General features: G+C 68.0%; 48 protein-coding genes and 3 pseudogenes (1 of these 51 running past the window's edge). 31 read left to right on the top strand and 20 right to left on the bottom strand.

All coding sequences use genetic code 11. The features are described from left to right. On the top strand, positions 1-723 hold the 3' portion of the coding sequence (locus ACH45E_RS00255) for a hypothetical protein (protein WP_361455869.1). 762 nt of this gene lie to the left of the window's left edge; only the last 723 of its 1485 coding nucleotides appear in the window; its start codon lies off the left edge, out of view; the stop codon is at positions 721-723. A 760-nt stretch (positions 724-1483) separates the two neighbouring features. Here ACH45E_RS00255 and ACH45E_RS00250 read toward each other — a convergent pair. Beyond that, a complete protein-coding gene (locus ACH45E_RS00250; RefSeq protein ID WP_361455866.1) occupies positions 1484-4510 on the bottom strand; it encodes an RHS repeat-associated core domain-containing protein in 3027 nt (1008 codons plus the stop codon). Between the two features lie 374 nt (positions 4511-4884). On the opposite strand from ACH45E_RS00250, the gene ACH45E_RS00245 reads away from it, so the two are divergent. The 3 genes from ACH45E_RS00245 to ACH45E_RS00235 all read left to right on the top strand — a co-directional run bounded on the left by ACH45E_RS00245 (position 4885) and on the right by ACH45E_RS00235 (position 7356). After that, complete coding sequence (locus ACH45E_RS00245; protein ID WP_399039661.1) at positions 4885-6126, top strand: RHS repeat domain-containing protein; 1242 nt, start codon at positions 4885-4887, stop codon at positions 6124-6126. A 44-nt stretch (positions 6127-6170) separates the two neighbouring features. Further along, entirely contained in the window at positions 6171-6635 is a 465-nt protein-coding gene (locus tag ACH45E_RS00240) for a hypothetical protein (protein WP_361455863.1), read from the top strand. 388 nt (positions 6636-7023) lie between these two features. Beyond that, the gene (locus ACH45E_RS00235) at positions 7024-7356 is read left to right on the top strand and encodes a hypothetical protein (protein ID WP_361455860.1); all 333 of its coding nucleotides are present in this window, start codon (positions 7024-7026) and stop codon (positions 7354-7356) included. Between the two features lie 221 nt (positions 7357-7577). Here the strand turns inward: ACH45E_RS00235 and ACH45E_RS00230 are convergent, their stop codons facing one another. Next, positions 7578-8036 (bottom strand): zeta toxin family protein, encoded by a 459-nt coding sequence (locus ACH45E_RS00230; RefSeq protein ID WP_361455857.1) that lies wholly within the window; start codon positions 8034-8036, stop codon positions 7578-7580. 1 nt (position 8037) lies between these two features. Here ACH45E_RS00230 and ACH45E_RS00225 point away from each other — a divergent pair. Both ACH45E_RS00225 and ACH45E_RS00220 read left to right on the top strand, forming a co-directional pair. Beyond that, positions 8038-8226: pseudogene (locus tag ACH45E_RS00225) on the top strand (transposase); the annotation flags it as partial. Further along, entirely contained in the window at positions 8141-8707 is a 567-nt protein-coding gene (locus tag ACH45E_RS00220; RefSeq protein WP_399039658.1) for a transposase, read from the top strand. The pseudogene ACH45E_RS00225 and the gene ACH45E_RS00220, both read left to right, overlap by 86 nt. Before the next feature lie 60 nt (positions 8708-8767). On the opposite strand, the gene ACH45E_RS00215 is transcribed toward ACH45E_RS00220, so the two are convergent. From ACH45E_RS00215 to ACH45E_RS00205, 3 genes are all read right to left on the bottom strand, one after another. After that, positions 8768-10387, bottom strand: coding sequence for an IS4 family transposase (locus tag ACH45E_RS00215; protein ID WP_361455854.1), 1620 nt, complete (start codon positions 10385-10387; stop codon positions 8768-8770). A gap of 517 nt (positions 10388-10904) precedes the next feature. Further along, positions 10905-11333 (bottom strand): integrase core domain-containing protein, encoded by a 429-nt coding sequence (locus tag ACH45E_RS00210; RefSeq protein ID WP_361455851.1) that lies wholly within the window; start codon positions 11331-11333, stop codon positions 10905-10907. Continuing rightward, positions 11330-11641 (bottom strand): transposase, encoded by a 312-nt coding sequence (locus ACH45E_RS00205; RefSeq protein WP_361455848.1) that lies wholly within the window; start codon positions 11639-11641, stop codon positions 11330-11332. The genes ACH45E_RS00210 and ACH45E_RS00205 overlap by 4 nt, the downstream gene beginning before the upstream one ends. A gap of 105 nt (positions 11642-11746) precedes the next feature. Between ACH45E_RS00205 and ACH45E_RS00200 the strand changes: the two genes are divergently transcribed. Genes ACH45E_RS00200 through ACH45E_RS00190 form a run of 3 tightly spaced genes read left to right on the top strand, consistent with a single transcriptional unit; the run spans position 11747 to position 13678 of the window. Further along, positions 11747-12580 (top strand): alpha/beta hydrolase, encoded by an 834-nt coding sequence (locus ACH45E_RS00200; RefSeq protein ID WP_361455845.1) that lies wholly within the window; start codon positions 11747-11749, stop codon positions 12578-12580. Positions 12581-12602: 22 nt separating this feature from the next. Beyond that, the gene (locus tag ACH45E_RS00195; protein ID WP_361455914.1) at positions 12603-13184 is read left to right on the top strand and encodes a WHG domain-containing protein; all 582 of its coding nucleotides are present in this window, start codon (positions 12603-12605) and stop codon (positions 13182-13184) included. A 59-nt stretch (positions 13185-13243) separates the two neighbouring features. Beyond that, positions 13244-13678, top strand: coding sequence for an SRPBCC domain-containing protein (locus tag ACH45E_RS00190; protein ID WP_361455842.1), 435 nt, complete (start codon positions 13244-13246; stop codon positions 13676-13678). Between the two features lie 236 nt (positions 13679-13914). Here ACH45E_RS00190 and ACH45E_RS00185 read toward each other — a convergent pair whose 3' ends face one another. Together ACH45E_RS00185 and ACH45E_RS00180 are read right to left on the bottom strand one after the other, a co-directional pair. Next, positions 13915-14646: a transposase gene (locus ACH45E_RS00185; RefSeq protein ID WP_361455911.1), complete on the bottom strand. Its 732-nt coding sequence runs from the start codon at positions 14644-14646 to the stop codon at positions 13915-13917. A gap of 324 nt (positions 14647-14970) precedes the next feature. Then, positions 14971-15432, bottom strand: coding sequence for a putative phosphothreonine lyase domain-containg protein (locus tag ACH45E_RS00180; protein WP_361455839.1), 462 nt, complete (start codon positions 15430-15432; stop codon positions 14971-14973). 137 nt (positions 15433-15569) lie between these two features. Between ACH45E_RS00180 and ACH45E_RS00175 the strand changes: the two genes are divergently transcribed. The 3 genes from ACH45E_RS00175 to ACH45E_RS00165 are packed head-to-tail and all read left to right on the top strand — an operon-like array spanning position 15570 to position 22785. Beyond that, complete coding sequence (locus ACH45E_RS00175; RefSeq protein WP_361455836.1) at positions 15570-16745, top strand: hypothetical protein; 1176 nt, start codon at positions 15570-15572, stop codon at positions 16743-16745. Continuing rightward, positions 16742-19999, top strand: a complete 3258-nt coding sequence (locus ACH45E_RS00170; RefSeq protein WP_361455833.1) for a hypothetical protein — start codon at positions 16742-16744, stop codon at positions 19997-19999. The genes ACH45E_RS00175 and ACH45E_RS00170 overlap by 4 nt, the downstream gene beginning before the upstream one ends. Further along, positions 19999-22785, top strand: a complete 2787-nt coding sequence (locus ACH45E_RS00165; RefSeq protein ID WP_361455830.1) for an RNaseH domain-containing protein — start codon at positions 19999-20001, stop codon at positions 22783-22785. The genes ACH45E_RS00170 and ACH45E_RS00165 overlap by 1 nt, the downstream gene beginning before the upstream one ends. Before the next feature lie 778 nt (positions 22786-23563). Here the strand turns inward: ACH45E_RS00165 and ACH45E_RS00160 are convergent. Then, positions 23564-23890: pseudogene (locus ACH45E_RS00160) on the bottom strand (transposase); the annotation flags it as partial. A gap of 175 nt (positions 23891-24065) precedes the next feature. Beyond that, positions 24066-24431 (bottom strand): ATP-binding protein, encoded by a 366-nt coding sequence (locus tag ACH45E_RS00155; protein ID WP_361455908.1) that lies wholly within the window; start codon positions 24429-24431, stop codon positions 24066-24068. A gap of 374 nt (positions 24432-24805) precedes the next feature. On the opposite strand from ACH45E_RS00155, the gene ACH45E_RS00150 reads away from it, so the two are divergent. Continuing rightward, positions 24806-25042 (top strand): DUF397 domain-containing protein, encoded by a 237-nt coding sequence (locus tag ACH45E_RS00150; protein ID WP_361455827.1) that lies wholly within the window; start codon positions 24806-24808, stop codon positions 25040-25042. A gap of 93 nt (positions 25043-25135) precedes the next feature. Further along, a complete protein-coding gene (locus ACH45E_RS00145) occupies positions 25136-26050 on the top strand; it encodes a helix-turn-helix transcriptional regulator (protein ID WP_361455824.1) in 915 nt (304 codons plus the stop codon). 37 nt (positions 26051-26087) lie between these two features. On the opposite strand, the gene ACH45E_RS00140 is transcribed toward ACH45E_RS00145, so the two are convergent. The 5 genes from ACH45E_RS00140 to ACH45E_RS00120 form a co-directional block, all read right to left on the bottom strand. Next, a complete protein-coding gene (locus ACH45E_RS00140; protein ID WP_361455821.1) occupies positions 26088-26891 on the bottom strand; it encodes an SAM-dependent methyltransferase in 804 nt (267 codons plus the stop codon). Between the two features lie 98 nt (positions 26892-26989). Next, the gene (locus tag ACH45E_RS00135; RefSeq protein WP_399039652.1) at positions 26990-27478 is read right to left on the bottom strand and encodes a hypothetical protein; all 489 of its coding nucleotides are present in this window, start codon (positions 27476-27478) and stop codon (positions 26990-26992) included. Beyond that, positions 27478-28509, bottom strand: coding sequence for a helix-turn-helix transcriptional regulator (locus ACH45E_RS00130; protein WP_361455815.1), 1032 nt, complete (start codon positions 28507-28509; stop codon positions 27478-27480). Before ACH45E_RS00130 ends, ACH45E_RS00135 begins: the two co-directional genes overlap by 1 nt. Positions 28510-28654: 145 nt before the next feature. Next, positions 28655-28909, bottom strand: a complete 255-nt coding sequence (locus ACH45E_RS00125; protein WP_361455812.1) for a hypothetical protein — start codon at positions 28907-28909, stop codon at positions 28655-28657. Positions 28910-29836: 927 nt separating this feature from the next. Further along, complete coding sequence (locus tag ACH45E_RS00120) at positions 29837-31039, bottom strand: IS110 family transposase (protein WP_361455809.1); 1203 nt, start codon at positions 31037-31039, stop codon at positions 29837-29839. Positions 31040-31372: 333 nt separating this feature from the next. On the opposite strand from ACH45E_RS00120, the gene ACH45E_RS00115 reads away from it, so the two are divergent. Beyond that, complete coding sequence (locus tag ACH45E_RS00115; RefSeq protein WP_361455806.1) at positions 31373-31612, top strand: transposase; 240 nt, start codon at positions 31373-31375, stop codon at positions 31610-31612. A 20-nt stretch (positions 31613-31632) separates the two neighbouring features. Here the strand turns inward: ACH45E_RS00115 and ACH45E_RS00110 are convergent. Then, a pseudogene (locus ACH45E_RS00110) lies at positions 31633-31881 on the bottom strand (integrase core domain-containing protein); the annotation flags it as partial. A gap of 14 nt (positions 31882-31895) precedes the next feature. Between ACH45E_RS00110 and ACH45E_RS00105 the strand changes: the two are divergent. The 4 genes from ACH45E_RS00105 (at position 31896) to ACH45E_RS00090 (ending at position 34456) form a co-directional block, all read left to right on the top strand. Beyond that, the gene (locus tag ACH45E_RS00105; protein WP_361455803.1) at positions 31896-32309 is read left to right on the top strand and encodes a DUF5372 family protein; all 414 of its coding nucleotides are present in this window, start codon (positions 31896-31898) and stop codon (positions 32307-32309) included. Further along, a complete protein-coding gene (locus ACH45E_RS00100) occupies positions 32306-32875 on the top strand; it encodes a hypothetical protein (RefSeq protein WP_361455800.1) in 570 nt (189 codons plus the stop codon). Before ACH45E_RS00105 ends, ACH45E_RS00100 begins: the two co-directional genes overlap by 4 nt. A 610-nt stretch (positions 32876-33485) precedes the next feature. Continuing rightward, positions 33486-34178 carry an HNH endonuclease family protein gene (locus tag ACH45E_RS00095; RefSeq protein ID WP_361455797.1) on the top strand — a complete coding sequence of 231 codons (693 nt, stop codon included), beginning with the start codon at positions 33486-33488 and terminating at the stop codon, positions 34176-34178. Continuing rightward, a complete protein-coding gene (locus ACH45E_RS00090; RefSeq protein ID WP_361455794.1) occupies positions 34175-34456 on the top strand; it encodes a hypothetical protein in 282 nt (93 codons plus the stop codon). The genes ACH45E_RS00095 and ACH45E_RS00090 overlap by 4 nt, the downstream gene beginning before the upstream one ends. A gap of 56 nt (positions 34457-34512) precedes the next feature. On the opposite strand, the gene ACH45E_RS00085 is transcribed toward ACH45E_RS00090, so the two are convergent. Further along, positions 34513-34773 (bottom strand): hypothetical protein, encoded by a 261-nt coding sequence (locus tag ACH45E_RS00085; RefSeq protein ID WP_361455791.1) that lies wholly within the window; start codon positions 34771-34773, stop codon positions 34513-34515. A gap of 140 nt (positions 34774-34913) precedes the next feature. Next, entirely contained in the window at positions 34914-36497 is a 1584-nt protein-coding gene (locus ACH45E_RS00080; protein WP_361455788.1) for an ATP-binding protein, read from the bottom strand. Between the two features lie 354 nt (positions 36498-36851). On the opposite strand from ACH45E_RS00080, the gene ACH45E_RS00075 reads away from it, so the two are divergent. Then, positions 36852-37196 carry a hypothetical protein gene (locus tag ACH45E_RS00075; protein ID WP_361455785.1) on the top strand — a complete coding sequence of 115 codons (345 nt, stop codon included), beginning with the start codon at positions 36852-36854 and terminating at the stop codon, positions 37194-37196. Positions 37197-37382: 186 nt separating this feature from the next. On the opposite strand, the gene ACH45E_RS00070 is transcribed toward ACH45E_RS00075, so the two are convergent. Then, complete coding sequence (locus tag ACH45E_RS00070; RefSeq protein WP_361455782.1) at positions 37383-37799, bottom strand: AraC family transcriptional regulator; 417 nt, start codon at positions 37797-37799, stop codon at positions 37383-37385. A 1690-nt stretch (positions 37800-39489) separates the two neighbouring features. Here ACH45E_RS00070 and ACH45E_RS00065 point away from each other — a divergent pair. The 5 genes from ACH45E_RS00065 to ACH45E_RS00045 are packed head-to-tail and all read left to right on the top strand — an operon-like array spanning position 39490 to position 47968. Next, a complete protein-coding gene (locus ACH45E_RS00065; RefSeq protein WP_361455779.1) occupies positions 39490-42330 on the top strand; it encodes a DEAD/DEAH box helicase family protein in 2841 nt (946 codons plus the stop codon). Next, positions 42330-43679, top strand: a complete 1350-nt coding sequence (locus tag ACH45E_RS00060) for a restriction endonuclease subunit S (RefSeq protein ID WP_361455776.1) — start codon at positions 42330-42332, stop codon at positions 43677-43679. The genes ACH45E_RS00065 and ACH45E_RS00060 overlap by 1 nt, the downstream gene beginning before the upstream one ends. Next, entirely contained in the window at positions 43676-45175 is a 1500-nt protein-coding gene (locus tag ACH45E_RS00055) for a class I SAM-dependent DNA methyltransferase (protein ID WP_361455773.1), read from the top strand. The genes ACH45E_RS00060 and ACH45E_RS00055 overlap by 4 nt, the downstream gene beginning before the upstream one ends. A gap of 34 nt (positions 45176-45209) precedes the next feature. Next, positions 45210-46850 (top strand): AAA family ATPase, encoded by a 1641-nt coding sequence (locus tag ACH45E_RS00050; protein WP_361455770.1) that lies wholly within the window; start codon positions 45210-45212, stop codon positions 46848-46850. A gap of 20 nt (positions 46851-46870) precedes the next feature. Next, complete coding sequence (locus tag ACH45E_RS00045; RefSeq protein WP_361455767.1) at positions 46871-47968, top strand: HNH endonuclease; 1098 nt, start codon at positions 46871-46873, stop codon at positions 47966-47968. A gap of 128 nt (positions 47969-48096) precedes the next feature. On the opposite strand, the gene ACH45E_RS00040 is transcribed toward ACH45E_RS00045, so the two are convergent. After that, positions 48097-50391, bottom strand: a complete 2295-nt coding sequence (locus ACH45E_RS00040; RefSeq protein ID WP_361455764.1) for an NACHT domain-containing protein — start codon at positions 50389-50391, stop codon at positions 48097-48099. A gap of 188 nt (positions 50392-50579) precedes the next feature. Between ACH45E_RS00040 and ACH45E_RS00035 the strand changes: the two genes are divergently transcribed. Both ACH45E_RS00035 and ACH45E_RS00030 read left to right on the top strand, forming a co-directional pair. Continuing rightward, positions 50580-50708 carry a hypothetical protein gene (locus tag ACH45E_RS00035; RefSeq protein ID WP_361455761.1) on the top strand — a complete coding sequence of 43 codons (129 nt, stop codon included), beginning with the start codon at positions 50580-50582 and terminating at the stop codon, positions 50706-50708. Between the two features lie 67 nt (positions 50709-50775). Continuing rightward, positions 50776-51744 (top strand): FRG domain-containing protein, encoded by a 969-nt coding sequence (locus tag ACH45E_RS00030; RefSeq protein ID WP_361455759.1) that lies wholly within the window; start codon positions 50776-50778, stop codon positions 51742-51744. Between the two features lie 416 nt (positions 51745-52160). Here ACH45E_RS00030 and ACH45E_RS00025 read toward each other — a convergent pair whose 3' ends face one another. Further along, entirely contained in the window at positions 52161-54650 is a 2490-nt protein-coding gene (locus ACH45E_RS00025; protein WP_361455756.1) for a hypothetical protein, read from the bottom strand. Positions 54651-55128: 478 nt separating this feature from the next. Between ACH45E_RS00025 and ACH45E_RS00020 the strand changes: the two genes are divergently transcribed. The 4 genes from ACH45E_RS00020 (at position 55129) to ACH45E_RS00005 (ending at position 57527) form a co-directional block, all read left to right on the top strand. Continuing rightward, entirely contained in the window at positions 55129-55395 is a 267-nt protein-coding gene (locus tag ACH45E_RS00020; RefSeq protein WP_361455753.1) for a hypothetical protein, read from the top strand. A gap of 96 nt (positions 55396-55491) precedes the next feature. Continuing rightward, entirely contained in the window at positions 55492-55716 is a 225-nt protein-coding gene (locus tag ACH45E_RS00015; RefSeq protein WP_361455750.1) for a DUF6207 family protein, read from the top strand. 407 nt (positions 55717-56123) lie between these two features. Further along, positions 56124-56708 (top strand): hypothetical protein, encoded by a 585-nt coding sequence (locus ACH45E_RS00010; RefSeq protein ID WP_361455747.1) that lies wholly within the window; start codon positions 56124-56126, stop codon positions 56706-56708. A gap of 24 nt (positions 56709-56732) precedes the next feature. Then, positions 56733-57527, top strand: coding sequence for a hypothetical protein (locus tag ACH45E_RS00005; protein ID WP_361455744.1), 795 nt, complete (start codon positions 56733-56735; stop codon positions 57525-57527). Positions 57528-57671: the final 144 nt, after the last annotated feature.

Raw genomic sequence — 57671 nt, 5'->3', positions numbered from 1 at the left:
GTTGCCGACCAGGGCGGCCGCCTCGCCCCGGCCGCCCGCCGCGGCCTGGCCCACGCCGCACGCCTGGCCGGCGACTTCCCCACCGCCCTCACCGCCGCCCAGAATCTCGGCTGGGAAGGCCGCCACCAACGCGTGCTGGGTGACCTGTACTGGCTTCAAGGCCAACCCGAGCGTGCCGCCGCGGCCTACCTCGCCGGACGCACCGAAGCCGAACAGCACGGCAAGGCCGGCGAGGCCGCCCACAACCAGGCCCTGCGCGCATTCGCCATCGCTCTCTACGACCCCGACCAGGCCACTGCGGAAATCGACCTCGCCCACCAGCTCCTGGCCGGCCTCAACCTGCGCGCCACCACCATCAACGTCCACCGGGCCGAACTCATCCGCGATGCCGGCAGTGACAGCGTCGATGACCAGATCGCTACGCTGCGCACCGAACTCGATATCGCGGGCCTGGCCTCGCTGACACCCACGATCGAGCTGGCCTGCGCCTTTCACCAGGCCGTCGTTGACGACCACACCGCGCTGCACGCCACGCTCGCCCGGCTGCGAGAACAGACGTCCGACGAAGATCACGCCTACTTCGTCGACATCGCCCAGTTCATGGCCGACATGCCCCTCGATCAGGCTTCCGGAGCCCGATGGCTCGATGGCGAAGAACTCACCCGTGACCGGTGGCGTGCTCTGGTCGTCGCGCGGCAGGCATACGTCAGCGGCAGGCCCTGAACCCTTGAGGGGGCCGTCGCCTGTGGGACGGCCCCCTCGTCCGGCGCGGGTCAGTCCATGTACGCCCGCGCGATGCGCCTTCCTCGATCGTCCAAGTCGTCGGTCAGCTGGTAGCTCCAACCGGCCTCCCGCAGTATCTCTCCTTCTGTTGCTTCGGTGGAGAGTCCGCCCGTGGGCCGGGTCGTACATCAAGATCACTGTTGTCATGTCGCGAACCGTAGGAGGCTCTGTCCCATAGCGTCGCGGACTCGCCGACGCCCAGTCTCATCGAGTCCTGACCACACCGGGCAGCTCGGTCGGCCCGCCATGCGCTGCTGCTCACGGATCGTCGCCAGCTGCTCGCTGTGCTCCGCAAGCCTCCGACCGGTGCGCAACGCCTCCGCCTCCAGGTCCCGCAGCCGCTCGTCGGGGTCGTCAGCAGGGGCCCAGCGATTCACGCCGGGCCCCTTGCCTGGTCTGTTGCAGCCGCTTCAGCGCTTCTTGCGGGGAACGGCTTCCCGCCACCTTCGGACGGTCATCCTCGCCGGTACCTGACCACGGCCATACCCAGAGTGACAGTGACGATCACAGGAAGGGGGTAGAGCCAGGCCTCTTTCATCCCAGAGCCGCCGACGCTGCCGACCACACCACACAGGAGGTACACAGCCAGGGCTACGCATGCGAGCGTTGCCATGCCCCGTGACCGGTTGGTGACGCCTCGGCCTGACTCTTGGTTGATCATTTCCATTCCTTTCCACCGCACGTCATCAATGTGCAGGATTCACGAAAGCCATGATTCGATACCGGCAGAGGTATTGGCTCCTGCGGCGAAGCAGCCGGCCGTGGACAAGAAACCGGACTCAGGCCCCGTAGCCGCTTCGCACACCGCGCCGACGACGGTTCCGCCCGCCAGACTGGCTGCTCCCCTGGCCGCGCCCACCACATCGCCGGAGAACAAGTCCTGGCCGATGTTGTAGAGGTCTTTGGTGTCTCCGATCTTTCCGATGATCCCGTCCAGCGTGCCCAGCGCCGAAAGACCGTTGGGGTCGATGCGGTTGACGGGGTCGCCTTCGGCGTAGAGGTAGGGGTTCTCCTCTTGGCCGGAGGGGTCGGGTTGGGTGAAGCGGCCGATGTTGGCGTCGTAGTAGCGGGTCTGGAGGTGGTAGAGGCCGGTGGGGTCCTGGTAGTTGCCGGCGAAGCGGTAGGGCTGGTCGACCGGTTCGCTGGACTGGGCGAGCAGGCGGACGCCGCGGGGGCTGTAGGTGTAGGTGTCGACCTTGTTGCCGTCCACGTCGACCAGGCCGATCACCGAGCCGATCGCGTCGGTGAGGTAGTAGTAGCTCTTGCCCCCTATCGTCATGGAGTTCAACGTGCCCCCGGGCTCGCGGTCGAAGCCCATGTCGACACCGCCGGTTGTCCTGGCCGACAGGCCGAGGGGGCCGTTGTGGAAGTAGGTGTCGCCGAGGCGGATGCGTTCGCTCTGGTCGGTGGAGGCGTACTGCCCGGCATACGTCTTGGCGTTGACCGTGATCGACGACATCTGGGAGTGGTCGGTCCAGGTCTCGCCGGTGCGCAGGTAGTCGTCGGTGGACGCGCCGGCGGTCTCGTTGCCGATCGGGTCGTAGGACCAGGTGCCACTGGAGCTGGACTTGCTGGTGAGCTGCTGGGCGTCGTTGTAGGTGTAGGTGGTGGTGCGCGGGCAGCCCTGGTCGGTGCCTTGGGAGGTGAGGTTGCCGGCCAGGTCGTAGCAGTACTGCCAGGAGTCGACGGTGCTGCCGTCCTTGACCTCGCTGGCGTAGGAGAAGCGGCCCGCGCCGTCGTAGGTGTAGGTGCGCTTGCGGCCGGTGACGTTGTCCGTCATGGTGCGGATCTTGCTGCCGTCGGTGGCTGCGTTCGTGCCGTAGCCGTAGGTGTAGTCCAGGTCGACCAGGGTGCCCTGGGCGGAGGTCACCTTGATTTTCTTGGGGCGGCTGGAGTTGTCGGGGTCGACCTTCTGCACCGTCCCGCCCGGGTAGGTGGTGGAGGTGCGGACGTCGTTGTCGTTGTACTTGTAGGTCGTCACCGCGCCCTGGGGGTCTTTCAGTTCACTGAGCTTGTTGACCTCGTTCCAGGTGTAGTCGACCTTCCCGGCCGGGTCCTGGTAGTAGTCGACGTTGCCCGCCGGAGTGTAGGCCAGCAGGGTCTGCGAGCCGTCCTGGAGGTGGCGGACCGTCTCGCGCTGCAACGGGTCGAACTCGTAGGAGATGGTGCCGGTGCCGTCGGTGCGCTTGACGAGGTTGCCGTCACCGTCGTACCCGTACTCGACCTGCACCGTGTTCGGTGAGGTGACGGTGCGGATGCGGTCGCGGTTGTCGTAGGTGTAGGTGATGGTCACGCCGCGGGCGTCGGTGACGGTTTTGGTGCGGCCGAGGTCGTCGTAGGTGTACGTCGTCTTCGTCAGCGGCGCCGGAGGCTTGGCCCACTCGAGGTTGCCCTTGGCGTCGTAGTGGAAGTCGGTTTCCACCGTCTTCGACGACGTCATCTTCGTCTTCTGCGCGCAGCGCTGGCCTTCGAAGCCGCCGCAGGTCGGGGTGGCGGGGTTGTAGTCGTAGGAGACGTTGCCGCCGCCGGTACCGGTCTGGGCGACCGTCTTGGTGTTGCCCGCGGTGTCGTAGGTGAAGGTGGTCTTCTCGCCGTCGGCGTTGGTGGGGTCGGACGGCACGTCGCCGCCGGCGACGGTCTGCCAGTGGTTGAAGGTGGTGCCGCCTGTAGGGGCCTTCACCGATTCGAGGTTGTTGCGGTTGCTGAAGCCGTAGTCGGTGACGTTGCCCGGGGTGGTGTCCGAGCTCATCGCATCGGTGGCGGTGTCGATGTTGTGGTTGGCGTCGAACTTCGTGGAACGCTTGTGCTGGAGCGCGTCCGTCACGTCGGTGACCTGGCCGTCGGCGTCGTGGGCGTACTTCGTCGCGTGCAGCTCGGGGTCCTTGGCGGTGGTCGTTCCCGCCGCGGTCGCCGACTCGCTGGTGTAGGTGTACGTCCAGGTCGGGCCGGTATCGCCGGAGGCGTTGAAGCCGGTGGCGCGCAGCATGGAGGTGACGCGATTGGTGTCGTCGTAGGTGAAGACGGTGACGCGGCCCTCCGCTGTGGTGATCTTGCTGATGCGACCGGAGGTGTCGTAGCCGAAGGTGACCCTCTTGCCCTCGGTGTCGGTGGTGGTCGTCAGGTTGCCGGCTGCGTCCAGGCCGTAGGCGGCGGTGCGGCCGGTGCTGTCCTTGGCCTGCCAGAGGGTGGCGCTGACCTTGTTCAGGTCGATCCAGCGGCCGGAGCGGGTCTCGGTCAGCTTGAAGCCGCCGCCGGCGTTCTGGGTGACGGTGATGGTGCCGTGGTTGCGGTCGGTGGCCTTCGTCAGTGTCCCGCTCGCGTCGTAGGTCTCCTTCGAGCCCGACTTCCATTTCGTCAGCGTGTAGGTGCCGTCGGAGTTCTTCTTCAGCTCCTCGGAGTAGCCCTTCGGGGTGGTGAAGGAGCCGTCGCTGTTCTTGGCGAAACGGACCGTCGCGCCGGAGGCGTCGTAGAAGATCACCTCACTGCTGGAGATGGACAGGTAGCGCTCGTACTGTTGCCACCAGCGTTGTGACACCCGGCCGAAGGGTGCCTCCAGCGAGTTGTACGTCCGCGCCAGTCGGAGGCGCTGTCCGACGCCGGCGAGGTCGAAGTCCGTCGCTGTCAGCATCAGGTTGCCGGTCGAGTAGTCGATCTTCGCCGACAGCGCGTCCGTGATCGCGAAGCTGGTGTAACGGTGCCAGGGCACGTCGCCCTGCCCCTCGGGCATCAGGTTCAGCACCCCCGTGTCCGCCGCGGCGCCGGCCGGCTTGGCCGTCTTGCCGGACGTGGCGTTCTTGGCGTGCGCCCGCTGCTCGAGCAGCCCTCGGACTGTGTGACCCGCACTGCCCCGACCGGCTGCCCCTGGTCCGGCTCCTGGGACCACCACCCCAACGACCCGGCGCACGGCACCCACCACTCCTGGGAGGTGTGGAACCGCCTCGACTACAGCGAGTACCGGACGAGCGTGCCGCGCTTCGTGGTCCGTCAGATCGACGAAGTCACCACGTCAGCGATCGGTCTTCACCTATCGCCGTCCTCGCTCTCGCGCGTTCTTCCGCTGCAGGGAGCACTCGCCCTTTTGCGTTCGCCGAGGAACTGTCGGTGTCGCGTACGGTGGCCGCGGAGGCGTACGCCCGCCTGGTGGACGAAGGCTTGCGCACCGAGACCGGCCTGTCCTGGATGGTCGACGACCACCACGGCACTGCCTCTATGACGGTGGACGCCACCACCCAGGCCGTCACCCGCCGCTACACCAAGCCCTTCGGAGAGGCCCGCGGCGCGACACCTGGGGCCTGGCCCGACGACAAGGGCTTCTTGGGTAAACCCGCCGACGCCGACACCGGACTCACCCACATCGGAGCCCGGGAGTACGACCCGGCCACCGGCCGTTTCCTGTCCGTCGACCCCGTCCTCGCTCCCGAGGACCACGAGTCTCTCAACGGCTACGCCTACGCCAACAACACCCCCGTCACCCTGTCCGACCCCACTGGCCTGCGGCCGATCACGGACTGCGAGCAGGGGTGCAGCGATGGCCACGGCGGCGGCTACCGGGACTGGATGACGATGGGTCCTAACGGGACCTGGGTATACCACTCCACCCAGACCTATAGCCACAGTTTTGTGTACCAGAAGGCAGGTGGCGGTACAGGAAGCGGCACCATGACCGTCACCGTCCGTACCGACGGAGGACGTTCCTCAGCGAGGATTGTGTTCAAGAAGGGGCCGGATCCGGCCCCGGTGAAGAAGGGCAGTAGCCTTAAAACGAACGCCTTCGGTCACTTGGCCGGCATTGCCTACAGCCTTGACGAGGTAAGTGACCTCGCCAATCCATTCTGCTGGTTCGATTCGGACTCCTGCAGCGCCAGCAAAGAAACGAAGGAGACCTACGACAAATGGGCGAGTGACGCTGGAGCAGATACTGACTCCACTCTCTACGAGGCAGCGTGGGACAACGGTGGCATGGCCCCCCTCCTCGCCCTCGGTGGAAAGTTCCCGGAAGAGAATTCTGCACTCCTCCCCGCAGCCGGAACCAAGACTGATATTCGTGGTCTCGGGATGACCAAGACCGTTGAAAATCACACCTGGGACATCGCCGGAACTCGGGACATCGAAGCACCCAACTTCGGTAAAGCGGCACGCCCCTACATGAACGGCAACAATGGGCTGCTCCTCCAGGAAATCATGGAAGCCACTGCACCCAGGATGGATTCCCGTGGAGCTGCCGGAGTTGTCGAGTGGAGATCGCCCGGATCGATGAACGGAAGCAACGGGATCTGGGAGCTCAACATTGACACAAATTCGAACAAGATCGTCCACTTCCTCTTCAAGAGTGCGAAGGGCTAGTCGAAATGAAATTCTCCACCCATGACGGGTCTCCACTTGAGGGCGTGCTCACCTACGATGAGTCCGAGTACGGATTCTCCTTCAGCGCGAAGAGCGGAGAGTCGCTGAGCGAAAGGCTCGGCTCAAAGGGAGTGACGAGCGTACTGATCGACACACTTCAACTCGAAGTCGATATTGAGTCCCGCGAAGTCCTGTTCGCATGGGGATATTTCCCGAATGTTCGGGGCACGGTATCCAAGCTGAAAGCTCCACGGATTTCCCCTGGATGCGTACGCATTTCGTCGGACCATCCCTTCGAGCCCGGGGTTTCTTACGAAATCCCTGGAGGCAGGTGGCATGTTTCAAGTGATCCGTCCTCAGGTTGGATCACCATCGAACAGGGCGATGTCACCGACGCTGACTTCGTCCAGATCGCCAGCGGAACTGTCCTGGGCATCGAAAATGGTGATCTGGTGTCGATCTGGCTCAGGCCCGTTTTCGCAGTGACAGGCGGTGAGGAGAATAGTTAAACATCGAACTCGTTAGTCTCGATCCTGCATATGGGTCCGTCAGCATCTGACGGACCCATTCTGCTTGTCCTGAGTGCTGAATTCCTTGCGCCAACTCCACTGGGTGCAGATCCAATGAGGGTGCTGTTGGGACTTCTGCAGAGTTGGGTGACACCTGACCTGGCTTGCTGAGAGGCGGCCTGGGCGGAGACCGCGCTGCCGCCCGCGCTGCTCATCCCACAGACGACGCCGTACGCGGTCGTCGCCGGCATCGGCATGCACGCTGCCTTCACCTGCCTCAAGCCCCGTCAGCTCATCACCTTCTCCGGCCTCACCCTCGGCACCTACGTCGCCTTCGCCGTCTGACCTCCGACCCTGGCCCGCGCAGCACCCGGCGCCAGGGGCGGGGATGCTGCGGGAAGCGGGGCTGCTCGCGTACATCGTGCGCGGAACCCGGGTGTCCGGCGAGAGCGCGCAGGCTAGCGAGTTCGCGCGGATGATCCCGGTGGAGTTCGTCGGCACGCGGCAGTTTGTCGTGTTGTTGCCCATCGAGGCCGCGTTGTTGCGCACGACCTGGCCGGCGCCGTCCGATCCGGTGCCGTGGTCGCCGAACTTGTTGCCGCCGAGGTCCGTGTCGGAGGACCAGGTCGGCGTCCAGCTCCTCAGCACCGCCGGCCCGCAGGAGACCGAGCGGATCGCGGCGCTCTACGCCGCCCGGCTCAAGGAGCTCAGGAAGTTGTAGCCCGACGGTGCGCGCAGAACCGGGAGGGGCCAGACGGGCGGGCGCGGCCGGTCGATCCGGGCCGGTTGCACCCGCGCGGGCATCAGCAGTCGCGCGAGTGCGGCCACCTCGTCCAGCTCCCGCCGGTGCTGCGGAAGTGCCCGGCGCAGCGCCTGATGGAGCCGCAGGAACTGCACGGCATCCTGCTCGGTGTAGGGGCGCGTCCGTTCCGCGGCGAGTGTTCAGGCAGCCCGCCGGCCCCCGCTCTCCTGTCGGAGCAGGGCCTCGCCGTCGCGCCGGATGATGGTCACGGCCGTGATCGCCGGATGCCGCTGCGCGGCGTCGACGACGTCGGCCAGGGCGCGGAAGCACACGTCATGCCCGGCACGTGAGGTGAAGCGCGGATAGCCGCCCCTCTGCAGGGAGCGGGCGTACCGCAGCGCTGTGGACAGCAGACTGTCCGCTTCCCGTACGGCCAGGACCACCAGTTCGACCGGGTAGCCGTCGGCCGCGAACGGCAACGCGCTGGCCAGGAACTCCTCCACGCTGCCCGGCGCGCCCTCGATCAGTGCGCCGCCGCAGTGCCGGCGCACGTACTCTTCGGCCTCGGCGAACCAGGCGCGGTAGTCGGCGCGGATCGCGGCCCCCGCGTTGCGGGGATCCTCTGCCAGGAGCCGCAGATAGTCCGGGTGTGAGGCCACCGACCTGCCCAGTCTCAGCCGCTTCGCCCACCATCTCGAGCGCGACCTCGACGCCGTCATCGCTGGCCTCACCCAACCGTGGAACTCCGGCGTCGTTGAGGGCCATGTCAACCGGATCAAGATGCTCAAGCGCCAGATGTTCGGCCGCGCAGGATTCGAACTCCTCCGCAAAAGGGTCCTGTTGGCGTGACCGAGCGTCACCGCACCACAAGAAGTGGACCCGAGCCACGATTCACGCGTCGCTGACAACCCGCGAGGTGGTTGGCTACGCGATGGCCGACCATCACCGGGCCGGTCTGGTCGTCGACGCCCTGCGGATGGCCGCCGGCCGGAGTGACCTGAAGGACGGATGCATCACGCACTCGGACCGCGGAGCGGAATACAGCTCACGCGAATACCGCTCCCTCATCAAGGAGTTGGGACTGCGGCAAAGTATGGGCAGAACGGGCTCCTGCTACGATATCGCCGCAGCTGAGAGCTTCTTCGGCCTCCTCAAAGCGGAGATCGGGACCACCGTCTGGGAGTCCCAAGAACAGGCCCGCGCCGATGTCTTCCACTTCATCGAGGTCGAGTACAACCGCACCCGCCTGCGGAAGCACCCCGTCTACGGCTACGTCACCCCGCTCGAAACTCGGGCTCTGAAAGCACAAGCTCTCGCCCCCGCAGCGTAACCACCCGCTGTCCAGTTCAGAGGGGGAACTTCACTCGGGCCTTGCCCCAAGGCCGGGTAGTTAGCGCGTTTCCGCTGGTGGCAAGGTGGCTGAGTGGGTTTCCGGGCTGGCGTAGGTGGCGGGTCCCGTCTTGGTGATGAGTCCGTTTGCGGCCCATCTGTCGAGCTGGCGGTACATCGTGCTGAGGGTGATATTGCCGAGGTGGCGGGCGAGTTCGCGGGTGCGCCAGTGGCGGCCGGGGTCGGCGTGGAGGAGGTCCAGGACCTGTTGTCTGCGCCGGTCGGCTGGTGGGGTGTACCGGTCGTCGTGGGAGACGGTGGGAAGGTCGGGCTCGGGTTCGAGAATGGTGACGTCGAGGCGGGTGACCGAACTGCTGGCACTGGGACGACCGTCGTCTTGGCGTTCGGCATAGCGGGAGATCGGGAACCTGACTTTTCGGGTGCTGATGCGGGGGCGCCTGGGTGGGAGGAGCTGGGCCAGGACGCGGTTGCCTATGACACCCACGATGTCGGTGGTGGTGCTGGCGAGCGTGATGATGCCGGCGGCCTGGACGACGAGGTCACGGGCGGTCTCCATGGCGATGGTGAAGCCGCAGCGGTCTGGATCGGTGCCAGGCCTGGACTCGGCGGCTTCCACCATCACCGTCCGCAACGCCTGGTAGACGGCGAGCAGGGACCACATCTCCTGCTCGATTCCTGTGGGGTCGCCCGAGCCCAGTACCCGGCCGTCCATGAGCGTATGGCGGAGTGCGTAGTACGCCGACTCGTGCTCCCATCTTTGGTGATAGAGGGCGACGAGCGTCGGAGCGGGGTAGCGGCGTGCGTCCGTCAGGGTCGTGACTAGCCGGTAGGAGCCGGTGAACGAGTCATCGCCCCAGCTCACGGTGATCTGTGCTTCCACGACACGCACCGGGACGGTGCCGATGACGGACAGGTAGGAGCCGTCGTGGAGACGGGTCAGGACCGGGGTGCGGCGGTTGGCACGCAGTCGGCCCAAGAACTTGGCGCCGGTGCCGTCCACGGCGGCGAGGAAGGCGTTGGCGTCGAAGCCCTTGTCCCACAGGACCAGCATGTCGGGGCCCAGATGGTGCAGTAGCTGCCTTGCGTAGGCGGTCTCGCCGTCGCTGGTGGGGCCGAACACGGCGCCGATCAGGGCCCGGGTGCCGGTCTCCACCAGGGTCATCAGCTCCAGCATCGGGTAGCCGCCGCGGCTGCCGGCTCCGAACCACTCGACGTTCCGCTCACTGTCGGGGATCTTGATCGAGCTGCAGCCGTCGAAGGAAACCATCCGGAACGGTCCGAATCGCACTCCGGCAGTCGTCGGCCGGGCGAGCGGGCCGGCCAGGACCCCGAACAAGCGCCGCATCGGTTCGGTGCCAATGCGACGACGCAGGTCGCGCAGGGCCTTCGCAGTCGGCTCTGCGACCTCGAGCCCGCCACACGCCAGGGCGACGGTCAGCTTGCTCCAGACCAGCCGGTAGCCGACCTCGGGGAACAGGCACATCGCGAGCAGGAAGTAGACCCCCACCCGAGAAGGCAGATCCCGTAAACGGCGCTGAACACAGCGGGTTTCGTCCAGGAGCGCATCGACGAGATCAAACGGTATGACCTGGGGCAACTCGCCCAGATGGCCGGGAGCGAAGCGGCCCGAGGCCACGGTGAACTCACGTGAGACGGTCACCAGGCCAGGCGGCAGGGGACAATGACGTGCGGGCAACGGAGCACCTCGATGATCAGCAGTCTTGGCGGACTACCTGACCAACGCAACTTCGTTGCCCGCGTTCTGACTCGACACCTTTACCCCTTGCCACCAGCGGAAACGCGCTAACTACCCGGCCTTGGGTCAAGGCCCGACGTTGCCGTTCAGTTCGGGGGCGGTGGAGGGGTAGGTGAACCGGATCAAGATGCTGAAGCGGCAGATGTTCGGCCGGGCGGGTCTGGACCTCCTGCGCAAGCGCGTCCTCCTGGCCGTGTGACGCCGGACCGCCGCCGACACCAACAGTGACCCTCCGTCAGTCCTGCACCAAAAGTGAGCCAGAACCACTTTTCAGCCGTCGCCGACAACCATGACCTGGGATTGGGGCGAGCTTGCACTATCGGCGAGGCGGCTGGTTATGACTTGATGTGCGGAACGCCTTTCGCGTCGAGCAATGTGGATATGAGCTGCCCCGAGTTTCGTAGAGTCCGGTGATCTCGTTTCAGGCGGACTGCGGGACTCGTTCCGGGCTCTGCCAGAAGTCGCGTTCGTACTCGGCTGGTGGCACGTAGTCGAGCGCGGAGTGCGGGCGTTCTTCGTTGTACCAGGTGATCCACTGGAAGATCGCCCGTTCGACCTGGGCGGGGCCCTTCCAGGGGCCCTGCATCTCGATCAGCTCGGCCTTGAAAGTGCCGTTCAGTGCCTCGGCCATGGCGTTGTCGTACGAGTTGGCGACGGAACCGACCGACGCGGAAGCGCCGATGTCCGCGAGCCGGTCGGTGTAGCGAATCGACACATATTGCGAACCCCTGTCGCTGTGGTGAATGAGGCCGGAGTCCTTCTTGATTCTCCGGCGCCACAGCGCCATCTCCAGAGCGTCCAGGGGCAGTTCGGTCCGCATGTGGTCGGCGGCCTGCCAGCCGACGATCATCCGTGATTGGGCAAAAACACCGAGGCGGCTTTGAGGATCTCGTTCGCCCGCTTCAACTCGGCGTTCTCCTTGCGGAGTTGCTTCAGCTCGTCGCGCTCGGCGGTAGTGAGCCGGTCGTCACGCTCGCCATGGTCGGCCTCGGCCTGGCGGACGCAGCCACGCAGGGCTTCCTTGTGGATGCCGAGGTCCTTCGCGACGTGCGCGATCGGGCGGCCGGTGGTGCGGACCTCGCGTGCTGGTGCCCGCCCATCACGTGCGCGGGCAGTGCGGGAGATCGCAGGGCGCCCGCGCTGGTTGCGGGGTGGCACAGCCCGGCTCGCAGCTCCATTACGGGGATTGACTTCTAGGCTAATGCTGATAGCTTTTGGTTAATGTAGTTAGCCATCGGGCTAGCAGGCCGCATGGAGGTAGTCGTGACCGAGTTCCTGAACGTCAACGGTGGGACCATCGCGTACGAGGTGAGTGGCGCCTCCGGGCCGCTGATAGTGGTCGCCCACGGCATGGGTGACAGCCGCGAGGCCTACCGGTTCCTCACCCCCGCCCTGGTGGAAGCCGGGTACCGCGTGGCCGCGGTGGACCTGCGCGGCCACGGTGAGTCCAGTGTCGGGTGGGCGTCTTACACCCGCACCGACCTCGCGGGCGACCTGATCGCCCTGGTGAAGCACCTCGGCGAACCGGCGGTGCTCGTCGGCCACTCCATCGCCGGCGGTGCGGTCACGATCGCCGCGGCCAAGGCCCCGGAGCTCATCACCGCGGCGGTCGAGCTCGCGCCCTTCACCCGCAAGCAGCAGATCCGGCTCGGTGACCTGAGAGTGGCCGGCTACCGCCGCGGCGCGACCCATCTCATGGGCACCACCATCCTCGGCAGCACCCGGCAGTGGGCCAAGTACCTGGACGTCGCCTACCCCGGCCCCAAGCCCGCGGACTTCGACACGCGCATGAGGCAGATCACCGCGATGCTGGAGGAGCCCGGACGGATGAAGGTCCTGCAGGCGATGGGCAAGATCTCCCCCGCCGATGCCGGTGAGCAGCTGGGCAACGTCACCTGCCCGGTCCTCGTCGTGCAGGGCACCCTCGACCCCGACTGGGCCTCGCCGCAGGCCGAGGGCGAGGCGATCGTCGCCGACCTGCCGACCGGTCTGGGCCGGCTGGAGATGATCGAGGGGGCCGGTCACTACCCGCACGTCCAGTTCCCCCAGCAGACCCTCGCCGTGGTCCTGCCCTTCCTGGCCGGTGTCGGTGCCTAGGGCAGGCCTGGACGCGGCCACGATCGCCGCAGCCGGCGCCGACCTCGCCGACGAGATCGGCTTCAGCGAGCTGACCATGGCCCGGCTGGCCGAGCGGCTCGGAGTGCGCGCCCCGTCGCTCTACAAGCACATCGCCGGCCAGGACGACCTCCACCGGCGTATCGCGGCGCTCGCCTTCGACGAGGCCGGCGTCGCGATCGGCACGGCCATCCAGGGCCGCGCCGGGCGCGACGCCCTGGCCGCTGCCGCCGGCGCGCTCCGCGACTTCGTGCTCACCCACCCCGGCCGCTACGCGGCCACTCTCGGTGTCACGCTAACCGGTCCCGACGACCCGGTCGCGCTCGCCGCCAAACGAGGGATCGGGCCCTTCGGAGCGGTATTGCGGGGATACGACATCGCCCCACAGGAGATGACCCACGCGCTGCGGGCTGTGCGCAGCGTCTTCCACGGCTTCGCCCACCTGCAGGCATCCGGCGGATTCCAGTGGTCCGCCGACATCGGGGAGAGCTTCGAATATCTCATCGACCTCGTCGACCGTGGCCTTCGCTCCGCCGTGGACACAGACTCTGCAGCCGTCGCAGAACCCGCCGATCATCACCGGTAGGCCCCACGCTCGCTGCACCGCCAGCCCCTCCCCAACACCCGTCAGAAGTGGAAGCCATCATGGACGCAGTGCTTACCGCCGTCATAGACATCGACGCCACGCCGGAAGAGGTGTGGAAGGTCCTCACCGACTTCTCCACCTATGGCGAGTGGAGCACCTTCTCCTCAGCCGAGGGAACCGCTGAAGTGGGAAGCAGGCTCACCATGCACATGCCGGGCATGACCTTCAGGCCCACGGTCACCGTCGCCGCACCCAGCCAGGAGTTGCGGTGGGCCGGCACACTCGGCACGAAGCGGCTTTTCCACGGCCAGCACTCCTTCACCCTTTCTCCCAACCGCGACGGCACCACTCGCCTGACCAACCACGAGGAATTCTCCGGCGCCTTGACCACCCTGACCCGGCGGTTCCTCAGGACGCCCAAGCGAGACGGGTACGCCGAGTTCAACCAGGGCCTCAAGCAGCGGGTAGAAGGCCTCACCGACAGCACACGGTGAAGACGCCCTCGCCTGCCAGCACGAAAAATCCTGGACCAGCGATCGCCGTCCTCGTCGGTGGGTGAAACACACACTCGGCTTGTTGTTCGAGAACCCGGAACGCGATGCGTGGTGTGGGGCCGGCCGGCCGCGGTGGGTCCGGCGGGAACCCGGCGGCGGGAAAAAGGAGTTGGTGTAGATCCAGTCCAACCACTGTCGTGCCGGCGCCTAGAGGTTGTCCCGTATGAGGGCGTGAGTTATCTGGTGAGGGCCAGGTTGTGCAGCCGGGCGATGCCGAGCATGGCCTGGTGCACGCCGTTGCCCTTGAGCCGGCAGTCCCGCAGGATTTTCCAGTTCTTCAGCCGGGACAGGGCGTGTTCCACCCGGGCTCGCGCCCGGCGGTGGACGGCGTTCTCCGCTTCTTGGTGGGGGCTGAGGTGTGTCTGGCCTCGGCGTTTGCGGTGTGGGATGAGCAGGCCGGTGCCCTGGTATCCGCCGTCGGCAATGGTCGGTGCGCCGCGGCAGGCCCGGTCGACGCCGGACTCCGTGAACGCCCGGCAGTCGTTTCGGCTGCCGGGCAGCGGCAGGCCGATCGCCACCACCAGGCGACTGTTGGCGTCGATGACGACCTGAAGGTTGGTCGAGTACCGGTAGTTCTTGCTGGACGCGGCCACGTTGCGGTCGCGGGTGGGCACCAGGGTGCCGTCGACGATGTAGACGGTGTCTTTGCGCGGTCGGCGGGCCGACGAGATGGCCAGCAAGGGCGCGAGGTGATCGAGGATGCGGTCGGCCGCAGATTTTGAGATGCCGAACAGCGGTGCCACCTGCCGCAACGTGAGGTTCGTGCGCCAGTACGTTGCCACCAGCAACACCCGGTCCTCCAGCGGCAGCCGCCACGGCCGGCCGCGCTGCACGTCGCCACCGCGACGCCGCACCAACGCCACCAGCCTGGCGAACTGCGACTCGCTCAACCCGGAGAACGGCTCGATCTACTTCGGATCATCCGCTGAGATCACCCCACCCATGCCCAGCCAACGCACCAACCGCCCCACCGGTTACGGGACAACCTCTAGCAAGTGCTGGATAGCGCAGACGGTGCGGGGTCTGCGCAGCCGACGGCCCTCCCGTGGGGAGGCCGGGAGGGACGGCGCAGTCCCGCCCAGGTGACAGCACACGGGCGGGGCCCCAGGCGGAGGCCTCCGCCTGGGGGAGGAAGAGGATCACCGCGGCCACAGCATGGCACTGGATTCGGCCAGGCGACAGGGTTGTGACTGGAAACGGCCGCAGGCAGGGGGTGGGGGCCGGGTGGACTTTCATCCTGTGCCGGCTGCTGGCCGGATGTGCGGTGCCCGCGGGCGCTGTGCGGCTTGGCGGGTCTGACGGTCGCACTGGATGATTTTGGTGGTTCCGGCGGGGCTCGTGTAGATGCTGGTTCCGTCTCCGTATTCTCCGCGCGCGGTGGTTTCATCGGTTTTGTAAGCCAGTGCGTCGCGGACGCCGAGTCCGCGGAGGGTGTTCAGGACGCGCTGTACGTCTTCCTTGTCGTGATGGTTGGCGGTGTAGATGATCACTGGCCGGCGTGTGGGATCGCCGTCGAAGTCGCTGCCCAGCGTGGCGACCTTGGCACCCGGTCCGAGCTGTCCGGCTTCCACGGCTGTCTTGATGAGGCGCCATCCCGCATCGAGGGCGCGGATCGGGAGGAACCACAGCCACTTGCCGGAGTTCGCGAATTCGCTGACAGCGGCGGGGGCTGCAAAGTCGACCCCGGGAGCCATGGCCCACTGCCATCGGTGGCGAGTGTCGGCCGCTGGCGGGGGAGTTCTTGTGAGCTGTTGGCCTGTCTGGGTGGGCTCGTTGTGCACGAATTAATGGTATGTGACATTAGTCATGTTCCATTGCTATGTGTTCCGGCGTGGCTATCAGAGAAGTTGCTGCGGACCAGGAACGGCGTGACCAGGCCCTGACGGCGTGCTGCATGGCGGTCGTCGCGGAGTGCGATCCGGTTCTGGCGCCCGGCCGCCGGAGCAGGCTGCTGATGGACTGCTTGGCGGTGCTTCGAGCGGCCCACCGCCCTGAGCGGGCGGCGCAGATCGGGATGAAGGAGTTCCGCCGGGGCCTGCGCGGCCCGCTGGGTCCTCTGCTCCCGCCGGCTTCAGGCAGGCCCGACCGGTTCGACAGCATGGAGCTGTTCGACGCGCAGGGGCTGGCCCGTGACGCTGTTCAGGACCTGTGCAGCGAGCACCTGGTACCGCAAGCGGCGCTCGAGCGGTACTGGCCGTGGCCCCGGGTGCGCGCCGAGCAGGAAGAACAGCGTCTGTTCGACCTTATGAGGCGCCTTTCACCAGAGGACTACCGGCGCGCCCGCGCCCTTCTGGGCACGCATGCCGCCGGATCGGTGCGGGAGTTGAGCCGCGAGTGGGACCGGCTGTGGATGCGGTTCGACTTCTTCGAGTCCGTGGCCGACTGGCCGTGGTGCCAGGTAGACGGCTGGTGGTACCCGTGCCCCGTCTGCCACTGGCCGATGCGGGCCGTCCGGTCCGGGCCGCAGTTCGACGTGCGCTGTGAGGCCCACGCGCCCCGGGGCGTGCACTACCGCTACACGCCCAGCAAAGGGCCGGGACCGGGTGAGCTGACCGGGACCGGCAAGGCGGCGGTGCCGGTCACACCCCTCCCGGCCAGCTCCGATCACCTGGCCGTGAACCGGCCCGTGTGGCGCTACGGCACCCTTCCAGTGCTCCTCGAACTCCAACTGCGCGACGCAGTGGTCGGCCTGCCGTTCGTCGACCTGGTGATGTGGCCGGGGGAGCAGCGGCCGGACGAGTACGACCTGCACATCACCGTCGCGGTGCCGGGCAAGCGCGCACGGCACTGGCGCGTGGACGCCAAGGCGTGGGAATCGGTCGTCGCACTGGGCAAGGCGCTTTCGGACCGCCCGGCGCTGCGCAAGGGGGTGACGATCGTCCTGCCCGACTACCAGCACAGCGAGCGGCACTTTCTCGCCGCCCAGGTACGTGACCGCCGCGTCAAGGTGACCACGGTCAGCCGCCTGGTCAGCGACATCGAGAAGGCGTGCGGAGCGGTGCGGTGAGAGCGGAGGACTGGGAACTGCGCCGCCTGAGTGTCGTCGCGGCGCTGGCGCTGGCCGAGGAGTACTTCGGCTTCCGGAACGCCGACGGCCAGATGGTGGTGCCGCTGGACCAGGCGCATGTGTTCGCGGCCGCCCGCGTGGACCTGTGGGAGCGCTGGCCCCAGGTCCCGCGGTGCGTCCGGGAGCTGGCCGGCCGGTACTGGCACGTGCGGCCGGACGACCTGGCCGGACGCGGCATGTTCGAGGCGCTCGCGCGAACCTTTGCGACTCAGAGCAGGGGTCCTTACCGGCTCCCCGATGATGTACCGCCTCGGGAGGCGACGTACCTGCTGGCCGCGCACGCCCAAAAGCCACTGGAACTGGCCCGGCAGCTGGTGCGCGAAGCCGAGGAGTACCACTACAGCACCCGTGGGCCGCTGCCCGTGGCCGGCCCCGGCCGGTGGCAGTTCGGGGGATCGGAGCCCTCGGTGGTGACCATCCCCGACACCGAAGAAGGCGCCCGCGTACGGCCGCTGCGGGTGACGACCGCCCCGTACACGGCCACGACGACGGCCACCCGCAAGAAGATCCTGCGCCTGGCACGACGCCAGGCCACTGCCGGACCCGACCGCCACGGCTGGAAGCCGGGCGTGCTCGCCTCCTTCACCGACCGGCTCCAGGACGCCTCCGGCGATCCCGTCACCCGCCTGAACCTGCCGGCCGGGAAGCTCACGATCGTCAACGCGCCCACCGGCGTGGGCAAGAGCGTGCTGATGAACAACCTCGCCCCGCTTCTGGCCGACCGCGGCCAGGGCCCCGTCGCCATCGTCGTCAGCACGATCCACGACAGCCTCACAGGCGCCGAGAAGATCGCAGCGGACGACGAACTCGTCTTCCAGGCCGCCGCCCAGCTCGCCCGGGCCACCGCCCGCCACAAGCTGCGCTGTGTACCGCTGGTCACCGAGACCCGCGTCGCGGAACAGGCCCAGCGCGCCGCCGAACAGGGCCGCGAGAACCGCCACGACCGGCTCGCCTATGGATGCGAGCTGTCCGCATGGGTGACGGACGGGCCCCAGGTGACCCGCGGCCGTGAGCCGTGCCGCGCCCTGACCAAGGTCACCGATCCCGTCGCCGGCAGAGACGAGGAGGCGGGCGGCCCGCACGCCTGCCCGCGGATGGGACTGTGCGGGAAGTACGCGCTGTTCCGCGAGGCGGTCCAGGCGGACATCATCGTCACCAACCATCACAACCTGCTGCGCGGCCTCATCCAGGTCCCGGTCGACACCGGCCGGCACCTCCTCCGGCAGATTCCCGTGATGGAGTTCCTCCACCGGCATTGCCGCACGCTGATCGTCGACGAGGTCGACAACCTCCAGAACAGCTGGTGCTCCACGGGCGCCCACGACTTCTCCCTGGCCACGCGCGGCATCAGCAAGACCTCGCTGCTGCTGCAGGTGGACCAGCAGCGGCAGAGCCTGGCAGCGGCGGCCGATCGCCAGGTGGTCAACGCCTTGTTCAAGGCCAGGGGACTGGGGGAGCAGTTCCTCAACTACGTGCTGGACGGCGAGCTCTGGCTCGAGCAGGATGCCCACGAGGAAGAGCGTCCTGGCTCCGGGTGGCACGTGCCCGGCATCTGGGACCGCATCCTGATCAGGGATCTCCTCGGCCTCGACGAACACGTCCGCCTCGATCCGGACACCCACAAGGCATTCCGTGCCATCTTCCCCGACTGCGACGACGGCACCCAACCTGCCCCGCGCTTCCAGGAACTGGCCGGCATCCTCGCCCGGGCCGTCAGCCGCAACACCAGCGAGGACGAACTGCCCGTCCTCAAAACGGAAATCTCCCGGGCGCTCAAACGCCTCAAGATTCCCAGAAGGCGGCACCCGGACGTCACCAACGCGCTGCTGGTGCGCGCCTGGCTGGGCTGCCTCCACCAGAGCCTGACCTACCTGAAGTCTGTGATTGCCGGACTCGGGGCCCAGCTGACCATCGGCCGTGAACTGGCACGAGCGCTCGGCTCCTTCACCCAGAACGGCGCCTTGCCGTATGGGCCTTTGGGCTACCAGCTGTTCGGATTCAAGGTCAACAAGGACAACCGCGGCGGCGGCGAACTCTTCGTCCAGTCCCTCGGCGGCGACCCCCACACCGGAACCGTCCAGCTCGGCGGCACCATGGCCCTCGCCGCAGCCGGCGTCGAGCGCAGCGTCCTCGCGCTGTCCGCGACCGCCTTCTTCCCCCGCGCGGCCTGCGAACACGTGCACACCGAGCCCGCCTACGTCATGACCGACGCCACCCCCGGCGCCGTCACCGCCCTGGCCGGTAACGTCTCCGCCTCGGACACCGTATGGGACCCCATCACCATCGGAGGCATCGCCGAAGCCCACAAACCCGATAAAGTCCGGGAACTCGGGGAGCGTCTGTGGCAGACCCGGCTCTCCGAGCACCTCCGCCAGCTGGAGATCGACGACCCCGACCGGGCCAGAGCCATGGTGGTCTCCAACTCCTACAAACAGGCCATCCTCCTCGCCGTCGGCGTCGCTTCGGTCGCGGTGCAAGCCTCCTGGATCGCCGTTGTCGTCCCCAAGACAGGCATTCCGCCCGGCATCCACCTGCCCACCGGCGTAGTGACCATCACCATCGACCAACTCGAGGACCTGCCCCGCACCCACCCCCACGTCAAAGTCATCTGCGCGCCCCTGTCACTGGTCGCCCGTGGACTGAACATCCTCGTCCCCGGCACCGAGAACTCCGCGCTGGCCTCTGTCTGGGTCGGCCTGCGCCCCGTCGCCGACCTGCACTCACCCGAGGCGATGTACGCCAGCATCAACGCAACCGCCATCGGCGCGGCCTGCCCAGGCCCCGACCCCGCCCGCATGCTCGCCATCCAGAGCCGGGCCGCCCGAAGACACCTGCACACCCTGCTGCGCAGCGACCCCCGCTTCAGCCGCCTCCCCCGCTACCTCAAGACCGAGATCCTCGCCGGAATCCTGGTCGACCTCATCCAGCTCGCCGGCCGCGCCCGACGCGGAGGCACCCCCGTCCAGCTCTACCTGGTCGACAACTCCCTCCTCGACACCCGCCTGGGCTCCGACTTCCCCTCGCTGCTCCGCTCCTACTACGACGGCCTCACCGAAGACGAACAGGCCAGCCTCCGCCGCGTCTACGGCTCCACCCTGACCGCCTGGCTCGACTTCGCCCACGCGCCCGACATCCCTGCGCTCACCCACGTTCCCCTGCCCCGCAGCGAAGACCTTGATCACGAAGGTGTCTGATGACCACGGACCAGACCCAGCTGTCCCTGCTGGCCTGCCACACCGATGAAGAGCTCCTGGGCTCGGTACTGCTGTACCGCCTGCCCGAGGTGAAGGTCGAAACGGCCTGGAAGAAGCTGCGCGAGGAATACCGCGGCATCACCGGCTCCAAAGCGAACCTCCCCTACGGCGCCTTGCTGATCGTCCTGCGCGCCATCGGCTACACCAGCGCCACCCTCTACCCCACCTCCAAGACCAACCCGCCGAAGTTCCTCGCCACCACCCGGCCCATCGACCGCGACGACCTGCACGCCGCCATCACCCTCTGGGAACAGGCGCTGCTGCAGACCCCGGCCGACCGCTTCACCTTCCAGCACCCGAGCCAGATCGCCGACCTCATCGCCGCAACCGCCCCCGAAAAAGTCCAGCTGTGGGACCAGATCACCCGCACCACGGCCTGCATCGACGCCCCCGGCTGGGTATGGACAGCGGCCGGCTGGACCGTCGCCGAGAAACTCTCCGGTGAGACGTGGACGATCGACGGCAAAACCATCACCTTCCGCCGCGATCTCGCCAACTGCCTCCAGGTCTGGGACCGCGAACTCCTCTGGAAAAACACCTGGCTCGCCGCCCGCGGCGAAACCCTCGACGACATCGCCGACGCCGACGAGGAAGACCGCGCCCGCAGGACGGCGACCAGATACGCCACCCTCCGGCTCGACGTCATGATGAAGTCCCACCCCGGCCTGCCTCACCCCGTGGCCGTCGTGCAACCCTCCGTGTCCCGGCTGAGCAACACACTGCGCAACGCCCGCACGGCCTGGTTCGAGCCCCGCGACGCCAAAGGCCCCCTCCTCAACCTCGAACTCGGCGGATACGGCGACCACACCCACCTCAACCACACCACCCGCCTGGCCCTGGACGCCTGGATCCGCCTGCACGGCGAACACGTCTTCCCCCGCGACAAAGACGACGAGTTCCTCGCACCCAGCGCCCTCGACCTGAGCGGCCCTCCCGGCAAGCTCCGCGCCCTGGTGCCCTTCGCCGTGAGCTACCCGGTCGGCAGGGGTGTGGGCATGTACAGCCAGCGGGAACTCGCCCGGCACATCAGCGCCGTCCTCGACCAGCCCCTGCTCACGTGCGTACAGGTCGCCGGCCGCCGCCCCTTCGGCCACGGCCGTAGCACCGTCGAAGGCCGTGACGCGGTCCTGTGGGACGACGAGAACCTGCCGCAGATCCTCGCCGCATCCGGATGCCGGAAACTGCGCATCCTCGCCCTCTACAAAAGCCAGGCCATGCGCACGCGCATGCAGATGCTGCTGGCCTACCACTTCAACCGCCCCGACCTCGCCGCCACCGGCATCGGCGAGAACAAGCCCCTCTCCCTCAACGACCACGTAGAGGTCCTGTTCCAGCCAGCACCGAAGCTGCTGGCCCACGGCGAGCACCACGACCAGCGTCCCGTCCTCGTCAGACAACTGCACGGTCTCGATGCCCCCGAGGACACCCGCCTGCTCGCCCTGTGCGAAACCGAGTACGACCCCAAAGCCTGGGCACGCCAACGACGCGCCTCGAAGAAGACCGGCTCCACCGTCGTCAACCCCGACACCCTGGACGCCAAGCACCGCGTCAACGGCGAACTCGCCCGCCATCGCGTCCTCGCGCAATTCCTCACCCTGTACAAGCCCGGACGCCGCAACCCCCGCAAGAAGGAACGCGAGCTCACCACCGATCTCGAACTCCTGGGTCTCGAACTCCAAGGACACCACCGCGGCCACATGGCCATCGCCGACCTGTCCCGCGTGGCCGGCCTCGTGCACCCACGACTGACCAAAGCCCTCCGCTCCGGCCCCAACGGCCTCAAGGAACCCCTCGTCCACGTCGGGCTCCACCTGCGCCAGCAGCGCGGTGATCGACGCATCGCCACCGACGAGCCGAAACTCATGTGGACCCTCGTCGCCCTCGTCCCCCACGGCCCGTACTGGCGAACACTCGCCTACCTCCCCGCCGAACACGCCGGACCTGGCACCTGGCTCGACTACGCCACCGCCAACTACCGCTTCCGGGCCCGGCCACTGCCCGAAGGCCGACGCCGCGACGAACTCCTGCCCCGCCACATCGACCGCGCACTCTACGAACTTGGCGGGCACGCCGCCCCGGCACAGGGATACGTCATGTACGTCTCCGGAGGCGAGGCCCGCAGCATCTGGCCCCTGCTCGCTAACAAGAACCTGGGCGAGACACCCGACGCGGCGGGCCAGATCAACAAGCGGCCAGCACTGCCCGGCTTCACGCTCGCACCCGACCAACAGCCACGAGCGGTCGTCCGGATCACCTCCGGCAGCGAGGACGTAGCCCGGCCGGCCCTCATCGAACGACTCCGCCACATCCCGGAGTACGACGAACCCGTCACCGGGGAAGGCAAACTCGCCACCGGCCTGTTCCAGATGGAAAAGACCGAGCAGACGTTCATCCTGTGCAATCTCCCCCACCAGTTCACAGGAGGCGCACGCTACGCCCGCGCCGGCGAGTCCTACACCCGGTGGGGCAGCAGCGACCCCAAGGAGCAAGCCGAAACCTGGTACAGCCATACGGCAACGGAGATCACCGTGCTCCACCATCCGGCCGACCAAGCCCTGCTCACCTACGGGCTCGCTGCCGCCCGCCTCTGTGATCACGCCCTTCACTGGGAACACCGCACTCAGTACCCCGCACCGGTCCACCTCGGCATTCAGATGGACAAAGACCACCCCGAATACCGCCGAACCGTGGACAACGCCGACGGCGACGACGAGGCACAGACCTGAGCCACGACGGAACGCGGAAGGCCCAGCGGATCGCCCGAGACGCTCGGGGAGCGTCTCCCGCATCGACGCGCCACCAGGAGAAAGGCAGTACGTCACCGTGGACCCGGACGACGTGACGCAATGGGATCACCGGCTCGAGCACCAGGTCGACGGCACATCCCTACAACTCGTACGCCCCAACGACACCGACCGGCCGACCTGGGCCGCCTACGAAGAAGCTCGGTACCTGGGCACCGTCCACGGCCGGTTCGACCTCGACGGGCGCTGGCACGTCCAGTCTCTGAACGAGCGCCACCTCAGCCTCGACGATGCCCTCCGCGCTCTGCGGCGCCCTCACGGCTGGGCAGCCGGCCGAGAACATGTCCGGCGGTGGGCTCGCGGCATCCTGAGCGACCCGCACCTGACCGTCCTCGACGTCCAGACCACCGGGCTCGACACGAACCTGGGCCGTACAGATCGGCGTCACCGAGCGGGACGGCAACGCCCTCTTGGACGAACTCGTCAACCCGCTCGCCGACATCACGCCCCAGGAGCAGGTCCGCACGGAGATGGCCGCGCTTGCGGCCGAACTGGAATCGGCCGGGCTCCTGCTGCCCGCCGACCCGCCCGCCCGGGGGGACGTGCCCGGCGTACGGTTCGCCGCCGAGACCCAGGCCGGTGTCCTGAAGCGGCTGGCCGGGCATATCGGGCTGTTCGGCGCGCTCGTGCTGCTGCGGTGCCTGCCCGTGCGGTTCGCTCTCACCGCTGCCCGCGCCGCCAGATTGCGCCAAATGTGCTACCGGTCGCTGATCTGCGCCGCCTCGGGCAGGGCTCGGCGGACGGCCTCGGCGTCGGTGGCCGAGTCATCCTGGCACACGACCTCGGCGCCAGGATGTTCGCGCAGCCAGGACTCAAACGTCGTGGCCTCGCGGTCGGGCAGGACCGCGACGCGTCTGCCGGTCTCGGCATCTGTGGTGATCGTGGCGTAGCGGTGGCGGCGGCGCGGGGCGAAATCGTCCATGGCGATCACCGGCGGGACCCGCTGCGGCAGGCGCCTCAGTTGGCGCAGCGCGGAGCTGCCGGAAATGGGCACGGCCAGCAGGCCGACAAGGCGGGCGGCCGCCCGAGTAGTTGCTGCCAGCGAGCGTGGACCCGCACATCCGTTCGCTGGTCCGGAAGCTGGACCGGCACCTCTGGCGGGGGCGACTACGACCTCGATCGCTGTGTGTGCCTCGTGCGCAGCGGCGACCGGTGGTCGGCGCGGGTTCAAGCGGCCCTGCCATGTGGCGAGGGAAGCTATTTCAGGCCTCGGGGAGTGACAGGCGGGCCCATACGGACTTTCCGTTGGTCTGGCAGTCATCGGTCCAGCCCCATGTGGTGCTCAGGGCGTTGACGATGGGCAGCCCGCGGTGGCGCTCGGCCAAGGGCGGGGGGTATGTGAGACGGGGCCGGCGACGGCTGGGGTCGCGGACGACGCATAGGAGGGTACGAGGGCGCAGGGCGAGAGCGAGCCATACAGCTGACTGCGAACTACCGGAACGCATGGTGCGTGTCCGCCCGTGGCGGACGGCGTTCGCGACGAGTTCGGAAGCGACCTGCACGGTGTCGTCGCAGATGCAGCTCAGGTCCCAGCGTCGAAGGGTCTGACGGGTGAACTGTCTTGCCATATAACAGCAGTTGGTCGCGGCGGGGATCTGTCTCGCGGCAAACGGTGTGCTGCCCAGACCTGTACGCACGGCGAGGTTGCGGGTGAACGCAGGTGGTGCGCCGCGGAAGAGACGTTGTTCCAGGTCGTCGACAGCCTCGGGCACGGACAGTGGCTGGATGTCGTTGTTCTGACGTGGCGTCATCGTACGTCCCCCGGAACCGGTTTGCCATGTGGAGGCTGGGCGTGCCGTCTTGACCGTCACTATTCCGGCCTGTTCATCGTTCTTGCAAGTGCCGTTCTGCAATTGCAGAGCTATGAAATTCGTACACACAGTCGGTCGGGCTGCCGTTGAAGGGCGACTGGCCGAACACGACTCAGAGAGGCGCGATAGGGATGCAGCGGGTGGAAAACGGCGTCAGTGCAGTCATGATCGAGGGCGTTGAATGGCGGAAGAGCCGACACAGTGGCGGCAACGGGAACTGCGTGGAAGTCGCTTCTCTGTCTGAAGGAGGTGTGGCCGTGCGTAACTCGCGATTTCCGAACGGTCCCGCTCTCGTGTACACCCAGGAGGAGATCGCGGCCTTCTTCGCGAGTGTCAAGGACGGAGAGTTCGACTTCGCTCTCATGTAACAGAGGGTAGATTTATGGCCTCTTCCTGACACATGTTACGGCTGGCTGCCATACTCGGGCTGCTCCCCCGGACATTCGATTGGAGTACCTGGTATGGCAGCCGACCAGAGGGCGCCTTCCATTCTTGGATTTCCGTACCGCCCGGAGTGGGGCGCGACCGCTCACCGCAAGGCGCTGGCGGGACACCTGCGGCGCTGCCGTGACCACGCCCGGATCGGTACCCGGCAGGCGGCCCGCTGCATCGATGCATCGGAATCCACCATCAGCCGCATGGAGACCGGCCTCACCACGCTCAAACTGACAGAGGTAGAGCGGCTGCTGGACGAATACGGCGTGCGGGACCCCGCGGAGCGCTGGCGGATCACGGCTCTGGTGCACGAGGCGGGAAAGCCCGAAGTGTGGCAGCCCTACGCCCACGCCGCACCGAACAGTTTGCGTCCGCTGCTGGCCATGGAGCCGGCTGCCCGACGCATCATCTCCTATGAGCCGCAGCTGGTGCCCGGCTGGCTGCAGACCGAGGAGTACGCCCAGATCGTCATCCGGGCGACGCATCCGACCATGCCGGCCAAGGAGATCGAAGACCGCGTCCGGCTGCGCCTTCAGCGCATCGAGATGCTCCGCCGGGAGACCGACCCGCCGACCCTGCTCGCGGTGATGGACTCTGAAGTGTTCCGGCGCCAGGTCGGCACCCCTGGCGTTATGTACCGGCAGATCAAGCACTTGCTCACGCTGCTGGGGGAGCTGCGTTACCGGCTCCGCTTGCACATCGCCCCGCTGTCCGTGGGAGCGGCTGGCGCGATCGGGCACCCGATCGTGCACCTGCGATTCTTCACCCCGGACTACCTTCCCGACATGGTGTACCTCGAGCAGTACGAGGGGGCCGTTTACCGAGAGAAACCCTCCGACTCCGAGCGTTACCAGGCGGTGCTGAACAACCTGTGCGGTGTGGCAACTCCCGCAGACCAGACAGCATCGCTGCTGGAGGAGGCGCTCGACACCTGGCGGTGACGGACGTCCCTGGGCATCGCCGTGCTGGTGCACCGGCTCAGCGCCGGACGAAGCCCACGCCCCCGTATTCCTCCCACTCCCAGGTGAGCTGGGCCGGGACATCGTCGTTTTGTGGCCGCCAGGCCGAGACCTCGGCCAGCCCTGGCTCCACAAGGTCCAGTGGAGCGCAGAACGCTGCGACGTCTGCCTTCTTGCGTACGCGGCCCCAGTGTCCCTGGGTCTGCTCATTCATGAACCGTGTGACGAAATCGCGTACCTCAAGAGAGTCGCTGACAAGCTGGCAGACCACCATCATGCTGCCGGGCGGCAACCTGTCCGCGACACGCGCTAGCAGCTCGCCGGGCTGGCTGCTGTCCGGGATGCAGTGCAGCACGGAGACAAATAACGCGGCTACCGGTTCATTGAGGTCGATGAGGCGGTGTACGGGCTCACTGGAAAATATAGTGTCAGTGTTGCGCATGTCGGCCTGGAGTACTGCGGTGCGTTCGTTGCTTTCCAGCAGGACACCGCCCATGGCACGGACGATGGGATCGTTGTCGACGTACACCACGCGGCTTGCTGGATCGACACGTTGCGCGATCTCGTGCACGTTGTTCTGGGTGGGCAGGCCTGAACCGTGGTCGATGAACTGGCGGATTCCGTAGTCGGCTGCCAGGGTGTGCACCACTCTGCGCAGGAACTGCCGGTTGTTCAGGGCGAGTTCCCGCATGCTGGGAACCTGCTTGAGAAGTTCACCGCAGGCAGCACGGTCAGCGGGATAGTTGTCCTTCCCGCCCAGGAGACTGTCGTACATGCGGGCCACACTCGGAACCGAGACGTCCACTCCGTACGGCAAATTCACCCGTGCCCCCTCCGGCGCCGTCCAACAGCGTCATCTGGCGCTGTGACAGCACAGTGTATGAGGAGCGTCACACCGGCGCACCGTGAAGTGACTGATTGTCACTCCTTTGGAGTTCCGACGGATGGCAGTAGCCCCCAGACGTCCTCCACCGGTATTCCCAGCACCTCTGCGACACGCTCCGAACTGAGCTGAAGCCTACGGTGCAGCACCTGGGCCTCCAGATGAAGAGACCGCACAGGCCGGCTGAACGGGCAGGAGCGAAGCTGCCCGTCCAACGCCTGGTCGATGTGGTCGTGGAGAATGGCCCAGGCGACAGCGGCCGGCCCGGAGCTGCCCAGAACCACAGTCCAGGAGACGGCCAGCTCGGTGAAAGCAGCGGCAACAGCTCTCTCCGCCGCACCGAAATGACCGATCCGCAACGCCGCGTACTGCAGGTAGGGATCGTAGTGGCGTTCACGGAAGGCCGCGAAGGCAGCCACAGCAGCCCGCTCGGCACGCAGATCATTGTGACGCAGATGCGCATCACGTCCTGCGTCCGTCTCGCTCTGGGCGACCACGTTGGCGAACGGCACGGCCCGGTACGCCATCACTGTGTCGTTCCCGGCAAGGCGATGTGCGCGACGCCGTCCGGCAGACCAGGGTCGTCGCACATCAAAAACGCGTAATGCACCGCCTCCCACAACGGTTTAACCTCTGAGGGTCGGCCTCCCAGAGCGCACACCAACGCAGACAGTATTTCCCACTCAGGGATGTCAAGGCCTGCCAGCACGCGCCGAGCCGCCTTCGCGCTCACAGCCTTGGCGCTCAAAGCCTCGATCCGTTCAGCACTGGGAGACTTCGCCGCCAGATGCAGCCCACGCACCGTCGCATGCAACTGCTCAATGGCTGCGGTCACAGGCTGTCGTTGCGGCGTCGTCATTCCGTGGGCGGCTTCGAAGAGCACACGCAACTCGGCCGGGTCGGAGTCGAAGATCTCGCTCAGCGCACACACCAGGTCCCACGTTGGAAGCCGGTCCCCGGAAAGGACCCGCGAGATGAACGACGGCGACAACATCGCCAGATCGGCCACCTCGCGGATCGTCTTGCCGCTGGCGACCTGCAACTGGGTCAGCGCCGAGGCCAACTGACTGACCGGACTGGCGGCTTCCCCTCGTTCAATGGCTTGGTCCTCACCTCCGTCCCCGGCCGACTTTGACCGCACCGCGCGCCACCGCGCGGGAGCAGCCCGTTTATCGTTGGCGTGCAGGACCATCATCCGGGCCACTCGCTCCGGCCCCCACCGGGCCCGGGCTGTTTCCGGAGCTACATGCGCTGCTCGGGCCACGCTCTCCCATTTCTCACCTCTATGGCGGGCGTCCTGAACCGCAGCAGCGGTGTAGATATCCAACTCCCGGCGCATCGCCTCAGCGCGCTCCAGCAACGTGCCCAGCTCCTCCTGACGCAGCTCACTGTCGACAAGCTGCCCGGCCAGCCGATGGATTTCCGCAGCAACGGCACGCCCCAAGGGACCCTGCTGCTCGACGACTCTGGCCTGGCTCGCCTGTCGCTGCCTTTGCGCCCGGCGGCGGCATGCAGTGCCGCAGTACTGACGGCGCCGCCCAGCGCCCTTGTTCTGCACCAGCGGACCAGAGCACACCACACACCTGTCCGGCCGCGGCGAATTACCCGACATCGCTTTGCCTCTCATCCCGTCTGCTCGCCCTGCCTCGACACGCGGTGGCTGGCGGGCGCTTCACAGTCACCCGCCAGCCATCGCAGCTAGTTCAGTCCACGCGCACCCAGACGAAGGCGACCCGGGACGTACGGGCTGCGGCAGCCGCGACCGCCGCGAACGCCACACAAGCAGGCGCTGACCACCCGGAATGTTGAAGAACGCAGGAGAGGGCCAGGGCAACAATCGGGCCCAGGCTGAGCGTGACAGCGAAGGCACGCAAGCGTGCGCAATATCCGCTGGCGTTGCTACCTTCCAGGCGTGCCCCCGGCACCACGGTGCCGGACACGACATTGAGATCGGTCATCGGTTTCCTTAGAGAAATTGACGGCTGTTCAAAATGCGGAGAGGTCCCGGGTCTTTGGGTAGCCAGCCTCGGTCCGGGGCCCATCTCCGGCGTGACCCTAGCGTGCTCTTCCCGCGCTCGGCCATCAGAGTGAGGCATAAACCGGTAAGCGACCGCATTCGCGTGCGAAAACTCAAGCCTCGGGCCGTTTCGCGACCCAAGACGTCGATTCTTTGGCGGCCACTGATCGGATTCGACAGAAAGTGGCCGCTGTAGTTGACAGTAATGGCGTGATACACGTGCACCGGCGCCTGAAAATCCAAGAAGAGCACTCCGGCGCACACCCGCGCCATATCCCGCCACCCCTGAAGAAACCATCCTGCACGAGCGGAACCCCGAGAGATCCTCTCGTCCGGTGGAGCGACGGAACGCACGGCGGCGGGCTTCTCCCACCGGGAACACCGGCCCCCGTGATCCCGTCACGAGGGCGTCTGCAGACCGGCAACGCCGGGCATCGCGGAGATGCATGCTCCTTTGGGTGTCGGCGGGTGAATCCGTCTTCACCACCTTGGCCGGTCACGGGCTGGTGCAGGAGGCCGTTACGGCTTGTCCCGATGGCAATGCCTCGCGCGGCCAGGACGAGCGCAACCAGCTGAACAGCGTGGGGTGCGGCACTGCACAAGGCCAACGGGCTTGGACGGAGCGCCCAGTGGGCGACTCGTCGGCGTGCGTCACGGCCGGGAGCCTGCTCCTGGACCGTGGTATCGAGCAGTTGCACCTCCACCGGCTTTGACCTGAGACGCCATCCGCTTATCGATGACGGGGCTGGTCTGGTCGAACAGGGTTCCTGTTCGGGTGATCGCGCGCGGGCCGACGTATGACAGCAGGGCCTCTTGGTAGGTCGGGGGTGCGAACCAAACCGATCACCAGGAGTCTCAATGGGCGCTGTCAAGCCGCCTGCGCGACCGGCGGGGCGGAGGTGAAGACCCGGTTGTCGCGAAGCAGGGCCCACAGGACGCTGACGCGCCGGCGAGCCAGGGCGATGATTGCCTGGACGTGCTTGAGCCCTTCACCGCGCTTCTTTAGGTAGAAGTCCCGGTTCGGCCCCTCACGGATGATGCTGGTCTGTGCAGACAGGTAGAACACCCTGCGCAGGCGGCGGCTGTATCGCTTGGGCCGACGCAGGTTCCCGGTCCGGCGCCCCGAATCTCGCGGGACCGGGACGAGACCGGCTGCAGAGGCGAGATGCCCGGCATCCGCGTAAGCGGTCAGATCGCCCGCGGCGACGACGAACTCTGCGCCGAGTACGGGGCCCAAGCCAGGCAGGGACTCGATGATTTCGGCCTGCGGGTGGCTGTGGAAGATGTCGCGGATCTGCTTCTCGATGCGCTTGAGGCGGTCGTCCAGGGCCAGAATCTGGGAGGCCAGGTCGGCCACGACTTGGGCGGCGATGTCCTCGCCGGGCAACGTGGCGTGCTGGGCCTCGGCGGCCATGAGCGCGGTGGCCGCGACCGTGTCGGCACCACGCACGCTGCGGTTGGCCAGCCAGGCCGTGAGCCGTGCCCTGCCACGGTGGCGGATCGCGGCCGGGGTCTGGTAGCCCGTCAGCAGCACCAGCGCGCCCTTGTGGGAGCTGTAGTCGAAGGCCCGTTCCAGGGCGGGGAAGATGCCGGTGAGCACGTCTCGCAACCGGTTGATCATCCGCACCCGGTCGGATACCAGATCCGAGCGGTGTGCGGTCAGCAGCGCCAGGTCGGCCGCCATCTGGGCGGGCACGTCGATGGCGGCGAAGTCCCGTCGATGGCGAGCGGTCTCGGCGATGACGTACGCATCACGCGCGTCAGTCTTGGCCTCGCCTCGGTAAGCGCCGGCCATCCGGTTGACCGTCCGGCCCGGGACGTAGACGGCCTGCTGGCCGTGGGCCGAGAGTAAGGCCAGCAGCAGAGCGGAGGACGTGCCGGAGATGTCCACCGCCCAGCGGACTTCGTCGGCCAGGTCCAGGATCTCGCCGAGCGCGGTCAGGATTGCTGACTCGTCGTTGTCTATCTTCTTCGACCACACGGTGGCACCAGTCTCATCGACTCCGGCCGCCCAGTGGTGACCCTTGCCCGCGTCGATCCCCACCCAGATGAGGGCGTGTCGCTTGGTCACTTGCCTCTCCTCGCTCCGCACAGCATGCCGTCGGCCCGAGGAACACCCCGCTGTCAGCTCCGTAAACAGCGACTGAAACGCAGATCTCAATCAGCAGCCAGGGCGCCCCGGAAGGCCGGACGGCCACTCCTGGCGAGCCACAACGGGCAAGCCCTGTTCAGCCACATCCGACCCTCCCGGGCCATCCAACAACTTACGGAGGCCCTGTTGCCGCAGTCTTTCGCGCTCACCTGTGTGGAGTCCAACTCGCCGTCCCTGTCGTGTGACTGCCTCGCGCACAGGTTCGGCAACGCGGCCGACGGGCCGGAGCGCATGCGGTGTTACGTCTCGGACATGACGGATGAGGAATGGCAGGTCATCCGGGCAGTGCTGCCGGTGCCCGCGTGGCTTGAAGGACGGGGTGGCCGACCGGAGAGCTATTGCCACCGTGTGATGCTGGATGCCGTCCGCTACGTGGCCGACAACGGCGTCAAGTGGGCCAATCTGCCTGTGGACTTCCCGCCGTATCGGCGTGTGCATGCTTTCGCCCGCCGCTGGCAGGTGACGGGTCTGCTCGCCGAGCTCGGGCCTTGACCCGGAATCTTGGACACGGGCTATGCGGCTTGGGCCAGGGTAGTTGATGTTGTGTCGAGTGCTGTCTCGTAGGCGATGGGGCTGCGTTGTCCGAGGCGGGAGTGACGGCGTCGGGTGTTGTAGCGGTTGAGCCAGCCGAATGCGTCGAGGCGGGCCTCGCGTTCGCTGGACCAGGTCTTGCGGCCTTGGAGCGTCTCGCGTTTGAACGTCGCGTTGAAGGACTCGGCGAGTGCGTTGGTATTCACCGTCGAATGCGCTCGTTCCCCTCGATGACGACGCGTGTGTGCGGTTGATCCATCCGTTTCATCCCCGGTGTGGTGAGGCCTTCGAGTTCCTCGAGCGCCTCAACTCGTGGCGCGGGGATGTGGTGTTGGTCCTCGACGGGCAAGGTCGCAGGTGTTCGTTCCCTCTGGAGTGGACCGATATGGCACCGGTGGATGCGTTCGTCGCGGCGGCCGGCGAGGAGTGCCCGTATCGGACCGGGGACCTGGTACTCACCGACGCGTTGAGGACCGTACCCGCTGCGGCAAGACCACCGGCTTCGGACGGCTTCCGCGCCCGCCATTTCGCCATCACCACGTGGCTGGAGCTGTCCCTGACCGCGATCGGCCTGCTTGCCCGGATGCGCACCCTGTTGCGAACTCTCCGACGGAGAAAACCGACCCGGCGACCGGCCGTACGAAGGACCGTCTGGTGACGGTGCGGCCCGGCGGCCAGGTCGTCGACTTCCCCGTAGAGGTGAAGGGCAACACGCGCTTTGGCGACGACGTACGGTACGGCGTGGTGGTCAAGGCGGTCCAGGGTGCGGTCGTCGGCTCGGACAGCGGTGGTATCACCGTGGAGAACGACGACCCGACACCCACGATCAGCGTGACACCGGTCGCCGACCGGGTCACCGAGGGCAGACCGCTGACCTGGCGGGTGACCCTGTCAGAGGCCGCCGACGTGGACCTGGGCGCCTCCTTCGTGGTGCGGCCCGTGACCGGCGGTGCCGAGCTGTCCACCAAGGACGTCGACTCCCAGTGGCTCAGTGAGCGGTCGGGCGAGTTCCCGGACCCGGCACGCCCGCTGTCCCGGCTGGACCGGCTCGTGCTGGGGGTGAACATCCCGGCCGGGCAGACCAGCGGGGAGATCACCCTGCCGACGGTCACGGACCAGGTCACCGAACCCACCGGGTCCGTACCCTGCAGCAGAGCGGGCTCGCGCTCGGCGTGGCCACGCCCAGAATTCCACGTCCGGCATGATGTCCGATTCCCGCTCTGAGTATGCGTGAGGTTCCCCCGTCGTCAGTGTGTATGGCGATCGGCCGTTGCTCGTGGGTATCGCGCCGTACGGACCGTTGCATCGTTGAACAGGCATGACATCCGTCGGAACGTCGATCATCTCGTATCTGTACCTGCGCCAGTCTGATGCGTAAGAAACCCCTGGTGGGGGCGTGAACGACATAGCTCTGACAAGACTGGGGCGTCGGCATTCATCCACGAGGAATCAGAGGCCTAGGCCATACGGCGCTGGCCACGGGGCACAGGTGGCGGAAGTGACGTACCCCGGTGGGGGCCCACGGCACAGGTGAGGAAACTGAACTCGCTCGAGCAGCAGCGTCTATCGGCCCCTCGGCGCTGGCACAGCGTCGACGCCACGTGCCCGCTCGCGTGCCAGGCAGGTGCAGAACGCAGCGTCGCCCTGCCCGCTGTCCACGGTCCACTCGGGCCCAGCACCTGCGGTCGCATCCCCCCTCACCGCGTGATCGTTTCTGCGGTGAAATCCCACCCGCCGTTCAGGTGACACCGCCTCAGCACATCGACACCGCCAGCGTGAGTGCCGCTATCTCTCGTGACCGTCAACTCCCCTGCTCGACGAGAGAGATCAACGCATGCGGATCCACACGAAGCTTGCCCTGACCACGGCGGCCGCCACCGCGCTCGTCATCCCCCTCACCGCTGCTCCGGCCACAGCCACAGCCACGCCGGCCTCCGATCACCACAGCGCGAACGCCGCGACCTCGCGTCGGGACCTGCCCGAGCCCCCGCCCGCCGACATCGTCCGCAAGGAACTCGGCGACCTGAACCTCGCTGCCCCGCACCCGATGACCGGCTACTCCCGGGCCAAGTTCGGGAACTGGATCATCCAGTACGGCACCTGCGACACCCGAGAAGTCGTCCTCGCTCGCGATGGCCACGACGTCGTCCAGGACGACCAGTGCCGAGCGGTGGCCGGCACATGGGTCAGCCCCTACGACGACAAGGTTTTCACCGCGTCCGGCCAACTTGACATTGACCACGTGGTTCCTTTGGCCAACGGTTGGCGCTCCGGAGCCGACGAGTGGACCACCGCCAAGCGCCGCCAGTTCGCCAACGACCTCACCAACCCCCAGCTGGTGGCCGTGTCCGCAGCCTCCAACCGGTCCAAGGGCGACCAGTCCCCCGACCAGTGGGCCCCACCCCTGCGCCCCTACTGGTGCACCTACAGCCGCGCCTGGACCCACGTGAAGTACGTATACAACCTCAACATCACCGAGGCGGAGAAGAACAAACTCAACGAGATGCTGGACACGTGTGAAGCATGAGCGACAGCCCGGACACCACCTGCTACCAGGACGATGTCCACACCGGGCCCGGCGGGGCGATGACCGACGACGTCGGCGTCATCACCGGCGGCCTCACCATCCGCACCACTCCCGGCCGTGACCGGCACAGCGCGCACGTCACGGTGCAATACACCGGCGCCGACGAGTGGTACACCCTGACCGGCAGCCCCGCCCCCGTCCCCGACGGCAACCTGGCCGCCTACCACCACAACCTGCTCGCCCGCATCCGGCAGGGCGGAGCCGCCACAGCCACGTGAGCCGTTCTCCCATACTGTCACCGCTGTCAGCGGCACGAACCACTGCGCTGGATAACTCACCGCTCACAGCAGGAAACGGGCCATGCTGCCGCTGTCGCATACGTCAGCGGCAGCTCCAACGGGGTACGGATAACACGCACTTCCTCACAGGTATCAGAGGCGAGGCTACCTGGGGCGCCGATGCGGCCCAGGGCGTCCCACTGCTCGGGGGTGACCAGAACATCGACCTTGATGTCCTCCACGGGACCGAAGGTTCCGTTGGCGCGCTTGTCGAAGAACGTGCCGCGGCCCGCCCCCAGGGTTTCATGAGCTGACACGGTGCTGACGTGTCAGCACCGAACTGCCGTGATTCCTGGCTGCCGAGCCCCTCCAGCTCCCGCACCGAACCTGTGCTGCTCCGGGAACACGGCCACGGGAGGAAGATCCGGGGGCGCTCCTGGCTGAGGTCTCCCGGCCGTCAGACGCGCAGCACGGTGACGGTGCGCCCGGAGGGCGTAGTCCGCTGCGAGAAGGCGGTGCGCTCGTGGACCGGGGCTGCCTGCGGGCGGGTGTCGAAGACGACGAGGGTGCCCGTGGACAGCTCCATGCGGTCCAGGTAGTCGTCCAGCTGTGCCAGCCCCTCGGCGAGGGGGTCGGTGCGGCCCTGGCGCCACACCTTCAGCTCCAGCGCCTCGCGCTGCACCGCCCGCGAACCGTCGGCAGCGGTGTACGGCTGGCGAATCAGCAGGTCCACACGCCGCCGGCCGACCCCGTACTCCCGGTCGATGAAACCCGCCCCGTTCACGATCCGGTGCAGGTAGGCCATCATCACCAGCTGTGCTGCGGCCTCCGGGTAGGTCGAGGCGGTGGCCAGGATCTCGCCGTTCTCCCGCCAGAACTCGGCGAAGGAGCACAGCAGCTTGTCCATGTCGATCCGGCCGTCCGGCAGCCGGAAGCTGCTCGGGGCGGCGACGACCTGGCCCTCCGTGTTGCTTCCCAGGACCCGGACAATGACCTCCTGGTAGATCGGATTGGCCACCCGCACCGGCGCGTCCGGAGCGACCAGCCCCAGGTCGCGCACATACGCCAGATCGTCGTCGTACGTGTCCGTCGGCAGGAGCAGCTCACCCGCGATCACCGGCTGGATCACCCGCCGCACCCGGTCCTCGCCCAACCTGGCGGCCAGCGAGTCCAGATGCGTCGCACGCGCCAGGATCAGCCGCTCCTTCGCCTCCTCCATGTGCTCGGCCGTGATCGGCGTGTCCGACGGCACCCCCATCTCCTCGACGACCTCCCGGGCCAGCGCGTTGACCAGCCACGGCTGTCCCTGGGTAAAGCTGAAGGCACGCTCCAGCGCATCCACCGCGAAATCCTGGCCCGTCTCCGTGGTGTGCTGCCCGTACAGCTCGGCGACCTCGGCCTCGGTGAAGTCGCCCAACCGCAGCGACGCCACCTTGATGTTGAACGGACTCGACGTACCAAGGCGCCCCGGATCCCCGCCCGAGGCCGCCTTGTAGTCACGCACATCCCGCAGCCCGCACAGCACCACCGCATGGGGGAAGCCGCCACGGCTGACAGTGAAGCCATCGCGCAACTGGCGCAGCACACTGCGCAGGCTCTCCCCCCGCAGCGCGTCGATCTCGTCGAAGAACAGCACCAGCGGACGCGGACAGCTCCGCACCCACTCAGTCAGCCCCCGCGTGAGCCGGGACCCGGGCACCGCGTCGGGCCAGGAGGTGGGGGGCGCGAGCTCATCAGGAAGCCCAGCGGACTCCGCGGACCGCCGAATCGCCTCCAGCACCAGCAGCTCGGCCTGGCCGTAGTCCTCCCCGGCCACCTCCGCGCTCTCGCACGAGAAGTGCAGCGCCGCGTACCGGCCCGAGGCCGTCAGTTCCCGGGCCATCGCCGCCAGCACCGTCGTCTTCCCGGTCTGCCGCGGCGCGTGCACCACGAAGTACTGGCCCTGCTCGATGTACCCGCGGGCCCTGGGCAGCCGCTCCTGGGCCGGCACCATGTAGTGACGCGTGGGGACGCACGGCCCGGCCGTATTGAAGTAGCGCATACCTCGCACGCTAGCCGACGGCACCGACAATCTGAGGCGACAGTGCACCGACCACCGGCTACGCCGCCCCGTACGGGGACGAGTGCCAGAGCAGCGGTGCCCCGATGTGGGGATCACCCGGCAGACAGACGCAGAAACGCGGCCAGCGCCCGCTGGGGTGCGGTGACCGCTGGAGCGCCTCCGGCGACCGCCAGGGCATGCAGGTCACACAGCTCTTCGCGTGCCGATCAGCTCATCCGGGGCACCGTTGTCGTCCTCATCGTCCCAGTCGGCCTCATCCACCCCACAGGGGAGGGCTGTCGGCAGCCCTCCCCGCCCTGCGGCGGTTACGCGCCGTTGAAGATCTTCCCGAGCTTGATCTCCCGGAGAGCGGAGTCCAAGCTCGCTCGCTGGCGTGGCGCGGACGCCATGCGCAAGCGCCAGACCTTCAAGGACCTCGTGATGCTCGCCGCCGACACCTCCGGCCGCCGGGCAGAGCTGTTCGTGATCGGTCCCGAGCCCCGCCGCTTCCTGACCACCAGCACTTCAACCGCGGCCTGGGCCCTGGACCGCAGCCCAGGGGCACTGCGGACCTTCACCATCGTCTTCGGCACACCGAGCATGTCCGTCGCCCAGTTCACCGCAACCCATGCCGCCCACGTGAAGATCACCGATCTGCGGGATCTTCTCCCCGCGGCCGTCGCAGTCCTCCTGCATTGAAATGTCCTCGGCATGAGTCGCCAGCCTTGCGAAGAGCCCCACACTCACGCTCCCCAAGCCGCGGCGGCGCGTTCCACCACTAGCGCGGCGCCAGTGAACAGGTGGCGATGCGGCGTTTTGCCTGGTCACAGGGGGATCGCATGCGAGGTATCACCAGTCACTTCGCTCACCGCCGGGTCACCACTCTTAAACGTAGAGGTGATGGAAGCCTCGTAATCGAACGGAATCGCACCCCGGAGCTCTGGTTCGGATGGCCGTAGAGGTCCTGTTTTCCGCATCGGCGCACCTCGTCCGGAGTGGCCCTCGGGGGCGGGATGGGCGTCGTTCGCGGCTTGCCGGCTGCCTGTACAACGACCCGGGAGTCCGTCCGAGGGCGGCCCTGAACGCGCTGGCGAAGGCGCTGGGCGAGGAGAACCCGCAGACCGCGGCCGCCTGCGTGACGGTCCGTCCCTCGGCGAGGAGCAGGACCGCCCGGTGCAGGCGGAGCTGTGTGTGCCAGGCCGTGTAGCCCATCCCCAGCTCGTCGCCGGACAGCCTGGACCGGGTCCGCTCGCTCGCGCCGGCCCTCCGACCGAGTTCAGCCAGGCTCGGCGAGGCGGTCATGTCGGACTCCTGCTCTCGTGGGACGTCGCGTAGCCGCGCCGGCGTCCCTGTGGTGTCCCGGTCGTGTCTCCTGGAAGGCGCCACCCGGCATCCCTGCACAGGTGAGTCCTCCGAAGGCTGTGTGCGTGACGCCAGTGCGCCACTGCCGGGGCGTGTACGAGACACCGTGGGGACGTGCGCGGGACTCTGAGAGGTACACCGGTATGACGGGGCGAACTCCTGGCCGCCTACGGGGAGAACGAAATGGCCGTTGACACCGGTATCGGTCGGCGTCCTATCGGTGTCCCTGGCGGGTCTCGTTCGTGTACTGATGAGTCATCTCGGAGACGCTTCCTTGGCCGGCCGGTTCCGCTCGTTCGCCTCACGCCGCTGGGCTTTCAGCGCCTTCCTCGCCGCGGCCTCCGTGCCGGGACCCCGGGCCCCGGCCGGCCAGACCGCGCGATCCGCTGTGGAGAACGTATGAACCTGCGCCTGTAGGGCACTGGGAGCGGGCCGCGCCTACGTTTCGCGTGGCGCGGCCCCGGCATCTACTGGGGTACGTACGTGCGAGTGGCGACGTTGACGCTGCACGTGTTCATGGATGACGGGGTCCTCGTGCCGCCGGTGCCTTCAGTGATCTCCTTGCCGAGGCGTGCATCCTCGACGGCGGCGGCCGTGATGCAGGCCCGTGGCGTCGCTGGGCCGGGCGGTTCGCGGCATGCATTCCGGCTGGATCGGCCGGCGGGGGAGTGGGGCGGCTCCGGGGGTTCCGGCGGCGCCGGCCTGTTGTCCGGCTTCCCGGGGACCGAAGTGCCCTCGGGGCAGGGCATCGGTGTCCGTGCGCTGTGCGGCTGCAGTCTGGAGTGTTGGTTCGCAGCCGCTGTGGGTTGAGCGGGGTGCCTGCTCGGCACCGGCTGCCGTCTCGCGATCCAGCCCTGCGCGGTGTGCGGCTATCGAAGCGGCAATGGCGCCCCCGGCTTGGATGGCCAGTGCGGGGATCGGACGGAGGGCGACAGCGGCCGCAACTGCAGCCTGTGAGTTGCTCACGCGCTCGGCAGGCGTCGACGCAGGGGCGGGACGGGAAAGGGTCCTTGACGAACGCTGTGTGTCGTTCTTGGGCGGAGGGTCGGAGCGTGTCTGCGGGGCCAGCGGTGGATGGGGCGGTGGTGCCGAGAGTGGTCCCATGCTTCCACGGTTCCGTCGCGCGGAGTCCCCGATGCGCATTTCTTCCTGGATGCCTTCAATTTGGTGTTTCATGTATTTTACGTTAATTATCGGCGACGCCTGAGAACTGGTTCTGGATCACTTCCGTGCAGCGCTGATGGACGGTCGCGGGCTCGTCCCGGTCGCAGTCCGGTGACCCGGCCTGCGCATGCCTTGGCGAACCGCACCGCGCCCGCACGTGAGTCCCGGTCGGCCAGTGCGCAGGGGCCGGACGGTAGGGTGAGAGCCGTTCTGTAGCGGATTCTGCGGCGCCGCAGTGCAGGTAGGGAGGGTCGGCGTGGCTCTGGAGCCGAGCGTGCTCGAAAACCGGTTCACGGACCTGGCTCTCGCGTCAGCCAATTTCGGGTTCCTGCTTCCCTACGAGCCTCTTCTTGTTCTTCACGGCGCATCGTGTGAGGCCCGCGCGGCTACTGCTCCCGCTGATGCGCTGGCGGCGGCACGCCAGTTCGGTGAGGTTCTCGCCGCTGAGGTCGGCCACCGGACCGGGGTGCGCCTGCCCGCGGGTGATCAGCCGGCCCGTCTGGACCTCCTGTCCCGTGCCGGGGTGCTCGTGCCGCAGGTCCTGGACGCGTTCAACGACCTTCACCGCTTCGACGGCAGCACACGCGAGGGGCGGGAGGCGGCGGCGCATCTGGTCGAGCGCTGCTTCATGCTGGCCTCCTGGTTCTTCCGTGCCCTGACCGGCGACGCTGAGTCGATGAACTTCGTCCATGCCGCCGCGTCCGATCTGAGTGTTCTGGCGCAGCGGGTCGCTGCGCTGGAAGAGGACCTGCCCCGCCTGCGCCGCGAATTCGACCTGCGCGTCTCACCGGTGACCCTGGCGGTCGCCGAACGTGAACAGCTGATCGTCAGCGCGCGCGATGCCGCCTATGAGCCGCTGCGCGAATCCGACATTGCCGCAGAAGTGCAGCGCAGGCTCGCCAAGGCGGGATGGGACGTGCTGGGCGCTGGTGAGGAGACTCAGCTCAACCGCTCCCTGGGCTGCGTCCTGGTGGAGCCCCGCCTGGCTGGAGGACGGCGCGCCGACATGCTGCTGACGGTCGGCGGACAGGTGGTCGGGATCGTCGAGTGCAAGCGGGACGGCGCCGATCTCACCAACGCCATGGAGCAGGCGGGTGCACTGGCCGAGGCCACGGCGGGCTCCTTGCCGTGGCCCCTGTGGCGCTCGCCGCTGCCGTACCGGTATGTGAGTGATGGCCGGCGTCTGCTGTTCTGCGACGCCAATGACCCCGAACCCCACGCTCGCCTCGTCAGCGGCTTCCACCAGCCCTGCACGCTGGCCCGCTGGCAGCGCGAGGCGGAGGCGGACAGCGCGGCGCCGACCTACCGGGCCCGACAGGCTGCCTATCTGCCCCGGCAGGACAAGGGATTCGACCAGCTCCGCGTTGCCCAGCACGGGGCGGTGCGGGCCATCGAGCAGGCCCTTGCGGCCGGTCAGCGGCGCGCGCTGGTGCACATGGCCGCCGGCTCCGGGCGGAGTTTCACCGGGGTGTTCACCGCCTACCGGCAGCTCCGCTACGCGCGCGCGGACCGCGTCCTGTTCGTCGCCGACCGAAAGCTGGCAGTACGGCAACTGATCGCTCAACTGCGCCAGTTCGGCATGCCGGACGGAGGGCGCCGTCTCGATGACGTGTACCACGTGCAGGAGCTGACCGCGGACGGTCTGGCAGCGTCGGCTTCCGTGGCCGTGGCCACGGTGCAGCGGCTGTCGGCCATGCTCGCCGGCACGCCGGCACTTGAGGACGGATCCGACCGCGTGTCGGCGTACGAGACCGCCGAACGGCAGGCGCATCCCGATGCCACACCCCTGGAAGTGGCCTACTGCGAGGCACTGCCGCCCGACGCCTTCGATCTCGTCATCGTCGACGACTGCCACCGCGCGCTCTACGGGCAGCGGCGTGCCCTTCTTGAATACTTCGACGCTCCCATTGTCGGCTTCAGCGCGACGCCGACTGCTACCGCTCTCGGATTTTTCAAGGGCAACCTGGTTGACTCCTACACTTACGAACAGGCCGTCGCCGACGGCGTCGCGGTGGACTACTCCGTCTACGAGATCCGGGTCGCCGACGACCGGCAGCCGGCGTTCGCCACCCCCGTCGACGCTGTCGGTGTGAAAGCCCACAGCTCGCGCCGCGCCCGCTACGAGGACCTGGACGAGGAGCTGGCCTCCACCGCAGGGCAGGGCCCGGCGCGGGCTGTCTCCTCCGAGCACCTGGCCGCGGTGGTGACGGCTTTCCGCGACGCGCTGCCGACCCTGTTCCCCGACCGGACACAGCAGAGCGGCGCGCTCGGCGTCGTCCCCAAGACCGTTGTGCTGGCGCAGGACGGACCGCATGCGGACGAGGTCGTGGAACGTATCCGCGACATGTTCGGTGCCGGGGACGTCTTCTGCCGGCGGATCACACACCGCGACGCTCATGCGGCGCACCTGCTGCGGGAGTTCCGCACGACACCGCAGTTCCGGATCGCGGTCGTGACGGATCCGATCTCCGGGTTCAGTGACATGCGGGCGATCGAGTGCCTGCTGATCCTGCGCGAGGTACGCTCCGCCGCCTACTACGAGCAGCTGCTGGCCATGGGAACTCAGACCATCGCGTCCGCGGAGCTGCGCGCCGTCACCCCGGGGGCGGTTGCCAAGACGCAGCTTGTGGTCGTCGACGCGGTGGGCGCTTCGCGTCACCTCCAGCCGCTGGTGAATGTGACGGATGCATCCGGGCAGGCGGGGCGGGCCGCCTTGGAGCGCCTGCTGAGCCGTGCCGCTGACGGGCTGGTGACGTCGCAGGAGACGGCCGAACTCGCCATCAGGCTCGCCCGGCTCATCCCCGTGCTCAGTGACGGCGACGGCGCCGAGATCCGGAAGCTGGCGGGCCGGCCTCTGCAGGAGCTGGTGACCCGTCTCCTCGACTCCGTCGACTCGGATCACCTGGCACCACTGCGCCGGGCGGGAGGCAAGAGTGCCGTCGAGGACGAGCGGCGGGCGGCCCTCTTCCCGCTCGCTGAGAACCCCGAACTCCAAGAGATGCTCCTTGGCCTGTACGACCGGCCGGCCCCTTTGCGGGTGACGGCATCGAGCCGGCGTCGCCGCCAAGAGGCGACGGTGCGCGGGCGCCTGGCCGAGTTTATTGAGCGGGCCGGACCCTTCACCCCGGCCCAGTTGTGGTGGATCGAGAAGATCGCGGACGTGGTGGCCGCCGAGACCCGCTTCGCCCCGGCGTATCTGGACGGCGTCCCCTTCTCGGCGCGCGGCGGCACGGACGGCTTCCTTGACGCCTTCGGGCCCGACGCCGCGATCGACCTCCTGGACGAACTGCGCAGGGCCCTGGCGTGATGAACGAGGTGCCTGCCGGCTGGAGGGTCGTCCGGCTGGCCGACGTGCTGAGCGAACCGCTGGTCAACGGCCGGTCCCCGCGCCCCGGCGAGGGCGGACTGCCCGTACTGCGCATGACGGCGCTTCGGCCGGCGACTGTGGACTTCACCCAGTCCAAGAGCAGCGACCGCAGTGACAACGGCCGCGCGATACTGATTGCCGAACACGGGGATGTGCTGGTCGGCCGGGTCAACGGCTCACACTCCCTGGTCGGCGAGGGCGCCCTGGTGGACGGCCCCCCGACCCCGACGGCCATCCCCGACACCATGATCCGAGTCCGCGTACGCCCGGATGACCTTGATCCGCGCTACCTCGCACACCTGTGGAAGTCGCCGGTCATGCGGCGTCAGATCCAGGCACGTGCCCGCCAGGGCGGCGCAGCGATCTGGCGGATCAACCAGCGTGATCTGGCCGACGTCCTGCTGCCGCTGCCCCCTGTGGTGGAACAGCGCCGGATCGTCGGCCTGTTGGAGGACCACCTCGCCCGCATTGACGCCACCACGATCCGCACCAACAACGCCCTCGACCAGGCCGACGTGCTGGGCCGTACCCTGACCGCGCGGGCAGGGCGCGGCGCGCTCGCCGAAACCGCTCGGGTTCCCGCGAGCCTGCCCCGGGTCGCGGGTGCCGGTGACGGGACACTGCCCCACCTGCCCGCACACTGGCGATGGACCCGCCTTGACGATGTCGCCGAGGTCACCCGCGGCATCACCCCGCCCGGCAAGCAGGAGTGGAATCCCGCCGATGTGGACGTCTCCTGCCTGCGGGTCGCCAACGTGCAGCGCGGCCGCCTGGACCTGGACGACGTCCGCACAGTCCGGATGCCCCCACCACGGGCCCAGGCAGCTCGGCTGCGGGCGGGCGATGTGCTGCTGACCGGCGGCGGATCGATCGACAGCCTGGGCCGCGGCTGGATCTGGGAGGAGCAGCTGCCCCGCTGCGTCCACAACAGCCACCTCTTCCGTGTCCGGATCACCGCCCGTCAGCTCCACCCCGTCCTGCTGGCCTGGCACGCCAACGGCTTCGGCCGCCAGTGGTGCAAACTCAATGCCAACCAGAGCGTGGGGCTGACGTCCATCAGCCTGACCAGGATTCGGCTCATGCCGGTGCCCGTCGCTCCCGTAGACGAGCAGCACCATCTGGTCGCGGTGGTCCAGGCGCACACCACGGCCCTGAACGCGGCCTCCGAGGCCGCCGGACGCGCTCTCGTGGTGGCCGGACGGCTGCGGCGTAACCTCCTGGAACGCGCCTTCACCGGTCACCTGTCCCCTCCGCTTTCTCCGTCCGGGCAACAGGAGTCTGCGCTGTGAACCCCACCGTCTCCTCCCGCCCCGGATACGACCAGGCCCTGGTGGACCGGCTGTGGAACTTCGGCAACGTGCTGCGCGACAACGGCACCTCGGGCCTGGAGTACATCGAGCAGCTCTCCAGCCTGATCGTCCTCAAGCGCGCCCACGAACAACGCCAACGCCCCCTCAACGGGCAGGACGTACTCGGTTTCGACGCCTGGGCGCAGCTCACCTCGACCGAGCGCGACCACCTGATCCCGGTCTACGAGCAGATCCTGGACCTGCTCGCCGCCCGGCCCGGAACGCTCGGGCTGCTCTTCCGGCGGGCACAAAACCGCATCCCGGAGCCTGCCCTCCTGCACCGCTTGATCGTCGACGTGGTGGACCGCTACCAGTGGTCCGCAGGCGACATCGGTGCCGTCTTCGAGGCGCTGCTGGCCCGCATGAGCACGGACACGAAGACCGGTGCCGGCCAGTACTTCACCCCTCGGCCGCTGATCGAGGCGATCGTGCAGTGCGTCCAGCCCGGCATCGACGACACCGTCGCCGACCCGGCCTGCGGCACCGGCGGTTTCCTGATCAAAGCCTTCGACTACCTGGTCGACCACTTTCCTTCAGGTGCCACCGCGGCCCAGCGCAAGCGGCTCGACCAGGGCGCCTTCTTCGGCACCGAACTCGTCGACGCCACCGCGAGGCTGGCCACGACGAACCTGGTTCTGCACGGCGTCACCCGGGCCGACGAGGCCCGCCCGTGCATCACCGTCGGGGACGCGCTGGCCCGCCCGCCGGTGCGGCGGGCGACGCTGGTGCTCACCAGCCCTCCGTTCGGCCGCCGCTCCACCAGCGAGGAGCCCTACCGGGAGGACTTCTGGACTCTTACCACCAGCCGGCAGCTCAACTTCCTCCAGCACATCCACAGCCTGCTGGAGACCGACGGCCGCGCGGCCGTCGTGGTGCCCGACAGTGTGCTGTTCGAAGGCGGGCCGGGTGAGCTGATCCGGCGGCGCCTGCTGTCCGCGTGTGACGTGCACACCCTGCTGCGGCTTCCCACGGGCATCTTCTACGCCGGCGGCCTCAAGGCCAGCGTCCTGTTCTTCGACAAGCCCGACCCGCGCCCCGACGGCAGCCCGTCCACGACACGGCTGTGGGTGTACGACCTGCGCTCCCCGCACACGGCGACGGCCAAGCCCATCGCGCCGGCCAGCCCCGACTACGGCGACTTCGTGTCCGCCTACCGGCCCGGCCGGCCCCGCAGCGAACGAGTCGAGACACCCCGCTTCCGGTCCTTCGCGGTCCAGGAGCTGCTCGCCCGCAGCGGTGTCAACCTGGACCTTCAGGTCGCCGAACCCCCGCCCGGGCCCTTCACGCTGGAAGAGCCCGAGGCCGACCTGCACCGCATGGCCCAGGAGATCACCGCTGAACTGGGCGCCGCCCTGGCCGAGTTCGCCTCCCTGACCGAAGCGCTGCGCCCCTACGGTGTGCACGCCGACAGCCCAGATGGTGAGGCGGAGCGGTGATGGCGACCAGGGGCGCCACGACCGGGGGGATGCCGTGCGGCTGCTGCGACTGAGCCTTCCCTCCTACCGGGGCCTGCACCACTTCGAGCTGGATCTCACGGGCGCCCTCGACGGCGGCCATGCCATCGCCACCCTGATCGGCCCCAACGGCGGCGGCAAGTCGCGGGCCCTGCACGCGCTCGCCGAGATCTTCGGCGCCCTGCACCGGCCCGGGCGCCGTGCGGCCTTCGCCTTCGAGCTCGACTACGAGGTCCACGACAGGACGGTCCGGGTCGTTCAGACCTCCCCCGACACCTCTCCCGAGCTGACCGTGAGCACCTCAATGGACCGGCCGGTCCGTGTGGCCCGCGCGGTGTGGGCGCAGCATCTGCCCGATCACGTCTTCGGCTACCAGGCGCATGCCCAGGCCCCCTGGACCAGCGAGTTCGAGCAGCACCGCCGCTTCGCCGCCCGTCGCATCGGCCAATGGCGGCGGCAGTGGATGAAGGACTTCGACCAGTGGCGCGCACACCACACACCGGACGAGGGAGAGCTGTGGACCGAGCAGCTCACCCTGCCCATCAACTGCCCCCTGTACACGCCGGTGTTCCTGTGCAGGCCCGCGCACCTGCCGCTACTGCTCCTAGCACAGACCACCCACTGGTCCGACTCGTTCGGCACCTACCTGCGCCGCCACTCCTACCTGCAGCGGGTGGCCTCCGCGGTCCTGCGGATCCGCGCGCCACGCGCCGCACGCGCCCCGCACCTGGCCGCCCTCCCGTACTGGGGCCTGGGCGGACCCGCCCGCACCCTGTTCGCGGCCGCCGCCGAATCGGGGCGGTTCGGTCTCATCCCCGACGCCGACCCGGTGGACGGAGCCGGCAGCCCCGCCGACGGGTTCCAGATCGACCTGGGCACCGCGGAGGACGTCCGAGCCTTCCGTAACCTCTTCGACAGCGACCTGTCGATGTTCGGCCTGCTCGCCACCTTGCTGGATGCCGGCTACCTCACCGTCGACGTCCGCCTGGACAAACCCGGCGCACTCACCGTCGGCCTGGACGACCTGAGCTCCGGGGAGCAGCAACTCCTCACTATTTTGGGCCTGCTGAGACTCCAGCGGGCGCACGAGTCGCTGTTCCTGCTGGACGAACCCGACTCCCACTTCCACCCCGAGTGGAGCCGGCGCTGGTACTCCTCAGTGCGCAGCGTGCTGGGACCGCATCAGCACTCGCAGTTCCTCACCGCCACCCACGAACCGCTCCTGGTGGCCAACATGACCCGCGAGCAGATCCGCGTCGTCACCACCGACGTGGAGGGCCAGGCCACCGCGGTGACACCCCGGGCCAACCCGCGCGGACAAGGCGCCGGCGGCCTGCTGACCACCGACCTGTTCGACCTGCCCACCCAACTCGACGAGCACACCCAGGAACTGATCGACCGCCAGTACGCGCTGCTCCCCGAGGCGGCCGGCGACCCGGTCAAACAGGCCGCACTGCGCGACGTCACCGCCCAACTGGAGACCATGGACTTTCCCCACTCCGACCGTGATCCGCTCGTAGCGGCCTTCCTCGCCGAGCTCCACCGCAGACGCCTCGCGCTCCTCGAGGCCGCCCACGGCCCCAACCCGCCCTCGCCCGAACGACTGCAGGCCCTGGTCGCCGAGCTGTTCCACGAGCGCTTCTCGTCGGTGATCTGACGCCGATGAGACACGTGAACATGCAAGGGCTCACTGCCCCGCCGGCCTGGGCAACCAAGGCCAAACGCACCCTCGATGCGGTCAGGGCCGCCGTCGCCGCCGGCACCGAGCGGGAATTCAATTCGCACTGGACCGAGGACGCCGTACGCGACCTGCTCCTCGAACTCGTCGGCGTCAAGTGCTGGTACTGCGAGTCCCTCATCGTGCGCACGGACATCACCGTCGACCACTACCGGCCGAAATCCGAAGTACTCGACGTGCCCGGCCACCCGGGATACTGGTGGCTGGCCTACGAGGTGTCGAACTACCGCATCGCCTGCAAGCACTGCAACAGCGGCGGAGCCCGCTACAACGGTGTCCGGGAAGGCCGCGCCAAGGGCAGCCAGTTCCCCCTCATAGGCGGAACCCGCGCCCGCACATCCCTCGACGACCTGAACCGCGAACAGCCGCTGCTCCTGGACCCGGCCCACCACAGCGACCCCAACCTGCTCGGCTTCGACTCCGGCGGCTACGCCCGGCGCAGCAACACCCCCTACTCGCAGGCCGAAACGAAACACGGCCTGTGTCGCGCCGACGAAACCATACGGATCCTCGCGCTCAACGACTCCCACCTCGTCCCGCTCCGCGCCCGGCTCATGGAGGAGGTCGGCGTACTCGCCCGCCACGGGGACCTGACCGACATCCAGCAGCTGGTCGACGACAAGGTGGGACCTGAGGCGCCGTACAGTGCGGCAGCCGCCATGGCCCTGGCCCTGCACCGCGCCTGCAACCGGCCCGCCGCCGCGCCCACCACAGCCGCAACGACGCCCACACCCGCCGTCGACCCGACACGCTCCCGAGTCGACCTGCAAGACCTGCTGGAACATCTGGACCCCGACGCCCTGAAGACCGGCATCACCCTCACCGGCCAGCACGAGAAGAAAGTCCACCAGGCAGTCCTGAACCACGAGGGCCACATCAACGTCCTGGGCCGCCCCTGGCGCACCCCCACCACCGCAGCCAGAGCCGCGACCGGCAGCAACAAGATCGACGGCTGGGACTTCTGGCATCTGACCATCACCGGCGTGGAGCAGACCCTCGCCGAATTCCGCGCCACGCACTTCCCGCCACCCTCGTAGCCATCCACAGGGCACGGGTGCGGGCTCGAGTGTTGGCGCTCACCTCCGTGCCACCAGCAGTTTCTGTTCGGGGATGCGACATTCTCGTACGGCGCCGGACGCACCTCGGCGCAACGAGACACAGCCGGTCAGGTCACCGAGGACTGTTCGGCGCGGCCCTCACGGACTCCGGCTCCTGGGGACTGCCCGTCGCCGGGGTCGTCGTCACGACCGACGGCGTCCTGCTGGGACGGGGAAGAGCCGTCGAGGAGAGCTTGGAGCAGTAGGCCGTGGTGGAAGACGTATACGGGGCCGACCTGGCGCAGCACACCACGGCATGCTGCGTCATCGAGGAAGTCGACCACCGGCCAGGGCAGCCGGCCGGTCAGAGCGAAGTACGGTCGCGTCACGAAGCAGAACTTGCCGTAGGCGGTCGACAGGACAGCCGTTGACATACGCACCGGGGCGGCGAAGGCGACAACCATCAGTGCCCACGGTGTGTAGTGGAAGGCTGCCACGGCAACCCCGCCGAGACCGAGTGCGGTCGAGACGAGCGCGATGGCCGAGGCCAGAAGCAGGCTGTGTCGTGCTGCCGCAAGTGTCGCCGACGTGCTCGGTACTGCGTCGAGTTCGAGCGGGGCTTCGAGGAACTGCCGCAGCATGTAGGTGCTGGCGATGGCCAAGCCAAGCCCCCATGAGATTGCTATGGCCAGCACCAGCACGTCTCGTTGCCCCGTGGCAGTCGCGGTGGCCTTCACGAAAACCAGGGATGACTTGGCGATGAGCAAGACCAGTACGGACTCCATGAGGACCTTCAGGGTCCGGCCGCGGAACCGCAGGCGGACGTACACCGGCGCGGGCAGGGTTTCATCCCGGAGAGCCTGGACTGCGCAGATCGCAGCACCCGCGGCGACAACGGGGACGCTCACGAGCAGAATGTTTGTGCCGGAGCCGCCGGTCCAGGAGTACGCGCCCTGCGCGAGTGCCGCCGCGACCAGGCCTGTGATCAGGTAGAACGTGCCGATGGCCAGCGCGCGGAAACCGCGCGGGACGGTGGCGTACAGCCGCCACCAGGCGAGTGTGCCGCCCGACCGGTCGTCTGCGGCAATCTTGGCGAGAGCCTGGACGTACCGGCGTGTCGTCTCGAGATCTTCCTCATCCCTGGCGTGCCACTCCCGTGAGCTGCGGCGCCGCTGCTTCTGCGTCTCGCGTAGCGTCTTGGAGTAGACGGTGGGAACGAACTCGTTGAGGAGATGGTGCTTCACCGTGGCACTGCTGCCGTCAGCAGCGACCTTCAGCAGTTCGGAGGGGTTGGAGCGGTGGACATCGCGTGCGAGCGTGATCATGAGGGGGGTGCGCAGAGCCTCAAGGACAGCGGTCGCGGCCGGATTTTCGCTATCGGACGGCCCGACGACGGGCGTCCAGTCGGCGGTACTTGATTGCGGCAAGTACCGTGCGAGCTCGCGGTCGTCGACTTCACTGAGGGTGATTTCGGTGGTGCCGGGCACCGGCCCGACATCCTCCACGGCTGCGGTGTAGGCCTCGGGCGTGCTCGTCATGATCACGGGCCCGTCGCTGGGTAACTGCTTGAAGACAGCGGTCCGTAACTTCAGGGGCAGTTCGTCGAGTCCGTCGAGGACCGGCAGGATCCGATCGTGAATCACCAGCTCATGGGCCAGAGTGATGCCCCCATTCCTCCGGTTTCGCAGTGACGGGTATCGCTCGGCGAGTGCGTCGGTCAGCCACTGGCGCCAGCCGGAGGTCGATTCTGTCCAGGTGCGCAGCGTGAACACCACGGGAACCGGGGCGCCGGCCCTGCGGTTCTCGATCAGCTTCTGCGCCAGGCGCAGCGTCAGGGCGGATTTTCCGCTGCCGGGCTCGCCGAGGATGACGAGCCGTCCGGCTGGCGTACGGCGGTACATCCCAAGGATGTCGTCCTGGGGCGCATCCTGAGCGCACACGGGGAGAGGGTACGGGCGATTTACCTGCAGCCTGTCCAGTTCATCGCGCAGTTCGGCTCGGACGAGCTCGACCCAGTCCGTGATGGCCTGGTCCAGCGGATCCGTCTCGGTTCCGGTGGATGCTGATTCCCGCGTTTGATCGGAATGGGCCCTGGCGCGAGGGGGCTGGGCCTCGTCCAGTAAGGTCGCCCACCTGCCTCTGCCGAATTCTTCCCCGGACCACTTGCACCACAGCCTGACCACGGCCAATAGCTGGGCTTCGCTGTGGGGGGCAGGTGTCGTCGCCGTGGGCCAGTCATCCGCGAGCCATTTGTTGAGGAGGTTGCCTAACGTCTTGACGTTGCCCCCGGCCTCCTTGACGGCTTTCGCGGCGACGTCGCGGCGCGAGTACCGCTCCCCGCTCGCGTTCTGCGCAGTCTTGGCCCTCATCTCCAGCGCGCGCAGCGCGTCGTACAGCGCACGGGCCTTGGCCGACTTCTCCATCCACCCCCCTGTTTCCCGGTGCCCGCTGTGCCCGGCTGCCCGCTGCGGGCACGGCGAGCACGGCCAATGACCAGGAGGATAGGGAGAGTTTGCCCGCCCTGCCCGTCCTTTCGGACAACTCCTCCTCCTACCCGGCACGGTCGTGGTGCCCGGCCGCTGGGGCCGGACGGACACCCAGGAGGGGAACCATGGACAAGCCCATACCCATCACCCGCCGGCTCGCCCGCGCCGCGCTCGTCAGCCTCGTTAACGGGGCTGCCTGGGCCGCGGGTTCGCAATGTGTGGCGTGCCTGGTGTGGTGGGTGCAGCACCGGTAGCCGCCCCAGGGGCGGACGGGCCCGGATCCACTCCGGGCCCGTCCCCGAGCCCGCTACTTTCATGCACATGGGTCTTGCCGCGCAGTATTTCGACGAACGTGACTCCAACCGCCGCCTGAGCATCACCTCCGCCGAGACGCTGTGGGAATGGGCGAAGGCCGGCGGCGCTGACCGACTGGCCTCGCACGAGTGGCCGCTGACGCCGGGCGAGGACGTCTTCTTCCGCGGGCAGCCCAGTACCGACTACGGCCTGTCCTCCAGCCTGTACCGGGTCTGCCGCGCCCGCCCCGCCGCACCGGAAGCAGGTATTCCCAACGAGGTCGACGAGCACGTGATGGCGGGGACGGAACGCGCGGTCATCGACGCCATGCGGCGCGAGGGCATCGGACGGCGCATGACGGACGGGCAACTCCTTGCCGTCCTGCAGCACCACGGCATCCCCACCCGGCTCATCGACGTCTCCGAGTCCCCGCTGGAGGCGCTGTTCTTCGCGGTCGACCAGCAGCACGGCGTTGACGGACGCCTGTTCATGCTCCACCTGCACCGCGATGCCGCACAGCGGGTCGACACGATCGACTTCTCCCAGCAGACGCTGGAGTGGGCGGATGCCACGCATGGACGGCGTCGCGCCAAGGGGGAGTGGACGCAGCAGGTCGCCGTGGTCGACCAGGCCCCGCTCGATCCCCGGATGCAGGCGCAGCGCGGACGTTTTCTCATCGGAGGCCTCAACCGGCGCTACGGCGGGCGGTCCTACCGGATCGACGGACTCAACGTTCCGGGAGATCAGTACCCCGACATCTCGACCCTGGGCGTCAACTTCCTCAACAGCGTCAAGGGGAAGCCGAACATGAACTGGTCCGCGACGGGCTGGACGCTGCGGGTCAGCTCCGCGTGGAAGCCCGAACTCCTGGAGCGCCTGGCCGGGGAGGGGATCGACCAAGACTCCATGTACCCGCCGCTCGGCGAGGTCCGCCGGCTCGGGCTGCAAGTGGCCCGTGACGCGGCAAAAAGTCTCACCGAGGCAACCACGTCCTGACCCGGCAGCCGGAGCCGGCCGGTCCGCTCGGCGCACGTGGTCGGGGTGCCGGTCGGCGCGGGTACGGTGGGCGAGTGAGTGACACCCGCTCCGGGTCCGAGAAGGCCGGGGCTTTCCAGACGACCGTGTGTGCGGTGGGGCCCGAGCTGACCGAGGCTCTGCGGGCGCAGGGGCCCGCTGGGGAGCGGGCGTTGGACCTGCTCCTGGACACGGCCTTGATCCTGAATCACCCCGAGCGCCCGCGCCGCCCCTACGAAGTGGCGCAGTCATGCGTGCGTGGCGCGCTGGACAGCGTCCTGAACAACATGGCGGGCGAGGACTTTCCCGGGCCGAAGCGTGCCCGGCAGGCGGCGGTCGAGGCCGCAGGGACGGTGGCCGATTCCTGGGGACGTCACCGGCCTCCTGCCCCACTGGTCTCACAGGCCGCCCGGCCAGCGCGGCGCGTCGGCGAGATGAAGCCGGGCGAGATCATCGTGGAGCCAGGCATACGCGTAGTCGATCGCCGGGGTGTCCCCGTACAGCTCCGGCTCGGACACCGCAGGCTCGGTGTACGGGCGCGCCCAGCACGACACCGGCCCAGCCTGTCCCGCCCGGCCGCGCCTGCTCGCGGACACCGCGGGACGATCGTCGCCCTGGACCAGGGCCACGTCGACCAAGGGCGCGTCGGGTGTGGCGCGTTCGCGCAGGTTCAGTAGCAGTGCGGGGGACTCGTCCGGGTCGGCGGGCACGTGGAGAGCTCCGGTGATCTGTGCCGCAGAGGCGGTCAGGCCCAGGGCGTCGTGCAGCAAGGGGAACCAGGCCGTCACCAGGTCGCGGTAGATCTCGACCGCGGCGGTGAGGACCTGGCAGGCCAGGCGATGGAACTGCGGTGGCGAGTAGGCGTTCCAGATCCACTCACCGCCGCGGTCGGGCACCGGATAGGGGCGGTGCAGCATGCCGTCAGGGCCCACCGCGCTGCCGTGTTCCAGCGTCTCCTGGAGGTGGCGCAGTTCGGCGGGCGTAGTGACGAGCCGGCCATTGTGGCCGATACGAACTGCGGTGGAGCTTCTGTGGAGTCGGGCGCGGATGGCGGCGAGGGCGTCTTCCGCGGGCACCGGGGCATGATCGCGTTCCTGCCGGCCGAGCAGGGCTTTCGCGGTGAGGTAGAGGCGTTCGGCGGTGTGCGGACGGCAGTCGGGCAGCGGCAGATCCTTGTCCGTACACAGGTCGGTGAGGCGGTCGGCGACCAGGCCGAGAGCCCAGTGCCAGGGCCAGGCTTCGTGGTCGGCGGCCACGCGCCCGTACCAAAGTTGTACAGGCCTGATCCGGCGGTCGCTCTCAAGACACCGGTGCTCGAAGGGGATTTGCAACGCGGGGATGTCTGTTCCACTGCGGGGCAGCAGCTGGGCGCTCAGCTGGTCGTCGTCCCAGCGGGCGTCGACTGTCAGCGGACCGCCGCGGCGGTAGAGGAGGCCCGAGGCGGGTGCCAGCCGGTCTGTCCAGGTGTCCCAGGCCTGCTGCATGCGACGGACGGTCTCCACCCGAGCAAGTCGGGGGAGCGGCTGGTCTCCTGCATCAGCATCCACCAGGTCACGGTGTCCGGGAACGGCCTCGTGGACGGCCCATGCCGCCGCCCCCGGCCGGTGTGCCGCGATCTGCTGGATGAGACCGCTGCCCTGGTCCCAGCTGCTGTCGGCGACTGCCAGGGCAAGTCCACCCCGCCACACCGCCAGCTGGTCAGGATCCTCCAGGACCGTATCCGGGAACTCGCCGACGAGAACGGCCTGGCCGGCGAAGTACTGCTCCAGCACGGGCAGCGCGAACTCCACGGTCCGCCCCCGGATCACGACGAGACGGCTGGCACGGAGCGTATCGAGGCTCTCGGCATCGCCCAGCTGTGCGGCTGGCGCCCGCCCGCCCGCGGCAAGCGAGGCCGCGGCGAGCCGGGTCAGCAGGCGGCGGGCCTGCGGCTCGGGCGCACCGGAGAGCTGGACACCGCGTTCGGCCAGCGCCTGCAGGTACGCCACCGGCCGTGCGGGAAGACCACGGTTCTCACGCTGCAGCGCGGCGGCGATCACCGCGAACAGAGGGCGCCGCAGCGCCTGACCGGCCTCCGTGCTCACCCCTTCCAGCGCTCCCGCACGACCGCCCAGCCGCGCGATCAGGGCGTCGGCCGCCGCCGGCGACAGGGCAGGGCACACGTGCCGCTCGCCGGCAGGCACACCAGTGAGGCGGAAACCGCGGCGGACGGTGACGATGACCCGCCACGACGGGTGCAGTACAGCCAACGTCTGGGCCTGGGCCAACAGGTCCTCGCCCCGGGTTAGACCGGGCTCGTCCAGGCCGTCCAGCACGACTCGTACCGGGCGAAGAGCGGGATCACCCACCACCGACGCGGCCTCCTCCACTGCCTGCGGCAGATCCGCCAGGACCTGCCGGGCCGGAAGGAACACAGGGATCGCAGCCTGTGGATCCGTACGGGCCGCGGCGATGTCGGCGGCGTTCAGCCGCTCCACGCTCAGCGACTTCCCCGACCCGAGATCACCCTCGAGCACCGCGAACCCGGTCTCGGGAAGACTGCTCCACCACGCCCGAGGATCCCCCAGCGAGAGGTCGTCAGCGCAGTCGGCCGCATCCTGGGGCTCGGCGCCCGCTGCGATCCATCTGCTCACCATCCGCCGTCGGCCCGCTTCAGCCATCCGGTCCAGCACCGCCGCCCCGGGGAGAACGGTCTGCGGACGTTGCGGCTGAGTGCGGGGCGGCTGGGCCTCGTCCAGCAGAGTGCGCCAGCGGCTCTCATCGCATGGCTCTCCGGCCCACTCGCTCCACAGCCTGACCACGGCGATCAACTGCTCGCTGCTGCTGGGATCCGGCGTCTTCGCCTTGTCCCACCCCTCGCGCAGCCAATCCCCAAGGCGCCTGTCCAACGACGAACCACGACCGTCGGCCTGCTTTGCGACCTCACGCCGCGAATATCTGCAACCCTTGTGCTTTCGTGTCTCTTTGGCCCTTCCTTCAAGGGTCCGCAACGCGTCGTACAGTTCCCGGGCCTTGGGCGGCCTGCCCATCCACGCTCTCACTCTCTTCGTGCTGATGTTCCCGCCCGCCCGTTTCCGGTAACGGCGGTCAACTACAAGGACCAGAGCCTCCGGAAGAGGAGAGTAGAGGCATTTCCCCCGCGGTGCCGCACCCGCTGCTCATACCCGGCAGGGCTGCCTCCCCGAGCCACCGGGTGCGCCGACGCGAGGTTCGTTGAGCCTGCGGCAGGAACTTCGTCCGTACGCCGGCGCACCCCGTCGGCGACGTCGGCAACTGCCGCGAAGCGCGACCGGCAAGCCGTCGCACGGTTGCCCAGGCGCCGACCGGGAAGGAGTCGTCCGGCTCGTGTGCTGTCAGGCTGGACGGATGGACAGCGACAATGAGCAGCTGCTGCGCGGCCGAATCTACGGCACCGACCACCCCGGCCCGGAGCCGGGACGCAGCTACGCCGAACTCGTGGGCGGGCCGCTGGACGGACTGCTGCTCGACATCACCGGCTGGAAGCCGGAGGAGATCGACGACGGCGTCTCCCTCCCCACGGAGCTCGGGCAGTTCGGACCCGGCGGCCGGGCGCTGTACGACCCGCGCCCCGGCGCCCCGGCCCGCTGGGACTGGACAGGCGACAGCCCCTGACCACCTGCACTCGGTTGGGTGAAGACACCGCACCGACGGAACCCGCTCGGCTGGCCAGGCGTAGTGCCGTACATGAACCCGATCAACGAGACGCACGTGAGTGAGCCTGGCCTGGTCGTCGTCGACGTCGCGGCCGCCGACGATGAGACCGCGTTCGCCTTCCAGCAGCTGCTCGCCGACCGGTGGGCGACGTCGACAACGGAGCGCACGACGCACGACGTCGACCAGCCCGGCGTACGACTGCGCTGCTACCTGGACCTGCGCCAGCCCATGGCGCCAGCCGACGCGGTGCGGGAGGTCAGCGCAGCCGCACCACGGTGACGACCGCGTGCCGGGTCGTGCCCGCCACGACCTCCACCACCGCGTCGCCTCCGGCGGGCGTGTAGGAGTCGCCAGCCTTCGTGAACGCCCGTCAGGTCTGGGGGCAAGGCGCGGGGCGACGACGGAGGAGAGCGCTGTGGTCAGCAGCTGGGACAGCGCCACGCGGCCGTCGGGCAGCCGTACGGCGAGCGCCTTCGGGTGCCGGGCGGTGCCGGTGAAGCCGACCACGGTCGCGTCGATCGAAGACCCCCATGGAGCCTGGCGCGGGATCTTCGCTGTTCAACAACGCTGCGAGGCACGAGTCACGTGGTAGTCAGCTGCTGCTCGAACGATGGTCGGTTGCTACTGGTTCCGTCGCTGGAAAACCGCTGCCCGCATGCGACTGAGGCCCGCTATGTTCAGGCCGTATGAGCAAGCATCTCTCCCTGCGTGAGGCCGTGTTGGCGTGGCTCGAGTACGCGGGCGCCCTGTCTCCAACACCCCAGTCCATCGTGGTGCTGATGCTCCAGCCCCACTGGGAAGACGTGGAGAATGCGGTGGTAGCCGCAGCGCCTAGGGAAGAGCACCCCGACCTCTACGCCAAGGCCGACGGAGACTGGGTCCCGAACTCCCGAACGCTGTTGGAGGTGTCGGGACTGGCTGCGGCGGCACGTCTCATCGCCCAGGGCGTGCAGGTTTCCGTCTCCGAGGTCGCGGACAGTTTCGTCACCTTCTGCACTGGTCCGGCACCGGTCCCCGAGCGATGGCTGCTCCTCAACGCCGCCTTCCCACAGGGGACACGGATTCCGCTGGGTCAGCACACCCTGCAGACCTTCACTGCGGACGAACTCAATCAGACGATCCCGATGCCGGCGCTGAACGTCGTGCAGCGCCGGAGCCATGATCTCGACCTGATCAACGGCGCACCGTTTCTCCATGTTCCTGATCCCGGCCGCTCGGTTACGCGTCGTCCGACCTGGTTCGACTTCACAGGCCCGCGTGCGGAAGCCTAGCACTGGCAGGCACTTCTTCCCTTGATGCTGTGGGACAACGAACTTCTCCGGGTGGACGCGGTCTTCACCGTCGCGCGCGGACGCCTTTTCGATCTGAACCCCAGAGACGTGCCGACCACCATCAAGGTCTATGAAGGCCGCGACGGGAGAGGCGAGGAGGTAGAGGTCCGCGACACCGGCGAATTCCATGTTCCGGCCGCATGTCTTCCGGCCCTGACTGACTTCTGCACCGTGATCTCGGCGAAGATCGACGCGGTCATGGCAGGCGCGACTCACGAGCGGCGCATCCTCAAGCGGCGCGCCCGTCGACTCGAACGCGCAGCCCGGCACATCCTGACCGCTTACCAGCGCACCTACAACGATGACGGCGTCTGGGAGGTGGAGGCCGACGAACTGCACCTCGACTACGTCATCGCCCTGGAAGCCCTGCTGATCAGTCCCGACGAAGAACGCGTGGGCACCGCTGAAAATATTCGCTCCCGTGCGTCTGCACTGTTCCTCGGCCTTGACTACCAAACAGAGGTCAGGGCCATCGTCCAACGTGCCTACAGAGCCCGATCCACCTACGTGCATGGCGACGTGATCAAGGATCAGACAGAAGAGAAGAAGCTGAAAGAGCTGCGAACTCTCCGGCTCCTCACACTGCAGGTCATCCTGCGTTGGCTTGTCCTGACTCCTTCCGACACCGGGGATCTCTCGCACCTGCTCGATGCCGCCGTCCATGGCACAGACCGCGAAAACCGCATCGGCCAGTCCCTGCGTGCCTTCTTCACCACCACCCCGCCACGTAACCGGCCCGCCGACATCACCGCCACCTGACCCCTGGAGGAAGCCGCCCCTCGCAAGGGAAGGAGCCCCGGCAGCCCCGCTAGTACTCCAGCAGGATTTCGCTGTCTGACCTGGTCTTTCGCCGGGTGGCGGGAGTGTAGCGGGACTTCGGCCGTGCGGGGGCGGTCTCACGGA

The sequence above is a fragment of the Streptomyces sp. NPDC020299 genome, assembly GCF_044387825.1.
Taxonomy (GTDB): Bacteria; Actinomycetota; Actinomycetes; order Streptomycetales; family Streptomycetaceae; genus Streptomyces.
The sequence above is the reverse complement of the archived record's forward strand: the minus strand, read 5'-3'. Positions and strand labels throughout refer to the sequence as shown.

Bases quoted from the DNA above. Each gene is read 5' to 3' on its own strand.
- ACH45E_RS00250 (WP_361455866.1), bottom strand. From the start codon at position 4,510: ATGCCCGAGGGGCAGGGCGACGTGCCCTGGCACCGTTACACCAGCTTC.
- ACH45E_RS00235 (WP_361455860.1), top strand. From the start codon at position 7,024: ATGCTGCGGGAAGCGGGGCTGCTCGCGTACATCGTGCGCGGAACCCGG.
- ACH45E_RS00220 (WP_399039658.1), top strand. From the start codon at position 8,141: ATGTCAACCGGATCAAGATGCTCAAGCGCCAGATGTTCGGCCGCGCAG.
- ACH45E_RS00210 (WP_361455851.1), bottom strand. From the start codon at position 11,333: ATGATCGTCGGCTGGCAGGCCGCCGACCACATGCGGACCGAACTGCCC.
- ACH45E_RS00190 (WP_361455842.1), top strand. From the start codon at position 13,244: ATGGACGCAGTGCTTACCGCCGTCATAGACATCGACGCCACGCCGGAA.
- ACH45E_RS00180 (WP_361455839.1), bottom strand. From the start codon at position 15,432: ATGGCTCCCGGGGTCGACTTTGCAGCCCCCGCCGCTGTCAGCGAATTC.
- ACH45E_RS00165 (WP_361455830.1), top strand. From the start codon at position 19,999: ATGACCACGGACCAGACCCAGCTGTCCCTGCTGGCCTGCCACACCGAT.
- ACH45E_RS00155 (WP_361455908.1), bottom strand. From the start codon at position 24,431: ATGGCAAGACAGTTCACCCGTCAGACCCTTCGACGCTGGGACCTGAGC.
- ACH45E_RS00150 (WP_361455827.1), top strand. From the start codon at position 24,806: ATGCAGCGGGTGGAAAACGGCGTCAGTGCAGTCATGATCGAGGGCGTT.
- ACH45E_RS00145 (WP_361455824.1), top strand. From the start codon at position 25,136: ATGGCAGCCGACCAGAGGGCGCCTTCCATTCTTGGATTTCCGTACCGC.
- ACH45E_RS00135 (WP_399039652.1), bottom strand. From the start codon at position 27,478: ATGGCGTACCGGGCCGTGCCGTTCGCCAACGTGGTCGCCCAGAGCGAG.
- ACH45E_RS00125 (WP_361455812.1), bottom strand. From the start codon at position 28,909: ATGACCGATCTCAATGTCGTGTCCGGCACCGTGGTGCCGGGGGCACGC.
- ACH45E_RS00115 (WP_361455806.1), top strand. From the start codon at position 31,373: ATGACGGATGAGGAATGGCAGGTCATCCGGGCAGTGCTGCCGGTGCCC.
- ACH45E_RS00095 (WP_361455797.1), top strand. From the start codon at position 33,486: ATGCGGATCCACACGAAGCTTGCCCTGACCACGGCGGCCGCCACCGCG.
- ACH45E_RS00090 (WP_361455794.1), top strand. From the start codon at position 34,175: ATGAGCGACAGCCCGGACACCACCTGCTACCAGGACGATGTCCACACC.
- ACH45E_RS00080 (WP_361455788.1), bottom strand. From the start codon at position 36,497: ATGCGCTACTTCAATACGGCCGGGCCGTGCGTCCCCACGCGTCACTAC.
- ACH45E_RS00070 (WP_361455782.1), bottom strand. From the start codon at position 37,799: ATGACCGCCTCGCCGAGCCTGGCTGAACTCGGTCGGAGGGCCGGCGCG.
- ACH45E_RS00060 (WP_361455776.1), top strand. From the start codon at position 42,330: ATGAACGAGGTGCCTGCCGGCTGGAGGGTCGTCCGGCTGGCCGACGTG.
- ACH45E_RS00045 (WP_361455767.1), top strand. From the start codon at position 46,871: ATGCAAGGGCTCACTGCCCCGCCGGCCTGGGCAACCAAGGCCAAACGC.
- ACH45E_RS00040 (WP_361455764.1), bottom strand. From the start codon at position 50,391: ATGGAGAAGTCGGCCAAGGCCCGTGCGCTGTACGACGCGCTGCGCGCG.
- ACH45E_RS00035 (WP_361455761.1), top strand. From the start codon at position 50,580: ATGGACAAGCCCATACCCATCACCCGCCGGCTCGCCCGCGCCGCGCTC.
- ACH45E_RS00030 (WP_361455759.1), top strand. From the start codon at position 50,776: ATGGGTCTTGCCGCGCAGTATTTCGACGAACGTGACTCCAACCGCCGC.
- ACH45E_RS00020 (WP_361455753.1), top strand. From the start codon at position 55,129: ATGGACAGCGACAATGAGCAGCTGCTGCGCGGCCGAATCTACGGCACC.
- ACH45E_RS00010 (WP_361455747.1), top strand. From the start codon at position 56,124: ATGAGCAAGCATCTCTCCCTGCGTGAGGCCGTGTTGGCGTGGCTCGAG.
- ACH45E_RS00005 (WP_361455744.1), top strand. From the start codon at position 56,733: ATGCTGTGGGACAACGAACTTCTCCGGGTGGACGCGGTCTTCACCGTC.